This window comes from Streptomyces sp. NPDC007164, assembly GCF_040634135.1.
GTDB lineage: Bacteria > Actinomycetota > Actinomycetes > Streptomycetales > Streptomycetaceae > Streptomyces > Streptomyces sanglieri.
The window spans coordinates 1-55705 of the sequence record NZ_JBEYFB010000041.1 but is presented as its reverse complement, the minus strand read 5'-3'; the positions used below and the strand labels follow the sequence as shown (position 1 = coordinate 55705).

General features: G+C 70.3%; 51 protein-coding genes and 4 pseudogenes. 23 read left to right on the top strand and 32 right to left on the bottom strand.

Annotation, left to right across the window (positions count from 1 at the left end):
• Window positions 1–255 precede the first annotated feature (255 nt).
• Window positions 256–1320, top strand: a complete 1065-nt coding sequence (locus tag ABZ622_RS33415; RefSeq protein ID WP_360549696.1) for a biotin/lipoate A/B protein ligase family protein — start codon at window positions 256–258, stop codon at window positions 1318–1320.
• Between the two features lie 67 nt (window positions 1321–1387).
• On the opposite strand, the gene ABZ622_RS33410 is transcribed toward ABZ622_RS33415, so the two are convergent.
• Both ABZ622_RS33410 and ABZ622_RS33405 read right to left on the bottom strand, forming a co-directional pair.
• The gene (locus ABZ622_RS33410; protein ID WP_360549694.1) at window positions 1388–3937 is read right to left on the bottom strand and encodes a SpoIIE family protein phosphatase; all 2550 of its coding nucleotides are present in this window, start codon (window positions 3935–3937) and stop codon (window positions 1388–1390) included.
• 128 nt (window positions 3938–4065) lie between these two features.
• A complete protein-coding gene (locus tag ABZ622_RS33405) occupies window positions 4066–5541 on the bottom strand; it encodes an amidase (protein WP_360549692.1) in 1476 nt (491 codons plus the stop codon).
• 247 nt (window positions 5542–5788) lie between these two features.
• Between ABZ622_RS33405 and ABZ622_RS33400 the strand changes: the two genes are divergently transcribed.
• Window positions 5789–6463: a hypothetical protein gene (locus ABZ622_RS33400; RefSeq protein ID WP_360549690.1), complete on the top strand. Its 675-nt coding sequence runs from the start codon at window positions 5789–5791 to the stop codon at window positions 6461–6463.
• The gene (locus ABZ622_RS33395; RefSeq protein WP_360549688.1) at window positions 6460–7485 is read left to right on the top strand and encodes a nucleotidyl transferase AbiEii/AbiGii toxin family protein; all 1026 of its coding nucleotides are present in this window, start codon (window positions 6460–6462) and stop codon (window positions 7483–7485) included. Before ABZ622_RS33400 ends, ABZ622_RS33395 begins: the two co-directional genes overlap by 4 nt.
• An 88-nt stretch (window positions 7486–7573) precedes the next feature.
• Here the strand turns inward: ABZ622_RS33395 and ABZ622_RS33390 are convergent, their stop codons facing one another.
• A complete protein-coding gene (locus ABZ622_RS33390; RefSeq protein ID WP_360549686.1) occupies window positions 7574–7948 on the bottom strand; it encodes a hypothetical protein in 375 nt (124 codons plus the stop codon).
• Between the two features lie 206 nt (window positions 7949–8154).
• Between ABZ622_RS33390 and ABZ622_RS33385 the strand changes: the two genes are divergently transcribed.
• A complete protein-coding gene (locus ABZ622_RS33385) occupies window positions 8155–8931 on the top strand; it encodes a hypothetical protein (protein ID WP_360549684.1) in 777 nt (258 codons plus the stop codon).
• On the opposite strand, the gene ABZ622_RS33380 is transcribed toward ABZ622_RS33385, so the two are convergent.
• The 3 genes from ABZ622_RS33380 to hydA form a co-directional block, all read right to left on the bottom strand.
• On the bottom strand, window positions 8894–10453 hold the full coding sequence (locus tag ABZ622_RS33380; RefSeq protein ID WP_360549682.1) for an NCS1 family nucleobase:cation symporter-1: 1560 nt from the start codon (window positions 10451–10453) through the stop codon (window positions 8894–8896). The genes ABZ622_RS33385 and ABZ622_RS33380 overlap by 38 nt on opposite strands.
• A gap of 190 nt (window positions 10454–10643) precedes the next feature.
• The gene (locus tag ABZ622_RS33375) at window positions 10644–11645 is read right to left on the bottom strand and encodes a TIGR03842 family LLM class F420-dependent oxidoreductase (protein WP_360549680.1); all 1002 of its coding nucleotides are present in this window, start codon (window positions 11643–11645) and stop codon (window positions 10644–10646) included.
• Between the two features lie 11 nt (window positions 11646–11656).
• Window positions 11657–13057, bottom strand: coding sequence for a dihydropyrimidinase (gene hydA / locus ABZ622_RS33370; RefSeq protein ID WP_360549678.1), 1401 nt, complete (start codon window positions 13055–13057; stop codon window positions 11657–11659).
• A 382-nt stretch (window positions 13058–13439) separates the two neighbouring features.
• Between hydA and ABZ622_RS33365 the strand changes: the two genes are divergently transcribed.
• Window positions 13440–15326 carry an alkaline phosphatase family protein gene (locus ABZ622_RS33365; RefSeq protein WP_360549676.1) on the top strand — a complete coding sequence of 629 codons (1887 nt, stop codon included), beginning with the start codon at window positions 13440–13442 and terminating at the stop codon, window positions 15324–15326.
• A gap of 59 nt (window positions 15327–15385) precedes the next feature.
• On the opposite strand, the gene ABZ622_RS33360 is transcribed toward ABZ622_RS33365, so the two are convergent.
• Both ABZ622_RS33360 and ABZ622_RS33355 read right to left on the bottom strand, forming a co-directional pair.
• Window positions 15386–16669, bottom strand: a complete 1284-nt coding sequence (locus tag ABZ622_RS33360; protein ID WP_360549674.1) for an aspartate aminotransferase family protein — start codon at window positions 16667–16669, stop codon at window positions 15386–15388.
• A complete protein-coding gene (locus ABZ622_RS33355; RefSeq protein ID WP_360549672.1) occupies window positions 16666–17508 on the bottom strand; it encodes a nitrilase-related carbon-nitrogen hydrolase in 843 nt (280 codons plus the stop codon). Before ABZ622_RS33355 ends, ABZ622_RS33360 begins: the two co-directional genes overlap by 4 nt.
• 745 nt (window positions 17509–18253) lie before the next feature.
• Here ABZ622_RS33355 and ABZ622_RS33350 point away from each other — a divergent pair.
• Both ABZ622_RS33350 and ABZ622_RS33345 read left to right on the top strand, forming a co-directional pair.
• Window positions 18254–19522, top strand: a complete 1269-nt coding sequence (locus tag ABZ622_RS33350; RefSeq protein WP_360549670.1) for an aminotransferase — start codon at window positions 18254–18256, stop codon at window positions 19520–19522.
• 114 nt (window positions 19523–19636) lie between these two features.
• The gene (locus ABZ622_RS33345) at window positions 19637–20674 is read left to right on the top strand and encodes a Rieske 2Fe-2S domain-containing protein (protein ID WP_360549668.1); all 1038 of its coding nucleotides are present in this window, start codon (window positions 19637–19639) and stop codon (window positions 20672–20674) included.
• A gap of 18 nt (window positions 20675–20692) precedes the next feature.
• Here the strand turns inward: ABZ622_RS33345 and ABZ622_RS33340 are convergent, their stop codons facing one another.
• Both ABZ622_RS33340 and ABZ622_RS33335 read right to left on the bottom strand, forming a co-directional pair.
• Window positions 20693–22087 carry a hypothetical protein gene (locus ABZ622_RS33340; protein ID WP_360549666.1) on the bottom strand — a complete coding sequence of 465 codons (1395 nt, stop codon included), beginning with the start codon at window positions 22085–22087 and terminating at the stop codon, window positions 20693–20695.
• A 133-nt stretch (window positions 22088–22220) separates the two neighbouring features.
• Window positions 22221–22490, bottom strand: a complete 270-nt coding sequence (locus ABZ622_RS33335; RefSeq protein WP_124721436.1) for a helix-turn-helix transcriptional regulator — start codon at window positions 22488–22490, stop codon at window positions 22221–22223.
• Window positions 22491–22531: 41 nt separating this feature from the next.
• Here ABZ622_RS33335 and map point away from each other — a divergent pair, with 41 nt between their 5' ends.
• Window positions 22532–23299: a type I methionyl aminopeptidase gene (gene map, locus ABZ622_RS33330; protein WP_360549663.1), complete on the top strand. Its 768-nt coding sequence runs from the start codon at window positions 22532–22534 to the stop codon at window positions 23297–23299.
• 51 nt (window positions 23300–23350) lie between these two features.
• Here map and ABZ622_RS33325 read toward each other — a convergent pair whose 3' ends face one another.
• The 3 genes from ABZ622_RS33325 to ABZ622_RS33315 all read right to left on the bottom strand — a co-directional run bounded on the left by ABZ622_RS33325 (window position 23351) and on the right by ABZ622_RS33315 (window position 27850).
• Window positions 23351–24049, bottom strand: coding sequence for a glycoside hydrolase family 75 protein (locus tag ABZ622_RS33325; protein ID WP_360549661.1), 699 nt, complete (start codon window positions 24047–24049; stop codon window positions 23351–23353).
• Between the two features lie 175 nt (window positions 24050–24224).
• Complete coding sequence (gene ggt / locus ABZ622_RS33320) at window positions 24225–26033, bottom strand: gamma-glutamyltransferase (protein WP_360549659.1); 1809 nt, start codon at window positions 26031–26033, stop codon at window positions 24225–24227.
• A gap of 221 nt (window positions 26034–26254) precedes the next feature.
• Window positions 26255–27850 (bottom strand): AAA family ATPase, encoded by a 1596-nt coding sequence (locus ABZ622_RS33315; RefSeq protein ID WP_360549657.1) that lies wholly within the window; start codon window positions 27848–27850, stop codon window positions 26255–26257.
• Between the two features lie 14 nt (window positions 27851–27864).
• Between ABZ622_RS33315 and imm45 the strand changes: the two genes are divergently transcribed.
• A complete protein-coding gene (gene imm45 / locus ABZ622_RS33310; RefSeq protein WP_360549655.1) occupies window positions 27865–28254 on the top strand; it encodes an Imm45 family immunity protein in 390 nt (129 codons plus the stop codon).
• Window positions 28255–28299: 45 nt separating this feature from the next.
• Here imm45 and ABZ622_RS33305 read toward each other — a convergent pair.
• From ABZ622_RS33305 to ABZ622_RS33285, 5 genes and pseudogenes are all read right to left on the bottom strand, one after another.
• Window positions 28300–28476 (bottom strand): annotated as a pseudogene (locus ABZ622_RS33305) (IS5/IS1182 family transposase); the annotation flags it as partial.
• A gap of 35 nt (window positions 28477–28511) precedes the next feature.
• Window positions 28512–28859, bottom strand: a complete 348-nt coding sequence (locus tag ABZ622_RS33300; RefSeq protein WP_360549653.1) for a YciI family protein — start codon at window positions 28857–28859, stop codon at window positions 28512–28514.
• An 82-nt stretch (window positions 28860–28941) separates the two neighbouring features.
• Window positions 28942–29835 carry a virginiamycin B lyase gene (locus ABZ622_RS33295; RefSeq protein ID WP_360549651.1) on the bottom strand — a complete coding sequence of 298 codons (894 nt, stop codon included), beginning with the start codon at window positions 29833–29835 and terminating at the stop codon, window positions 28942–28944.
• Between the two features lie 251 nt (window positions 29836–30086).
• Window positions 30087–31028: a GNAT family N-acetyltransferase gene (locus ABZ622_RS33290; RefSeq protein ID WP_360549649.1), complete on the bottom strand. Its 942-nt coding sequence runs from the start codon at window positions 31026–31028 to the stop codon at window positions 30087–30089.
• Between the two features lie 8 nt (window positions 31029–31036).
• Window positions 31037–31606 (bottom strand): dihydrofolate reductase family protein, encoded by a 570-nt coding sequence (locus ABZ622_RS33285; RefSeq protein ID WP_360549647.1) that lies wholly within the window; start codon window positions 31604–31606, stop codon window positions 31037–31039.
• A 413-nt stretch (window positions 31607–32019) separates the two neighbouring features.
• Between ABZ622_RS33285 and rph the strand changes: the two genes are divergently transcribed.
• Window positions 32020–34617 (top strand): rifamycin-inactivating phosphotransferase, encoded by a 2598-nt coding sequence (rph, locus tag ABZ622_RS33280; protein ID WP_360549645.1) that lies wholly within the window; start codon window positions 32020–32022, stop codon window positions 34615–34617.
• Window positions 34618–34874: 257 nt separating this feature from the next.
• On the opposite strand, the gene murJ is transcribed toward rph, so the two are convergent.
• A complete protein-coding gene (murJ, locus tag ABZ622_RS33275; protein WP_360549643.1) occupies window positions 34875–36539 on the bottom strand; it encodes a murein biosynthesis integral membrane protein MurJ in 1665 nt (554 codons plus the stop codon).
• 366 nt (window positions 36540–36905) lie between these two features.
• Between murJ and ABZ622_RS33270 the strand changes: the two genes are divergently transcribed.
• From ABZ622_RS33270 to ABZ622_RS33260, 3 genes and pseudogenes are all read left to right on the top strand, one after another.
• The gene (locus ABZ622_RS33270) at window positions 36906–38117 is read left to right on the top strand and encodes an Ig-like domain-containing protein (protein ID WP_360549641.1); all 1212 of its coding nucleotides are present in this window, start codon (window positions 36906–36908) and stop codon (window positions 38115–38117) included.
• A 154-nt stretch (window positions 38118–38271) separates the two neighbouring features.
• Window positions 38272–38598 (top strand): annotated as a pseudogene (locus tag ABZ622_RS33265) (acyl esterase); the annotation flags it as partial.
• A gap of 197 nt (window positions 38599–38795) precedes the next feature.
• Window positions 38796–40067: pseudogene (locus ABZ622_RS33260) on the top strand (CocE/NonD family hydrolase); the annotation flags it as partial.
• Between the two features lie 58 nt (window positions 40068–40125).
• Here the strand turns inward: ABZ622_RS33260 and ABZ622_RS33255 are convergent.
• From ABZ622_RS33255 to ABZ622_RS33235, 5 genes are all read right to left on the bottom strand, one after another.
• A complete protein-coding gene (locus ABZ622_RS33255) occupies window positions 40126–40998 on the bottom strand; it encodes an amino acid ABC transporter permease (RefSeq protein ID WP_360549639.1) in 873 nt (290 codons plus the stop codon).
• Window positions 40995–41639 carry an amino acid ABC transporter permease gene (locus ABZ622_RS33250; RefSeq protein ID WP_360549637.1) on the bottom strand — a complete coding sequence of 215 codons (645 nt, stop codon included), beginning with the start codon at window positions 41637–41639 and terminating at the stop codon, window positions 40995–40997. Before ABZ622_RS33250 ends, ABZ622_RS33255 begins: the two co-directional genes overlap by 4 nt.
• A gap of 17 nt (window positions 41640–41656) precedes the next feature.
• On the bottom strand, window positions 41657–42568 hold the full coding sequence (locus ABZ622_RS33245; protein WP_360549716.1) for a glutamate ABC transporter substrate-binding protein: 912 nt from the start codon (window positions 42566–42568) through the stop codon (window positions 41657–41659).
• 14 nt (window positions 42569–42582) lie between these two features.
• Entirely contained in the window at window positions 42583–43326 is a 744-nt protein-coding gene (locus ABZ622_RS33240; protein WP_360549635.1) for an amino acid ABC transporter ATP-binding protein, read from the bottom strand.
• A gap of 123 nt (window positions 43327–43449) precedes the next feature.
• Window positions 43450–43890 carry a DUF6278 family protein gene (locus ABZ622_RS33235; RefSeq protein ID WP_360549633.1) on the bottom strand — a complete coding sequence of 147 codons (441 nt, stop codon included), beginning with the start codon at window positions 43888–43890 and terminating at the stop codon, window positions 43450–43452.
• A gap of 457 nt (window positions 43891–44347) precedes the next feature.
• Here ABZ622_RS33235 and ABZ622_RS33230 point away from each other — a divergent pair, with 457 nt between their 5' ends.
• A complete protein-coding gene (locus ABZ622_RS33230; RefSeq protein WP_360549631.1) occupies window positions 44348–44587 on the top strand; it encodes a helix-turn-helix transcriptional regulator in 240 nt (79 codons plus the stop codon).
• Between the two features lie 527 nt (window positions 44588–45114).
• Here the strand turns inward: ABZ622_RS33230 and ABZ622_RS33225 are convergent.
• Window positions 45115–46299, bottom strand: a complete 1185-nt coding sequence (locus ABZ622_RS33225) for a helix-turn-helix transcriptional regulator (protein WP_360549629.1) — start codon at window positions 46297–46299, stop codon at window positions 45115–45117.
• 118 nt (window positions 46300–46417) lie between these two features.
• Between ABZ622_RS33225 and ABZ622_RS33220 the strand changes: the two genes are divergently transcribed.
• From ABZ622_RS33220 to ABZ622_RS33190, 7 genes are all read left to right on the top strand, one after another.
• Window positions 46418–46960, top strand: coding sequence for a flavoprotein (locus ABZ622_RS33220; RefSeq protein ID WP_360549627.1), 543 nt, complete (start codon window positions 46418–46420; stop codon window positions 46958–46960).
• Window positions 46961–46969: 9 nt separating this feature from the next.
• Window positions 46970–47143 (top strand): hypothetical protein, encoded by a 174-nt coding sequence (locus ABZ622_RS33215; protein WP_360549625.1) that lies wholly within the window; start codon window positions 46970–46972, stop codon window positions 47141–47143.
• A 48-nt stretch (window positions 47144–47191) separates the two neighbouring features.
• Window positions 47192–47383, top strand: a complete 192-nt coding sequence (locus ABZ622_RS33210) for a hypothetical protein (protein ID WP_360549623.1) — start codon at window positions 47192–47194, stop codon at window positions 47381–47383.
• Between the two features lie 196 nt (window positions 47384–47579).
• On the top strand, window positions 47580–47984 hold the full coding sequence (locus ABZ622_RS33205; protein ID WP_360549621.1) for a hypothetical protein: 405 nt from the start codon (window positions 47580–47582) through the stop codon (window positions 47982–47984).
• Between the two features lie 273 nt (window positions 47985–48257).
• Complete coding sequence (locus tag ABZ622_RS33200; protein WP_360549619.1) at window positions 48258–48434, top strand: DUF6233 domain-containing protein; 177 nt, start codon at window positions 48258–48260, stop codon at window positions 48432–48434.
• A 26-nt stretch (window positions 48435–48460) separates the two neighbouring features.
• Entirely contained in the window at window positions 48461–48673 is a 213-nt protein-coding gene (locus ABZ622_RS33195; protein ID WP_360549617.1) for a hypothetical protein, read from the top strand.
• A 51-nt stretch (window positions 48674–48724) separates the two neighbouring features.
• Entirely contained in the window at window positions 48725–48934 is a 210-nt protein-coding gene (locus tag ABZ622_RS33190) for a hypothetical protein (protein WP_360549615.1), read from the top strand.
• Window positions 48935–48954: 20 nt separating this feature from the next.
• Here the strand turns inward: ABZ622_RS33190 and ABZ622_RS33185 are convergent, their stop codons facing one another.
• Window positions 48955–50004 (bottom strand): tyrosine-type recombinase/integrase, encoded by a 1050-nt coding sequence (locus ABZ622_RS33185; protein WP_360549613.1) that lies wholly within the window; start codon window positions 50002–50004, stop codon window positions 48955–48957.
• Complete coding sequence (locus tag ABZ622_RS33180) at window positions 49997–50167, bottom strand: hypothetical protein (RefSeq protein WP_360549611.1); 171 nt, start codon at window positions 50165–50167, stop codon at window positions 49997–49999. The genes ABZ622_RS33185 and ABZ622_RS33180 overlap by 8 nt, the downstream gene beginning before the upstream one ends.
• A gap of 262 nt (window positions 50168–50429) precedes the next feature.
• On the opposite strand from ABZ622_RS33180, the gene ABZ622_RS33175 reads away from it, so the two are divergent.
• A complete protein-coding gene (locus ABZ622_RS33175) occupies window positions 50430–51065 on the top strand; it encodes a hypothetical protein (RefSeq protein ID WP_360549609.1) in 636 nt (211 codons plus the stop codon).
• 43 nt (window positions 51066–51108) lie between these two features.
• Here ABZ622_RS33175 and ABZ622_RS33170 read toward each other — a convergent pair whose 3' ends face one another.
• The 4 genes from ABZ622_RS33170 to ABZ622_RS33155 form a co-directional block, all read right to left on the bottom strand.
• Window positions 51109–51273 carry a hypothetical protein gene (locus tag ABZ622_RS33170; RefSeq protein WP_360549607.1) on the bottom strand — a complete coding sequence of 55 codons (165 nt, stop codon included), beginning with the start codon at window positions 51271–51273 and terminating at the stop codon, window positions 51109–51111.
• 641 nt (window positions 51274–51914) lie between these two features.
• Window positions 51915–52232, bottom strand: a complete 318-nt coding sequence (locus ABZ622_RS33165) for a hypothetical protein (protein ID WP_360549605.1) — start codon at window positions 52230–52232, stop codon at window positions 51915–51917.
• A 94-nt stretch (window positions 52233–52326) separates the two neighbouring features.
• Window positions 52327–52509, bottom strand: coding sequence for a hypothetical protein (locus ABZ622_RS33160; protein WP_360549603.1), 183 nt, complete (start codon window positions 52507–52509; stop codon window positions 52327–52329).
• 1002 nt (window positions 52510–53511) lie between these two features.
• Window positions 53512–53826, bottom strand: a complete 315-nt coding sequence (locus ABZ622_RS33155; protein ID WP_360549601.1) for a hypothetical protein — start codon at window positions 53824–53826, stop codon at window positions 53512–53514.
• Between the two features lie 449 nt (window positions 53827–54275).
• On the opposite strand from ABZ622_RS33155, the gene ABZ622_RS33150 reads away from it, so the two are divergent.
• Window positions 54276–54662, top strand: a complete 387-nt coding sequence (locus ABZ622_RS33150) for a hypothetical protein (protein ID WP_360549599.1) — start codon at window positions 54276–54278, stop codon at window positions 54660–54662.
• Between the two features lie 170 nt (window positions 54663–54832).
• Here the strand turns inward: ABZ622_RS33150 and ABZ622_RS33145 are convergent.
• Window positions 54833–55602 (bottom strand): annotated as a pseudogene (locus ABZ622_RS33145) (transposase); the annotation flags it as partial.
• Window positions 55603–55705: the final 103 nt, after the last annotated feature.

The window sequence follows — 55705 nt, the reverse complement described above, 5'->3', positions numbered from 1 at the left end:
GCCCGGGTGATGTGCGGTGACGGCAGAGCGTGCGGCGATGTACAGGCCGATGCTCCGGCGGGCCGCCGCCCACCGCGTACCACTCCCGACAGGCCCGGCGGTCGCAATTCCGATGCCGGGCCGTCACGGCATCGAGGCTGCGTGGCCGCTCGTCACGGACGAGCATTAAGGTTCGATGCGAGGTATGTGCGCGCCCGTCCCACTTCGGAGCAACGGGCTCAGGATCCACTCCGCGCACTGGAAGGGAACGAAGCCGTGCATGGCGAGTACAAGGTGCCCGGCGGCAAGCTTGTCGTCGTGGATCTGGATGTCGAGCAGGGCGCGCTACGCAACGTGCGCGTCGCCGGAGACTTCTTTCTGGAGCCCGACGAGGCGATCCTCTCGATCAACGAGGCCCTGGAGGGTGCCCCGTCCTCGACGGACACCGCGGGTCTGGCGGCGCGGATCACGGCGGGACTGCCGGAGTCGACCGTCATGCTCGGGCTGACCGCGGAGGGCGTCGGCATCGCTGTCCGGCGAGCGCTGGCGCATGCGACCGAGTGGAGCGACTACGACTGGCAGCTGGTGCACACGGAGCCCCAGGCCCCGGCGCTGCACATGGCATTGGACGAGGTCCTCACCGCCGAGGTGGCCGCCGGGCGGCGGGCGCCCACGTTGCGGGTGTGGGAATGGGCCTCGCCCGCTGTGATCATCGGCAGCTTCCAGTCGCTGCGCAACGAGGTGGACCCCGAAGGGGCGGCAAAGCACGGAGTGACCGTGGTACGCCGCATATCCGGTGGCGGGGCCATGTTCGTGGAGCCCCTGAGCACCATCACGTACTCCCTGTCGGTGCCGGAGTCGCTGGTCTCCGGCCTCTCCTTCGCCGACAGCTACGCCTACCTCGACGACTGGGTGCTGGGCGCCCTCGGCGACATGGGCATCAGGGCCTGGTACCAGCCCCTCAACGACATCGCCACCGAAGCCGGGAAGATCGCCGGCGCCGCTCAGAAGCGGATCGTCGGCGCCGACGGCGGCCCCGGAGCCGTCCTGCACCACGTGACGATGTCGTACGACATCGACGCGGACAAGATGCTGGAGGTGCTGCGGATCAGCAAGGAGAAGCTCTCCGACAAGGGCACCAAGAGCGCCAAGAAGCGTGTCGACCCGCTCCGTCGCCAGACCGGCCTCGCCCGGGAGCAGGTGATCGAGAACATGATCGCCTCCTTCCGCAACCGCTACGGGCTGACCACCGGCGAGGTCACGGCGGAGGAGATGACCCGGGCCGAGGAGCTGGTGCGGACGAAGTTCGGCACTGCGGAATGGACCGCTCGGGTGCCGTGAGGCCGGTCGCGGGCAGGTGTCGGCTTTCCGTCGCGGGCAGGTGTCGGCCTTCCGTCGCGGGCAGGCGTCAGCTTTCCGTCGCGGGCAGGTGTCGGCCTTCCGTCGCGGGCGGTTCGTGCCGGGGCAGTTCCTGTTCGGTCCAGATGATCTTGCCCTCGGTGGTGTAGCGGGTGCCCCAGCGGCGGGTGAGCTGGGCGACGAGGAAGAGCCCTCGGCCGCCCTCGTCCGTGGTGCGGGCGTGTCTGAGCCGTGGCGAGGTGCTGCTGGTGTCGGAGACCTCGCAGATCAGGACGGACTGGCGCAGCAGCCGGATCCGGATCGGCCCGCTGGCGTAGCGCACCGCGTTGGTGACCAGCTCGCTGACGATCAGCTCGGTCGTCATCTCCAGTTCTTCCAGGCCCCAGGCGCTCAGCTGGCGGGCGGTCCGGGCCCGGACTCCGGCGACGGCGGCCGGGTCGGCGGCCACTTCCCACGAGGCGACGTGGTCGGGGCTCAGCTCGTGGGTACGGGCGAGCAGCAGGGCCACGTCGTCGGGCTGGGGCACCGGGACCAGTTGGTCCACGACCGTCGCGCACAGGGCGTCGAGCGGGAGGCCGCGCTGTGCCAGGGCGCCCCCGAGGCGGGACATGCCGAGATCGGGGTCCTGGTCGCGGCCCTCGATCAGGCCGTTGGTGTAGAGGCCGATCAGGCTCCCCTCGGGCAGTTCGGTCTCCGCCGTCTCGAACGGCAGCCCGCCCAGGCCCAGCGGCGGTCCCGCGGGCAGTTCGAGGAAGGTGACCCGGCCGTCCGGGGCGACGACGACGGGCGGCGGGTGGCCGGCGCGGGCCATGGTGCAGCGCTGGGTGACCGGGTCGTAGACGGCGTACAGGCAGGTGGCGCCGAGTACGGGGGTGCTCTGCTCCCCGCCCTCGGGTTCCTCGTCGCTGAGGCGGAGCACGAGGTCGTCGAGGTGGGCGAGGAGTTCGTCGGGCGGCAGGTCCATGTCGGCGAGGGTGTGCACCGCGGTGCGGAGCCGGCCCATGGTGGCCGCGGCGGCGATGCCGTGGCCGACCACGTCGCCGACGACGAGCGCGACCCGGGCGCCGGACAGCGGGATCACGTCGAACCAGTCGCCGCCGACACCGTCCTTGGCGTCCGCCGGGAGGTAGGAGGAGGCCACGTCCAGTGCCATTCCGCCGGGCAGTGTGTGCGGGAGCAGGCTGCGCTGGAGGGTCAGCGCGGTGGTGTGCTCGTGGGTGTAGCGGCGGGCGTTGTCCACGCACACGGCGGCCCGCGCCACCATCTCGCGGGCCGGAAGCACATCGTCCGGTTCGAACGGGGCGGGGTTCTGCGACCGGATGAAGGTGGTCAGACCGAGCACCGTGTCGCGGGCCCGCATGGGTACGGCGATCAGGGAGTGGAGTCCGTACTCGCGGATGCTCGCCGCCCTGGCGGGCTGTTCGACGGCCCATACGTTGTTGTCGGGGTCCAGGACCGGGATGAGCAGGGGTTCGCCGTCGATGAGGAACCGCATGTCGTGGGGCGGGGGTACGAAGTCCACCGGGTCCCCGATCCGGCGGACCGCCTCCGGGCAGCCCTCGCGCACCGAGCTCATCCCGGCCCGGCGCATCTGCGGCCGGGTGGCGGCGACGGCGCCGGACCTGGTCAGCTCCGCGCCGGACAGCCCCGTGCCCAGCGGCCACGGGCCCGGCGCACCGGGGCTGGCGACCGGTTCCAGCAGGTCGACGATCACGAAGTCGGCGAACCGCGGCACCGCGAAGTCGGCCAGTTCCTGGGCCGTACGGATCACGTCCAGGGTGGAGCCGATGGTGGCTCCGGCGTCGTTGACCAGGGCCAGGCGCTGCTGGGCGTTCCACCGGTCGGTGACGTCGAGGACCATGTAGCACAGGCCCGTGACGCCGCCGTCGTTGTCGGTCAGCGGCAGGTACGAGGTGGAGTAGGCGCGCCTGCGGCGCGGGTCGGCCCAGGTCCAGCCCAGGTACTCGTAGTCGATGACGGGAATCCCGGTGTCCAGCACACCGCGCATCAGCGTCTCGATGGCCTCGGTCTCCAGCCCCGGCAGCACCTCGCTCAGCCGCTGGCCCACCCGGTGCTCGCGCGGGACGCCGCCGAAACGTTCCAGGGTGTCGTTCACCCAGACGTAGCGCAGGTCCGGGCTCATCACCGCCATGCCGATCGGCGACCCGGTCAGGAAGGCGTCCAGCACGGACTGTCCGACCGTCCACTCCGGCCGCCGTTCACGACCGGAGACCAGGAAGCACTCGCGGCCGTCCAGGTGAAAGGAGGCCGAGACCCTCAGGTCCACCCCGATCCGGCTGCCGTCGCTCCGCCGGACGTCCGCGACGCCCCGCCACCCCACGCCCGCCCGGCAGCGCTCGGCGATCGCGGCCACCCGTACCGGGTCCTCGGGCATGTCGAGCAGGGAGCCGGCCGGCCGCCCGACCACCTCCGTGGCCCGGTACCCCAGCAGCTCCTGTGCGCTGTGCGTCCAGCCGACGACCGTTCCGTTGCCGGCGACCACCACGGTCGCGTCGTTCGCCGTGTCGTAGGAGTGCCGGGGAGTGCGGGGCCTCGAAGGTTCGGCTCCGGGCGCCGACTGCGGACCTGCACACGCCATACCGGACACCACCTATCCGCTCCCTGCCCATGATCCCGCCTACCGCGCTCGGGTGCGAGCGACAGCGGTGCCGGACTCGGCCCGGGCGGACCGGACGAGGGGGACCCCGGACGGACCGGACGAGAGGATCAGCGCACCGGCCCCGGACCGGTGTGGGCGGACGGGACCGGGGGCCGGTGCTCGTACCAGCGCCGGTCGGCCTCCAGCTGGGCGGCGAGGGAGATCAGGCGTTCCTCGCTGCGGGACGGGCCGAGCAGCTGCGCCCCGACGGGCAGCCCGTCGCCGGTGAACCCGGCCGGTACGTTGATGCCCGGCCAGCCCAGTACGTTCCAGGGCCAGGCGTACGGGCAGGCCTCGGTCATCGCGAGATCGGTGCGCCAGGCGCTCAGCCCGTCGAAGCGGCCGATCGGGGGCGGCGGCAGCGCGGTCGTCGGGGTGAGCAGCACGTCGTACCCGGCGCCGCCCCGCGACGGGCGGAAGAACCCGCCGATCCTGCGGTGCTGGCGCACCTCGCGTTCCCTGGCCGCCCGTACCACCCGGCCGCCGAGCCGGGTGCCGGTGCGCAGTGCGCTGCGGGTGCGCGGGTCGAGGAGCGCGGGGTCGGGGTGGCGGGCGGCGAGTTCGGCGATCCCGGCGGTGGCGCGGGGGACGAAACCGAGGCCGATCAGTCCGTAGTGGGGCCTGGCTTCCTGGACGTCGTGGCCCAGCCGGGCGAGGGCCTCGGCCAGTGCGAGGACGGCCCGTCGCACATCGGGGTGGGGTGCGGAGCCGGTGAGGGTGAGCGGGGGGCGCCAGGCGAGGGCGATGCGCAGCCGGCCCGGGTCGCGGCGGGCGGCGGCCGCGGCGGCGACGGGCGGCGGCCGGTGCTGGTCCTCGGGGTGGGAACCGGCGACCGCGTCGAGCAGCAGTGCGGCGTCGGCGACGGTCCTGGCGAGCGGCCCGTTGACGGTCAGGCCCTGGAAGGCATCGGTGTGCGGGTGGCCGGAGATCCGGCCGCGCTGGGGCTTGATGCCGACGAGGTGGGTCCAGGCCGCCGGGATGCGTACGGACCCCGCCCCGTCGGAGCCGAGCGCGGCGGGCACCAGACCGGCCGCGACGGCCGCCGCGGAGCCGCCGGACGAGCCGCCGGGGGTGTGGCCGGTGTGCCACGGGTTGCGGGTGGCGCCGAAGGCGGGGCCCTCGGTGAACGGCCACTGGCCCAGCTCGCAGGAGTTGGTCTTCCCGACGATCACGGCCCCCGCCGCCCGCAGCCGGCGTACCGCCTCGCTGTCCGCGGTCGCGGCGGGCAGATCGCCGTCGCAGCCGAAGTAGGTGGGCATCCCGGCGACGTCCGTGTCGTCCTTGACGGCGACCGGTACGCCGAGCAGGGGCAGCCGCTCCCCCGCCGCGAGCCGGCGGTCGGCCTCGGCGGCCTCGGCGAGCGCGGCCTCGGCACGCAGGTGCCGGAAGGCGTTGAGGGTGCTCCGGCTCGCTTCGATGCGGCGCAGTGCGGCGGTCACCTGCTCGACCGAGGTGGTGCGGCCCTCGGCCAGCTCCCGTGCGCTGTCGGCGAGTCCCGCGGGACCGGCCGGTCCGGTGGTTTCCACCGCTTCCGTTGAGGACATGGGCGGACCGCCTTCCTCGTGTCGGACGACACCGCGCGGAGGCTGTGCGCGGCGCGCCTGTTGCGCCCGAACGAACTTACCGGAGGGTAACGACGAATGAGCGGTCCGCTCAACCGTTCGGTGGAAAGTGGCCGAGGTGCGTCCCGGGCGTGTTCGGGAAGGTCTTCGGTCGCGTCCGGGGAGTGTCAGTGCCGCTTGCTACTTTCTGCGACGGAAGCGGACCGCGAGAAGTACTGGTGGAGGGCGCGTGGAAGCGGAGTTCGAGGGCGAGTTCGAGACGCATCTGACGGTGCGCCTCGAACCTCGCGCCGGGGGCGGTACGGGGGATGCCCGGGAGGCCGGCCGGCTGGGCCGCTGGGCGGAGCGCAAGGGCCTGAAGCTCACCCGTATCGTCCTGGACCGCGGTGCCACGCCCGACCAGCCCATGCTGACCGAACGGGGCCGGGGTTCGCTCTCCGGGCAGCGGGCCGCCGCCGGGCTCCGGTCGGCCGAGCTGCGCGCGGCGGGCTTTCCCGTCGTACGCGTGAAGATCGAGGCCGCTCCGTGGAACGAGGACATACCGGCGACGGCCTGCGAGGCCGCCGCGCTACCTCCCGACTGCCACTTCGAGCATCACGTCAAGCTGCTGCTGACCGGTGAGCCGCAGCTCGCCGTCGCACGGGCGGTGGCCGAGGGGCACGGCGCGCGTCTGTCGCGCAATGCCCGCCGTACCACCGGCCCCGGGAGCCACGAGCGGTTCGTCACGCAGCGCTGCTACGCGGTGGGCCGTCCGGCGGCGCGGGCCGAGCTCGACGCGCTGCTGGGCGGGCTGGCCGCTGCCGGGCTCGAAGCGCTGGAGGTCGAGGAGGAGTTCGTGGTGCACGACGACCATCCGGCGGTGGACGCCGGCTGGCTGGACGACCCGGCCGCGGTCTCCCGGTGAGCGCGCACGACCGGCCCGTCCCCGGCGAACCGGCGTACGACGACCCCTCGCTCGCGCCGCGCTGGCGGGCCGCCCGGCGCGCCGTCCAGGATCATCTGCTGCACGTGATCGCCGGGTCGCCCTGGGGCGACGGTCTGATCCTGCGCGGCAGTGTCCCGCTCCAGGCCTGGGTGGGCGCCGCCGCGCGGGAGCCGGGCGATCTGGACTGGATCGTGGTGGAGCCGCCGACGGACAGCTTCGTCGACGGCCTCGATCCCTATCCGTATGTCAACGGGACAGCGGTCGTCCAGCAGTGGCCGGAGGCCGCGCACGGCGCTGCCGCTCCCGAGCTGCTGACGGACGGCGAGTGCCATGACACGGGCGGCGCCCGGCCGGTGCTCGCGCCGGAGGGGACGCACTGGATGGAGGCCGAGGAAATGGATCCGCCGTCCTCCCCCGCCGAGGAGGTCGTGGCCGCCCTGGCGGCCGGTCCGCCGCTGCCCGAGGGCCTTCGCATCGATCCGCTCCGGGTGAAGTCGGACGGGACGTGGATGTACCGGGAGTACGAGACACCCGGGGTGCGTGTCGTCGTCCCCTGGGAGGCCGACGGGCTGCCGCCGGGCGAGGTGCGGATGGACTTCGCCGGGGACGAGCGGCTCCCGCAGGCCCCGGAGTGGACGGCCTGCCCGCGCGGTGACGGCGGGCCCCCGACGCCGGTCCGCACGGCGGGCCCGGGGCTCTCGCTCGCCTGGAAGCTGCTGTGGCTCGCCGAGGACCAGGAGGCGGAGGGCCGGTCGGGGGCCAAGGACCTGTACGACGCGGTGCTGCTCGCCGAACACCACGCGACCCGTCTGTCGCCGCGCTTGCTGCGCACCGTGCTGGGCCCGCACGCACCGGACTTCACGCCCGGGGCGGTACTGGACTGGCTGGTGGACTGGTCCGCGTTCCGTGCCGCGCACCCGTGGGTGGACGGCGGCCCGGACCGGCTCCGGGAGCGGCTGGCTGCCGCCCTGCCCCCGCTGCTGGACCGGAGCGCTCCGTAACCGGCCGGGCCGGCCGCCCGTACTGGGCGGCCGGCCCGGCCGACGGGCGGATACGGTCCGACCGGCCGGCCCGTACGGCACAAGCGGCCTACGGCTGGACGGTGATCTCGCCGATCCCGGTGCCGAGGCCGGCGCAGTGCGCGGTGGACTGGCCGGACTGCCCCGGGTTGAGGGTGACGTGCTCGCCGTCCACGTCCGGGGACCAGCCGCACACCAGGTGCACCCAGAAGGTCTGCGTCGTGCTGCCGTCGTTGCGGCACAGCGCGAAGCCCGTGTAGTCGTCGATCTCATGCTTCCCGGTCTCGCAGGACAGGCCGGGCGGCGTCGCCACGGCCGGCACCGCGCTCGCCACGGCCGGCACCGCGGTGGCGACGGTCGCGGGAACCGCGAGCGCGGTGGCCGCCCCCGCCACGACGACGCCCCTGAGCACGGCCCTGGACACACTCCCCATCGACAGCTTCATGTCTCCCTGTTCCTCCTCGTTGACGGCGGACTCGGTGCGCCGACAACCGTCCCCAACACCCCGCGACCCAAAACGAGGCAAAACATCACACTGTGTATGCACCATGGTGGGCTGCGCCGCCGCGCGACCACATCCGCCCCGGCGTACGCTCGGAAGGAGTCGGATGACACCTGAACAGGCCCTACGGGTACTACCAGGGAGGCGACGTGACCGGTCGACACAGCGGCACACGCCGGGCCGCCTGGGCGGCGGTCGTCGTGCTGGGAATCACCGGCGGCAGCGTCCTGGGCGGCGGTGCGGCACGGGCGGACAACGGCATCGACAAGCTCTCCGCCCAGCAGATCGCGGACCGCTCCCGTGACGCCCTCCTGAGCACCCGCTCCCTCCACCTGAGCGTCCGCGGCGAGCTGGGGGACAACAGCCCGCCGTCGTCTCTGGAGCTCAGCCTGGACCGGGACGGCAACTGCAACGGATCAGTGGGTCTCGGCCACAGCCAGGGGTCGGTCCGGGTCGTGAAGCGCGGCGACGACGTCTGGGTCAAGCCGGATGCGAACTTCTGGAAGAACCAGGTCCCGACCGGTGGTTCGGCCTTCGCAGCGATCCTGAACGGGCGGTACATGAAGGGTTCGGCCGACGACCCGCGGCTGCGCGATCTGGCGAAGGGCTGCGATCTGGACACGTTCCGGAAGCTGGTCGGCGACAACGCGGACAACGACCGGGGGACGCTGAACAAGGGCCACAAGACCATGCTCGACGGGGCTCCGGTGGTGCCGCTGACCAGGATGCGGGACGGCCGGACGCTGACGATGTATGTCGCGGCCACCGGCAAGCCGTACCCCCTGAAGATCACTGTTCAGGGCAACGGCACGGACGCGGTCGTGGGCTTCTCGGCCTTCGACAAGCCGGTGCCCACGACCACGCCGCCGCCGGACCAGACGTACGACATCAGCGCTCTGCTGGGCCGTACGTCCGCGCCGGTGTGACGCCGGACCGGCCGCTGAGCAGCACGTACAGCACCAGCGACGAGGCGAGCCCGACCGCCCAGCCGTAGTCCGCGAGCGGTTTGAGGAACGGGATCAGCCCACCGGCCGGGAACGGGCCCGCCCCGGGGGCGGAGTGGGAGCCCCCGATCGCGAGGACGCCGCCGACGACGAACGCCGCGACCGCCCGCCAGTTCCAGCCGTTCGTGTACCAGTAACGGCCGCCGGGGCGGTAGAGGTCCGCGAGGTCGAGCACGGTGCGGCGGACGATCCAGTAGTCGGCGATCAGGATGCCCGCGACCGTGCCGAGCAGTCCACCGACCAGCCCGAGCCAGGTGAAGATGTACAGCTCGGGGGTCTCGGTGAGCTTCCACGGCATGATGAGGACGCCGACGACGCCCGTGATCAGGGCGCCCGTACGGAAGTTGATGAACCGGGGCGCGAGGTTCGCCAGGTCGTACGCGGGTGACACGACGTTGGCCGCGATGTTCACGGAGACCGTCGCGACCAGCACCGTCACCAGGGCGTAGAGCAGCCCGAAGACATTGTCGGTCCGGGCCACGAGCTGCACCGGATCCCAGATGGCTTCCCCGTACACCGCCTGCGATCCGGAGGTGACCAGGACCGAGAGCAGAGCGAAGAGCGTCATCGTGGTCGGCAGGCCGAGCGACTGGCCCCGGATCTGGGCGCGTTGGCCGGCCCCGAAGCGGGTGAAGTCGGGGATGTTCAGCGAGAGGGTGGCCCAGAAGGCGATCATGCCCATCAGCGAGGGGAAGAAGACCGGCCAGAACTCCTTGCCCCAGCCGAGCTTCGAGGGCTGGTCGAGCAGCGGGCCGAAGCCGCCCGCCTTGACGGCGACCCAGACCAGCAGCACGACGGCGCCGACGATGACGAACGGAGCCGCCCAGTTCTCGAACCGGCGCAGGGCGTCCATCCCCCGGTAGATGATGGCCAGTTCGAGCGCCCAGAAGAGGATGAAGCAGAGCCAGAGCGTCCACGGCTGGCCGCCGATCTCGGACGCCTTCGCCCAGCCGCCGAAGATCTTCCCCAGCAGGGTGAAGATGCCGACGCCGCCGATCCAGGTCTGGATGCCGAACCAGGCACAGGCCACCGCGGCCCGGATCAGGGCGGGCAGGTTGGCGCCGCGCAGCCCGAACGAGGCACGGGCCAGCACTGGGAAGGGGATGCCGTACTTGGGTCCGGCGTGCCCGGTGAGCAGCATGGGTCCGAGCACGATCAGGTTGGCCAGCGCGATGGTGAACACGGCCTGTTTCCAGTCCATGCCGAGGGCCACCAGGCCGGAGGCGAGCAGCCAGGACGGGATGTTGTGGGCCATACCCACCCAGAGCGCGGTGAAGTTGTACGTCGTCCAGCGGCGCCGTTCCAGGGGAACGGGCAACAGGTCCTCGTTGACGAACCGGTTGTCGGTGGGAACGGCGCCGGGGGCGAGCTCGATGCGGCCCGATGCGTCGGGTATCGGGTCCTGCGGTGGGACAGGTGGGACGGGTGGGACGGTCGATGTCATGGCGGCTGGACCCTTCGCTCGGGAACGGTGCCGTGCGGGGCGCTGCGGTGCGCGGTGCGGTGCGGTGCTATGCGGTGCGGTGCGGTGCTATGCGGTGCGGTGCGCGGGAAACAGCGGGGAGGCGCAGGAGAGCGCGGTGCGGGGACGGGGGTGCGGACAGCCGTGGGGAGGTGCGCGGGACAGGGGCGGGTCAGTCGGACAGAGCGGGGATGATCCGCGCACCGTAGGCGTCGATCGTCGCCTCGCGCGCGTCGTGCATGTTGTAGAGCGCGAACTGGTCGACGCCCAGGTCCCGCAGGGTCCGCAGCTTCTCGATGTGCGCCTCGGCGGGGCCCAGCAGGCAGAACCGGTCGACGATCCCGTCCGGCACGAAGGTGGTGTCGGGGTTTCCGGCCCGGCCGTGGTGGCTGTAGTCGTAGCCGGACCGCCCGGCGATGTACTCGGTCAGGGCCTCGGGGACGAGCCCGGAGTGCGCGCCGTACCGGGAGACGAGGTCGGCGACGTGGTTGCCGACCATGCCGCCGAACCAGCGGCACTGCTCGCGGGCGTGGTCGAGGTCGTCGCCGACGTAGGCGGGGGCGGCGACGCAGATAGTCACGGAGTCGGGGTCGCGGCCCGCCTCGGCCGCCGCGTCCCGTACCGCCTTGATCATCCACTCGGTGAGGAACGGGTCCGCGAGCTGGAGGATGAAGCCGTCGGCCTTCTGTCCGGCCAGCGCGAGCGCCTTCGGGCCGTACGCGCCCATCCAGACGGGCAGTCTGCCGTCCTTCACCCAGGGGATCTGGACCGGCTGCCCGTCGACGGTGGCCTCCCGGCCCTCGGCGAGGTCGCGGATGACGTCGATGGCCTCGCCGAGCCGGGCCAGCGTGTTGGGCTTGCGGCCGGCGACGCGCATCGCCGAGTCGCCCCGTCCGATGCCGCAGACGGTGCGGTTGCCGAACATGTCGTTGAGGGTGGCGAAGGTGGAGGCGGTCACCTCCCAGGTTCGGGTGGACGGGTTGGTCACCATGGGGCCGACGACGAGGTGTTCGGTGTGTTCGAGGATCTGGCTGTAGATGACGAACGGTTCCTGCCAGAGCACCGTCGAGTCGAAGGTCCAGCCGTAGCGGAAGCCGTTGCGTTCGGCGCGGCGCATCAGGCCGACGACGGCCGAGGCGGGCGGATCGGTCTGGAGGACGAGTCCGAAGTCCATGACGGGTGCTCCTAGTCCAGGTACTGACAGGTGGCTCGCGGGGTGTACATGCCGTGTCCGGCCCGGCCGGTGTACTTCCTTGCGTCGATGACGACCTCGCCGCGCGAGAGGACCGTCTCGACCTGTCCGGTGATCCGCTTCCCCTCGTACGCCGAGTAGTCGACGTTCATGTGATGGGTCTCGGCGGAGATGGTCTGTTCGGCCGCCGGGTCGTAGATGACGACGTCGGCGTCGGCGCCCGGGGCGATGGTGCCCTTCTTCGGGTAGAGGCCGAACATCCGGGCCGGGGAGGCGCAGGCGATCTCGATCCAGCGGCGGCGCGAGATGTGACCGTCCACGACCGCCTGGTGGAGGAGGTCCATCCGGTTCTCCACGCCGGGCATTCCGTTGGGGATCTTGGAGAAGTCGCCGCGGCCCATCTCCTTCTGGCCCGAGAAGCAGAAGGGGCAGTGGTCGGTGGAGACGACCTGGAGTTCGTTGTTCCTGAGCCCCCGCCAGAGCGCTTCCTGGTGTTCCCTGGGCCGCAGCGGGGTGGAGCAGACGTACTTGGCGCCCTCGAAGTCCGGCTCGGCGAGGTTGTCGGTGGAGAGGAAGAGGTACTGCGGGCAGGTCTCGCCGAAGACCGGCAGGCCCTTGTGGCGGGCGGCGGCGACCTCGGCGACCGCCTCGTCGGCGGATACGTGCACGATGTACAGCGGGGATCCGGCGACGCGGGCGAGCTGTACGGCGCGGTGGGTGGCCTCGGCCTCCAGTGCCACCTTGCGCACGTCGCCGTGGTAACGCGGGTCGGTGCGGCCCTCGGCGAGGGCCTGTTCGACGAGTACGTCGATGGCGATGCCGTTCTCCGCGTGCATCATGATCAGGCCGCCGTTGTGGGAGGCCCGTTGCATGGCGCGCAGGATCTGGCCGTCGTCGCTGTAGAAGACGCCGGTATAGGCCATGAACAGCTTGAAGGAGGTGACCCCCTCCGACACCAGCAGGTCCATCTCCTTGAGCGAGGACTCGTTCACGTCGGAGAGGATCATGTGGAAGGCGTAGTCGATGGCGCAGTTGCCGTCGGCCTTCGCGTACCAGGCGTCGAGACCCTCGCGGACCGCGCGGCCCACGGACTGGATGGCGAAGTCGACGATCGTGGTGGTGCCGCCCCAGGCGGCCGCCCGGGTGCCGGTCTCGAAGGTGTCGGCGGCGTAGGTGCCGCCGAACGGCATCTCCATGTGCGTGTGCGCGTCGACACCGCCCGGGATGACGTATTTGCCGGTGGCGTCGATCCTCCGGTCGGCGCTCCAGCTCTCGGCCGCGTCGCTGTCGTGCGCCGCGAGGGCCACGATGCGGCCGCCCTCGATAAGTACGTCGGCATGCAGTTCGTCGGACGCGGTGATGACGAGACCACCGTGGATGACGGTGCGGCTCATGCACCCCTCCTCACTCGTGGCGGAATGGGTCTACGCACGTAGACAAGGTGCGTGATGAAGAACGTAGAAGTGGGTTACCCACTGTGGCAATACCGCTGCCGCTAACCGCTGAAGACGTTTCTGTTTCACCCGCCCGGCACTCCACCGGCCCACAGCGCACCTGCCACGGGCATTCACCCGTGGCAGGCCTCCTCCTGCCGGACCGGCACACCCGACACTCCGTCAAATAACAGAATGATTACGGGTCTGGTCCAAATGTTGAGTACGGTTCATGCGCCCGTCCCATACGTGGCGTGGTCCGATCACCACCGACGGCGAGCCTCGGACACATCACCGGACACCCCCGTTGCCCGGTGTCCAACGACCGATCCCGGAGGATCACGTGTCCCTGTCGCGCTCCGCGTGTACGGTGCTGGCCGCCGCCACCGTCGCCGCCGTCGCACTGCCGCTCGTCACCGCCACCGCACACGCCCAGGGGTCCAAGGCCCCGGCCGCTGCCCCGTACGCCGGTCTGCCGTCCGGCACCAAGCAGGCGAAAAGCCTGGTCATAGGCGTCGACGGCGCCACCTTCGACGCCTTCTCGCGCGCCGACGTCCCGAACCTCAAGCAGCTGATGGCCAAGGGCCTGACCGCCCGGAGCAACCTGTACGCCGACCCGATGGCCCCGACCGTCTCCGGCGCCGGCTGGTCGTCCATCGCCACCGGCGTCTGGCCCGACAAGCACAACGTGAAGGACAACAACTTCACGGCCCCGAACTACGGCGAGTACCCCGACTACGCGACCCGGCTGGAGACCGCCGACCCGGCCGTCTCCACGCTGGTCGTCGGCACCTGGAGTCCGATCCCCCAGATCGTCTTCGGCGCGAAGACCGATCTGCGGATCGCGGGCGGCGACGACGAGGGCACCACGGCCAAGGCCGCCGACCACCTCGCGCACGGCAACCCCGACTCCACCTTCGTCCACCTCGACGAGGTCGACGGCGCCGGCCACAGCAGCGGATCCGCCAGCGACGCCTACCTCAAGGCCCTCAACACCGCCGACGCCCGGATCGGCCGCCTGCTCGACGCCGTGACCTCACGGCCGACGTACGCGAAGGAGGACTGGCTCGTCGTCGTCACCGCCGACCACGGCCACACGCCCACCGGCGGACACGGCGGCAACACCCCGCTGGAGCGCGGCACGTTCGTGATCGCCCAGGGCAAGGGCATCCGGCCCGGCTCGGTGCGCGACGACGTCAAGATCACCGACATCGCACCCACGGTGCTGCGCCACGAGGGCGTCGCCACCGACCCCGCCTGGAACCTCGACGGCACCTCGCTCGCCGAGCTGAAGCCGGACGCCTTCGACGCGCTGCGCCCCTCGCTGCGCACGCCCGTCGACGAGACGAAGCTCCCGGCCGACGCCAAGGGGTGGACGGGCACCGCGCCCGAGGGCTGGTCGATCGACAACTCGAAGATGCCGGCCGGTGGCGTCACCGAGTGGCGCGGCTGGTCCTTCGCCACGGACGAGTTCTGGACCAACGCCGAACGCGGCCAGGGCCGCGAGACGAACGTCCGCGCCCGCAATGTGTTCGCGGTCGCCGACTCCGACGAGTGGGACGACAAGGCGCACGACGCCGGACAGTTCGACTCCACCCTGGTCAGCCCCGCGTACAAGCTGAACGGCGCGGCGAAGGCGACCGTGTCGTACGCGACGAACTATCGGGTAGACGGTCCGCAGACCGGCGACGTCTACGTCTCGTACGACGGCGGCGCCCCGCAGCTCGTCAAGTCCTACCGGGCCGACAGCAACACTGTCGAGCGTCTTGAGCTGGCCGTTCCCCGGGGTGCGAAGGCGGCCCTGCTGAGCTTCCGCTACACCGGCACGAACAGCGCGTTCTGGACCGTCGACCAGGTCGCCTTCGGGCAGCCCGCCCCGCCGTCGGAGCTCGCGGTCGCCTCGCTGAAGGCCGGCACCGTGCTCCTCGGCAGGCCCGGCTCCGAGTCGGCCTGGAAGGTCACCGCGGCCGGTGTGGTGAGGACCGCGCAGGGCAAGCCGGTGAAGGGCGCGAGGGTCACGGCCGAGCTGACGGCCGGCGGCAAGGTGCACAGGCTGACCGGCACCACGAAGAAGGACGGCTCGGTGCGCCTGCGCACCACGGTGCCCCGGGGCGTCGCCGGGGCCACCCTGACCGTCACCGATGTGCGCTACAAGCACCTCGCGTACTACGGCGAGCTCGACCCGGTCCACTCGCTGGACCTCACCCGTCCCACCGGACACCGGGGCTGACCGACCGGACGGGCTCCGCAGCCGCCTCGCGGCCGGGGCCCGTCCGCCGCCCGGCGGGCTCAGTCCACCGACCGCAGAGCCTCGGCCAGGATCTCCGCCCCTTCCTCCGCCTCCGGGATGGTCAGCGAGAGCGGTGGTGCGATCCGCAGCACGCTGGTGTTGTGGCCGCCGCCCTTGCCGATGAGCAGACCGCCCTCGCGGGCCGCTTCGAGCACGGCCGCGGCCGCCTCCGGGTTCGCCTCGTCGGTGCCGGGCCGCACCAGCTCGATGCCGATCATCAGGCCCCGGCCGCGCACCTCCCGTACGCACGGCGAACCCGCGCCGATCGCCCGCAGCCGCTCGATCAGCAGACCGCCGACGCGCCGTGCGTTGCCCTGCAGATCGTGTTCGAGGAGGTAGGAGAGGTTGGCGAGACCGGCGGCCATGGTGACCGGGGAACCGCCGAACGTCGAAATGGAGTTGGCGTCCAGGCAGTTCATGACCTCGGCCCGGGCCACGACACCGCCGATCGACATCCCGTTGCCGATGCCCTTGGCGAAGGTGAGGATGTCCGGCGGGCCGTTCTCGCCGTGCGCCTGCCAGCCCCAGAAGTGCTCGCCGGTCCTGCCCCAGCCGGTCTGCACCTCGTCGGAGATCCACAGGACGCCGTGCCGGTCCAGGACCCGGCGGAACGCCGCGTACAGCCCGTCGGGCGGCGAGGTGAATCCCCCGACGCCCTGGATGGGTTCGGCGATCAGGGCGGCCGGTGCCCGGGTGTGCCCGAGCAGGTCCTCCAGATCGGCGACGCAGGCCTTGATGAACTCCGTGTCGCCGAGGTGCTCGTACGGTCCCCGGGTGCGGACGCCGCCGTGCACGTACAGCGTCTGCAACGGCGACAGGCTGGTCGGCGACCAGGCGTTGTTGCCGGTGATGCCGACGGCGGAGAACGACCTGCCGTGGTAGCTGTTGCGCATCGCGAGGACCTGGTTGGACCCGCGGTACGTGGTGGCGAGCAGCAGCGCCGTGTCGTTGGCCTCGGTGCCGGAGGTGGTGAAGAAGACCCTGGCGTCCGGGATGCCGGAGAGCGAGGCGACGCGTTCGGCAAGCTCCACCATCGGCCGGTTGAGGTAGAGCGTGGACGAGTGGATGATCCGGCCGGCCTGCTCGCCGACCGCCTTGGTCACCTCGGGCAGGGCGTGGGCGGTCATGGTGGTGAGGATGCCGCCGAAGAAGTCGAGGTAGCGCCTGCCGTCGACGTCCCAGACGTGGCGTCCCTCGCCGTGCGTGATCTCCAGAGGGCGCTTGTAATAGAGCGCCAGCCAGTCGGGGCTGACGGCGAGATGCCGGTGGTGCAGGCTGCTCACGGCTCCACCAGTCCTTCGTACGCGTCGGGGCGGCGGTCCCGGTAGAACGCCCACTGCTGCCTGACCTCGTCGATGAGGCCGAAGTCGAGGTCGCGGACGACGAGTTCCTCCTCCTTGTCGTCGGCGACCTCACCGACGAACTGGCCGCGCGGGTCGACGAAGTAACTGGTTCCGTAGAAGTCGTTGTCGCCGTACTCCTCCTGGCCGACGCGGTTGATCGCGGCGACGAAGTACTCGTTCGCGACGGCGGAGGCGGGCTGTTCCAGCTGCCAGAGGTAGCTGGAGAGGCCGCGCGAGGTGGCGGACGGATTGTAGACCAACTGGGCTCCGTTGAGGCCGAGTTGACGCCAGCCCTCGGGGAAGTGCCGGTCGTAGCAGATGTATACGCCGACCTTGCCGACGGCGGTGTCGAAGACCGGCCAGCCGACATTCCCCGGCTTGAAGTAGTACTTCTCCCAGAACCCCTTGACCTGCGGGATGTGGTGCTTGCGGTACTTGCCCAGGTAGGAACCGTCGGCGTCGATCACGGCGGCGGTGTTGTAGTAGAAGCCGGACTGCTCGACCTCGAAGACCGGCACAACGATCACCATGCCGGTCTCACGGGCGAGTTCCTGCATCCGGCGGACGGTCGGCCCGTCCGGGACGGGCTCGGCCCAGCGGTAGTGCTCGGGTTCCTGAACCTGACAGAAGTAGGGGGCGTTGAACACCTCCTGGAAGCCGATGATCTTCGCGCCCTGACGGGCGGCCTCGCGGGCATGCTCCTCATGCTTGGCGATCATGGATTCGGTGTCGCCGGTCCAGGTCGCCTGGACTAGTGCGGCGCGTACGACTTGGGACATGAGCTGCTCCTTCGACGCGGCGTCAGAGAGCCTCAACGCGTTTCTACGCCCGTAGACACGTGCGTAGAGGAGAACGTAAGCCCCGTCACACAGCGGGGCAAGACCATCGCCGTGAACCGGCTGAGTCGATCATGTTTCACACCCGTGCGGTCCACACACCCGGCCCGGCGGCCGGACCCTGGTCAGCCTGCGGGCGAGACGCGGGCGGGGGTGAGCGCTCGCCGTGCAGTTCTACGGCGCCCTCGGCGTGCAGTTCTACGGTGCCCTCGCCGTGCAGTTCCACGGCACCCTCGGCGTCCCACCACGGCTCGGGGGACGAGAAACATCGGAACGCAGACCGGCGCCGGCCGGTCCGTCCCCGACGAGGGCTTCGGCCCGGGCTTCCGTGGGGCCTGAACCTTCGGCGGTCGCGTTGATCGACTGCTTGGAGGTCCGGGGTTGTGCGGGCCGGCACTCGTCCTGGCCGGAGTCGTCCTGGGACGCCCGACACGCGCGGGACGACCCGGTGGCCATCGGATTCCGCTCCGGCCCGCAGCCGACGAGCGCCCCGCCCGCGAGTCCTCCGCCTGCAATCCCCCGTGAGGATCGGGAGAGGCGTGATCCGTCAACCGGGGGTCGGGACACGAGGCCCCGGCAACCGGTCGGCCCGCCCGGCTGCCGACTCCCGGCCCATCGGCCTTTCGCGCGGGTTTGTATTCTCGGCAGAAGCCCCCGAATCAGAGCGGCACCTGCGAGAGGAAACACCATGACCACCGAGCTGAGCCCCGACGCCCTGTCCGGGCTCCTCGACCGGGCCCGTCAGGACTATCAGGACCTGGCGGGACTCGGGCTCTCGCTCGACCTCACCCGGGGCAAGCCGGCCCCCGAGCAGCTGGATCTCTCCGAGGACCTGCTGAGCCTGCCGGGCGGGCGGCACACCTCCGCCGGCGGCGTGGACGTACGCAACTACGGCGGGCTCCAGGGGCTGCCCGAACTCCGGGAGATCTTCGCCGGAGTGCTCCAGGTGCCGGCCGACCAGCTGCTCGCGGCCGGTAACTCCAGCCTTGAACTGATGCACGACTGCCTGGTGCACGCCCTGCTGAGCGTGGTGCCGGGCGCCGAGTCGCGCTGGGTGGACCAGGAGCGGATCGCCTTCCTCTGTCCGGTGCCCGGTTACGACCGGCACTTCGCGCTCTGCGAGCGGTTCGGGATCGACATGATCCCGGTGCCGATGACCGCCGACGGCCCGGACATGGAGACCGTGGAGCGGCTCGTCGCCGAGGACCCGGCGATCAAGGGCATCTGGTGCGTCCCGAAGTACAGCAACCCGGACGGCGTCTGCTACAGCGACGCGACCGTGGCCCGGCTCGCCGCCATGAGCACCGCCGCCCCCGACTTCCGGATCTTCTGGGACAACGCCTACGCCGCCCACCACCTCACCGACGAGCCCGTCGGGATCGCCGATCTGCTCGGCGCCTGCGCGGAGGCCGGCAACCCGGACCGGGCGTTCGTGTTCGGCTCCACGTCGAAGATCACCGCGGCGGGTGCGGGTGTCGCGTTCTTCGGTTCCTCGCCCGCGAACCTCCAGTGGCTGCTCGGCAACAACGCCAAGCGTTCGATCGGCCCGGACAAGGTGAACCAGCTGCGGCACGTCATGTTCCTGCGGGACGCCGACGGGGTGCGGGCCCACATGGAGCGCCAGCGCTCCCTGCTCCAGCCCAAGTTCGAGGCGGTGGCCCGGATCCTGGCCGCCGAGCTCGGCGGCACCGGTCTGGCGACCTGGACCTCGCCCAAGGGCGGGTACTTCGTCACCCTGGAGGTGCCGGACGGCTGCGCCGAGGAGGTCGTGCGCCGGGCCGCCGAGGCGGGCATCGTGCTGACCCCGGCCGGCGCCACCCACCCGTACGGCGACGACCCGCGCGACGCGGTCATCCGGATCGCGCCCAGCTACCCGGGGCTCGCGGAGCTGGAGCAGGCGATCGCGGGGCTCGCCGTCTGCGTCAGGCTCGTGGGGTACGAGCGACGGGCCCGCTGACCTCCCGTCAACTCCCTTCCGGTTCCTTCCCGTTCGAGTGATGTGCGGTTATTGAGGCGCATCCCGGAGCGGCCTGGGGCAATGTCCAGTGGACCGATTCCGGAAGGGGACGTGGTGGGACTGTCACGCGAGTTCGGGCGCGCCATCAGCGAGGGGCCGACACCGGCCGACGTCGCGGGCGCGCCCGCTCTGCCCTTTCCGAGCGGCTGGTCCGCGCTGGCGTTCTCCGAGGAGCTGCGGCCGGGCGCCGTGCTCACCCGCCCTCTGGCGGGCGAGGACGTGGTGCTGTACCGGCTCGGGACGGGGGCGGTCCGCGCCATCCGTCCCTACTGCCCGCATCTGGGGGCACATCTCGGACTGGCCAAGGTCGAGGGGGACGATCTCGTCTGCCCGTTCCACTTCTTCGCCTTCGGCCCGGACGGCGCGTGTGTGCGTACCGGATACGACACGAAGCCGCCGAGGTCGCCGTTGTCGCAGCTGCCGGTCCTGGAGGTCAACGGCGCGGTGTTCGTGTGGCGGCACCACGACGGGCGGGCCCCTGACTGGACGATCCCGGCCTGGCACGAGATCGGTCACCGGCCCGCCCGCAGCGCCGCCTGGGAGCTGGCCGGCAATGTCCAGGAAGTCATCGAGAACTCGGTGGACCTCGGGCATTTCGCGACCCTGCACGGCTGGGCCAGGGCCGAGATCGGCGGGCCGGTGGTCTACGACGACGCCTCGTTCCATGTCTCCATGCGGGCCCACGAGTCGGCGCCGCTCCTGGGCGACTTCGTCGTCGACGTGGAGGTGGACGGGTACGGGCTCGGCTGTCTGCACGCCGATGTGCACACGGCCCGGCTGGGCCTGCGGATGTGCACGATGGTGATGCCGACGGCGATCGCGCCCAACCGGATGCAGTTCCGGCAGCGCAATCGCATCGCCTTCGCCGAGCCGTCCCGGCTGCCGGCCCCGCTCGCCCGTGCGGTGAGCCGTACCGCGGCCAGGGTGCTGGACCGCGCCGTCTTCCGGTCCAGCTGCGAGTTCACCGCCGCCGACTTCCCGATCTGGAATCACAAGCAGTACCAACAGCCACCGCGGCTCGCTCCCGGCGACGGCCCGATCGGCCCGTTCCGCCGCTGGGCCCGGCGGTTCTACCCGCCGCCCGCTCAGTAGCCGGCCCGGGGCGCCTGCTCAGGGTGCCCCCGCGATGCCCGCCACCCGCAGGGCGTGGGCGACATCCCGCTCCCTGGCCGGTGAGACGGCGCGGGCCGCGGCCAGCAGCGGCGGTACGAGACGGTGCGGATCGCCCGCCGCGACCTTCGCCGCGTCCTGCGGGGTCCGTACCCGGACGAAGGCGCCCAGCAGTGCCCGCGCCTGAAGCCCTTGGCCGGCCCGTTCCAGGGCCACCACCGCGGCGGCGATCTCCCCGGCGGGCCTGGCCACGCCCTGACGCAGCAGCTGCCCGCAGTCGTCGGAGCGCCCCGCGGCATGCAACGCGCCCGCAGCGGAGGCAAGTTGGGCGGGCGGCAGCGAGGACACCTCCCACAACAGGGTCGCCCAGTCCGCGTCGAGGCCGGCCCGGTGCAGCTCGACGGCGAGCGCCGGCAGCCACGCCGCGGGCAGGCGGGCCGCCTCGCAGAGCACGACGTGCGCCTCACCGCTGCTGCCGCCGGCCCGCAGCCGGACCAGCCGCTCGACGGCCCGTACGGCGGCCCGGTGGGCCTCCGGGGCCGGGGCGGCCGCACGGGCGGCGGACCCGGCGGAGGCGTTGCCGCCGGGCGGGGCGGCGGCGAAGCGGGCGCCGCGCGGAGCGGCGGCGGTGGTGGGCGGAACGGGCAGGACGGGGGCGGGCAGGACGGGGGCGTCGGCGTCGGCGTCGTCCATGTCGAGGCCCGCGAACCTGGCACCGCGCGGCCTCCGGCGCCCGGGGGCGGGCGGCCCGGGGGCGGAGGGCGGGGCCTGGGGGGCCCGCTCCGGACCGGCTTTCGCTACGCGCTCCCGGCCCTCATTCGCCACGTACCCCCGACCGGCATTCGCCACCCGCTCCGGACCGGCAAGCGCCTCCCGCTCCCCCGGCAACTCCGTACGGAACCAGCCGCCCGGCACCGCCGCCGCGGCCAGCCGTTCGCGCAGCTCCGAGCAGCGCGCCGTGGCCCGTACATGGTCGTCCCCGGCCCAGGCGGCCGCCTCCGCGTCCGAGGGCTCCGGGCCGCCCGCACCGGCGGCCCGGAGCCGTCGGGCCGCGCGCGCCTGCTCCCCGCGCATCAGTTCCAGTCGCTCGACGAGCACCTGCCGCCCGCCCGGGCGGCGGTCGTGGGCGGCCACCGAGGAGGAGTACAGCCCGGCGGCCCGTACCGACTCGCGCTGCGCGAACGCCGTGCCGCGCAGCGCCGCCAGATCGCCGAGCAGCGACTCCATCACGTCCCAGGGCGGAATCTCGGCGCCGTCGAGGCAGGCGCGCATCCCCGCAGGATCACGTCGCAGGAAGAGCCCGTACCAGCCGTGCCCGGGGTCCAGCTGTGTCACGAGATCCCGTAGGTACTGCGTGAACTCCCGCACTTCCCAAGCATCTTGACGTTCTGTCATCTCTGCCCTCGCCGACGTCGACCGGAGCCTCCAGTCCGCAGGCATTCGACCTCAGCTGTGTTACGGCACGGCTACGCAGGCTTTTCGGCCACGCTGCGATCGAGGCCGGCCACGCGCGCCACCGGGCCCGCCGCTACCCCGCCAGCGGCACCGCGTCCGGTTCCGGGGCGGAGCGGGCGAGGATCTCGTCCATCGAGAGTCCCAGCGCCCCGGCCAGCGCGGCGACCGTGAAGAAGGCGGGGGTGGGGGCGCGTCCGGTCTCGATCTTGCGCAGCGTCTCGGCGGAGATTCCGGCGCTCGCCGCGATCTCGACCATGCTGCGTCCGCCGCGCGCCTCACGCAGCAGCGCACCGAGGCGCTCGCCGCGACGGCGCTCTTCCGGGGTCAGGGGCGTTCGTACCATGCCGTCATTCTAATACCGCCGAGACCGGTATAGTAATTGGCATGGTGAAGCTCAAGACAGACACATCCATCGAAGCCATGCGCGAGACCGGCCGAGTCGTGGCGCAGCTCCTGACCGCCGCACGGGAAGCGGCCGCGGTCGGCGTCCCCCTGCGCGAGCTGGACGAGGTGGCCCGCGGCGTACTGCGCGACGCGGGCGCCGGGTCGCCGTTCCTGAACTACCGGCCGCATTTCGCGCCCACCCCCTTCCCCGCCGTGATCTGCGCGTCGGTCAACGACGCGATCGTGCACGGCATCCCGACCGACCAGCGGCTGCGCGACGGCGATCTGGTCAGCATCGACGCGGGCGCCACACTGGGCGGCTGGGCCGGTGACTCGGCGATCAGTTTCACGGTCGGGCGCGCCCGGCCCGACGACACCCGGCTCGTCGAGACGGCCTTCGCGGCGCTGGAGGCGGGCATCGCGGCGGCGGTCGTCGGCAATCGGATCGGCGACATAGCGCATGCGATCGGCACGGTCTGCCGCGGCGCGGGATACGGCATCCCGGAGGGGTTCGGGGGGCATGGCATCGGCCGGTCGATGCACGAGGACCCGGCCGTCCCCAACGAGGGACGACCGGGTCGCGGCATGCTGTTGCGGCACGGGATGGTGCTGGCGATCGAGCCGATGCTGATCGGCAGCGGCAAGGACGACTTCTACCCGGACCAGGACGGCTGGACGCTGCGTACGTCCGACGGCAGCCGGGCCGCGCACGCCGAGCACACCGTGGCGATCACCGACGACGGCCCGCGCATCCTGACCGCGTTGTGACCGCCCGCCCGCGGCGGACCGGCGAAACCGCCGACCGCCCGGAACCGGCTGTTAGTTGTTCTGGACGAACTGCTTGGCGAGGGCGTCGCCCGCGGTGGCGGCGGCGCTGTGGCTCTCGATCGGTGACACCTTGGAGTTCTTGAACAGGATGTAGGTGACGCCGGATTCCGCGCCGCCGGTCTCCGGGTCCGGGTCGATGCCCAGGGCCTTGGCCGTGGCGTACGAGGCCTCGCCGATGATCTTGTTGGGGCCGGTGTCACCGACGACCGCGTACTCGACCTTGTTGTTGTAGATGGCGGCGACGACACCACCGCCCTTGATCCCCGCATCGCTGTAGTTCCAGATGCTGCTGGTGCTCGGCACGACGACGTACGGCAGCTTCTCGGCGTTCAGCGGCTTTCCGGCGGAGGTCTCGAAGGCCGTCCCGTTCTGGAACCAGGGGTCGGTGTCCTCGTTGCAGGCGGCGGTGATCTCGCCGTCGCAGTCGACGTCCATGTCGGCCTTCCAGAACACGGCTCCGTTCTTGCCGCAGACCGGAATGGTCGCTGAAGTCTCCTCGTCCGTACGGTACTTGCCGTTGGATATCTGCGAACACGAAGTGACCTTGGCCAGCAGATCGGCCGCGCTGACGGACCCCTCCTTGAGGTCCGCGCCCTGAGCCGGACCGGCGTGGGCGGCCGGGCTCAGGGTGACGGTCGCGAGCAGGGCGGCGCCGGAGGCGGCGGCGAGGGCGAGCGTTCGGGTACGCACAGTGGGGCCCTTCCATTAGGAAACTTTCCTTACCGACGCGCACAACATGGCCCCGGGCGGATGCCTCCGTCAAGACCGCGGGGCTGGTTCCTGGTGAATCCTCACCAGGAACCAGCCCCGCACAGAACACTATTGACGCTTCGTCACCACATATGAGTGTCGGCCGCGCCCACCGTCACGGGCGTCCGCCCGGCCGCACGACCATTGCCGAGCCGCCGCCCCGGCGCACCTTCTCCGCGGCTGCCAGCCACCGTCCGTCCGGCAGCCGCTGCACACCCGTCGCCGCCCCGATCTCCGGGTTGAGCTTGAAGACGTGTCCCAGCGACTCCAGTTCCGCCCGGACCGGACTGTTCCACAACCCCGGTTCGATCTCCGTCGTCGGGGAGTTGCGCTGGCTGGCGCGTGGTGCCGCGATGGCATCGACCAGCGGGAGCCCCCGGTCGACGGTGCCGATGAGCGACTGGAGGACGGTCGTGATGATCGTGGCACCACCGGGCGACCCCAGCGCCAGCACCGGCTCGCCGTGCTTCAGCACGATCGTCGGCGAGATGGACGAGCGCGGGCGCTTGCCCGGACCGGGCAGATTCGGGTCGTGGACGGCGGGGTTGGCCGGCGCGAACGAGAAGTCCGTCAGCTCGTTGTTGAGCAGGAAGCCACGCCCCGGCACGGTGATCCCACTGCCACCGGTCTGCTCGATCGTCAGGGTGTACGCGACGACATTGCCCCACTTGTCGGCCGCGGTCAGATGGGTGGTGTTCTCCCCCTCGTACGTCGTCGGGGCAGCCGTTCCACCGGCGCGGCAGTCGGCCGGGTGCCTCGGGTCGCCCGGCGCGAGCGGGCTGGTCAGCACCGCGTCGTCCTTGATCAGGCACTCCCGCGCGTCGGCGAACCGCTGGTCGAGCAGTTCCCGCGTCGGCACGTCCTCGAACGCCGGGTCGCCCACCCAGCGCCCGCGGTCCGCGAAGGCGATCCGGCTCGCCTCGATGTAGCGGTGCAGGTACCGAGCCTCGTCCGCCTTCGAAAGGTCCGTGGACTCAAGGATGTTGAGCGCCTCGCCGATGCTGGTGCCGCCGGACGAGGAGGGGGCCATGCCGTACACGTCGAGGCCTCGGTAGCCGGTCCTCGTCGGTGCCTGCCGCAGCGCCCGGTAGGACCGCAGGTCCTTCGCGGTGAGGTCACCGGGCCGCACCACCCGGGTGGACTTCGGGTCGACGGGCGGGTTGCGGACCGTCCGTACGACGTCGGCGGCCAGCTCGCCCCGGTACAGCTCGTCGACGCCCCTGCGGCCCACCTGTTCGTAGGTGCGCGCCAGGTCGGGGTTCTTGAACACCGAGCCGACCACCGGGAGTCGGCCGCCCGGCAGGAACAGCTTCCGGGTCGCCGGGAAGTCGGCGAACCTGGCCTGGTTGCCCTCGGTCTGCGAACGGAACGTACTGTCGACGACGAACCCGTCCTTGGCGAGCCGCTCGGCCGGCTTCAGTACCTGCCGCAGCGACTTGCTGCCCCAGGTGTCGAGCGCGGTGTCCCAGGTGGCCGGGGTGCCCGGGGTGCCCACGGCCAGTCCGCTGGTGACGGCCTCGTCGAAGGCTAGCGGTCTGCCGTTCTCCAGGAACAGCGAGGAGTCCGCGCTGCGCGGCGCGGTCTCCCGGCCGTCGATCGTCTCCACGGTGTGTCTCTTGGCGTCGTAGTAGACGAAGTAGCCGCCCCCGCCCAGGCCCGCCGAGTAGGGCTCGGTCACACCGAGCGCCGCCGCGGTCGCCACCGCGGCGTCCACCGCGTTGCCGCCCTTGCGGAGCACCTCGATACCGGCGGCCGAGGCGTCCGCGTCGACACTGGCGACCGCCCCTCCGTAGCCCACCGCGACGGGCGACTTGGGCGGTTGCGCCGACGGTGGCGCGGACGAGGACGGGGCCGCCGCCCCGATGGTGACGACAGCGGCGAGAACAGCCGACAACGACACATTCCGCGCAACGGAACGTCTCATGCGCACCTCCAGTGCTGGATCGTCAGCGCAGAGTAACGCCGCGCCGCCCACCCCGTCAGGTCCGCCGTGAGGCCGAGGCCGAATGCCCACCGACATACCCACCGGCATGCCCGCCGACATACCCACCCGTGACTGACGCCGTACGCGATGCCGTGCCGGATGTGACAGCCGCCGGCGTCAGCCCCCGCCGGGCCGCATCGCCCGTGCTCAGGGACTTGCCGTCAGGAGGCGAGCAGGTCGGCGAGCTCTGTTCGTGAGCTGATGCCCAGCTTGGGAAACGCGCGGTAGAGGTGGTGTCCCACGGTGCGCGGGCTCAGGAACAGTCGGGTGGCGATCTCACGGTTGGTGGCACCGGTGGCCGCGAGTCGGACGACCTCGCGCTCCTGCGAACTCAGGCGGCCGATGGGTGAGTCGACGGCATCGGCCGGGTGGGAGGTCTCACCGGCGGCCTGTAGCTCCGTGGCCGCCCGGCGGGCCCACGGCTGTGCGCCCAGCTTGTCGAAGAGCTCCCTCGCGGTCCGCAGATGGTCGCGGGCGTCGAGCTTGCGGCGGCCCCGGCGCAGCCACTCGCCGTAGAGCAGTTCGGTGCGGGCCCGCTCGAAGTCACAGCCCCCGTCGTGCAGATCGAGTGCCGATGCGTAGTACTTCTCGGCCGAGGCGTCCGGACCGGTCAGGGCGGCGCAGCGGTGGGCCTGCGCCATGAAGTGGGGTTGCTGGAGGTCGTCCGCCCAGCTCATGAGCTGTTTCGCGGGTTCCCTCGCCCGCTCCGGATGGCCCGCGCGAACGGCGGCCTCGATCAGATCGGGCATCAGGTGCCGGGTCAGGAGGGGGTGCCCCACCGCGTGCCGGGCCGCCTCCAGGTGTGCCAGCGCGTCCTGAGCCCGTCCGAGGCCGAGGTCGAGCAGCCCCAGCGCCCACAGGGCGTCCGCCGTGCCCCGTCCGACGTCGCGGGGGCGGGTGTATTCCATTGCCAGGCCGGCCAGTTCGCGGGCGTGTTCCTCCTCCCCGCGGGCGGCCGCGAGCACCGCGAGCAGGGCACGCAGGTGGGCGGCCCGGTGGTCCAGGTCGTAGGCCTCCGCGAGCCGGAGTGCTTCGGCGGCGTGGGCGTGTGAGTCGTCGTGCCGGCCCAGCGCCAGCAGTGGGTTGCCCTGGGCCTGATCGATGATCCACTCGGATACCGGGGGTGCGAGGCCGGGCAGCATCGACGACGCCGACTGCCGGTCGACGCCGGTGACGGGCACGTGGGGCAGGGCCTTCGCTCCGCTCACGGAGGAGGTCTCGCGAGTGGCGAAGAGCATGACGACGCCTTCGGCCCGCAGCCGCCGGGCGGCGAAGACCAGCGCGTCCACGGACGGCCGGTCGAGCCACTGCAAGTCGTCGACCACGCACAACAGGGGCTTTCCGGCGCCCGCTTCGGAGAGCAGCGACAGCGTCGCGAGCCCGATGGTGAGACGGTCCCGCACGGTCTCGTCGCTCAGGCCGAAGACCGCCCGCAGGGCTCCGGCCTGCGGTGGCGGCAGCAGGTCGAGCCGTTCCAGCACCGGCAGAAGAAGCTGATGGAGCCCGCCGAAGGCCAGCTCCATCTCCGACTCGATGCCCTCGACCCGCAGCACACTCACGCCTTCGGCATGGGCGACCGCGTACTCCAGGAGGGTGGTCTTGCCGATGCCGGCCTCTCCGTGCAGGAGCAGGCAGTTGCTCTCCCCGCGATGGGCGTCGTCGAGCATCCGACGGATCCGGCACTGCTCTTCCGCACGTCCCTGCACCACGCGTTCCCCCAGCCCCCGGCCCCGGCCGCGACCGCGACCGGGCATCATGATCGTCACTGTACGTGGACAAGTTACTGAAAAGACCTGGCCAGAAAAGGCCCGACAGCATCCCGGTCACGAAGTGGATCCTGCTGAGTGAACACCCGGAGGAGATTTCTCGCGGGGCTGTCTGCCGGCTCCCGGCCCGGTGGCCGTACGAGGAGACCGTCGAGTTCATGCTCGCGGAGCTGCCACCGGGTCCGGACGGCCGGATGGGTCTCATCGTGACCACCGGCTACAAGGCCGGGCTGTGGGTGGTGTCCCTGCCGGACGAGGCGTTCGTGGCGGAGCGGCCATGGGCCCTGTCGGCAGCGTGGCTGCGCGACAACTGGACGGCGAGGGTGTACGTGGAGACGGACCCCGAGAAGATTCTGGTCCGCACCAACTACTCGCCGTCGCAACAGCACGGATAGCGCCCGTCCGGCGGCGCAGGGGCGGGCAGGCCCTGGCCACGGAACGGGCAGCCGGTGCCGGGTTCGTCGCGATGTCGCCACGAACACGACGGCCGCCGGCACCTCGCGGTCGCCGTGCCGGCGCCGCCCGCCGCCCTGGGGCCGCGTCGGCGCTTCCGGCACGACCCGCCGGCACAGGTCCCACAGCCCGTCCGGTACCAGCCGTTCAACGGTCCCCACCACGAGCGACCGCTCGTCGAGCCGGATGGGACGAGGTCTCAGGCCGATTCGAGCAGCGGCCGGATTTCGACCGTCTCGGAGGTGCGGAGGGCCTTGGCCAGTTCCACGGCCTCCTCACGGTCGGCGACGTCGATCACGAACCAACCACCGAGGGTCTCCTCGCCGGGGTGCGCCGGCCCTCCGGTCACGGTGGGCGCCCCGTCGGCGGCCTTGCGCACGGTCACCGCGGCCACCTGCTCGGTGTCCAGGGCATCGCCACCGATCAGTTTTCCCGCCGCCGCGATCCGGCCGATCCAGCTTTCGTAGGCCGCTCGGTGGGTGTCCCGGTCGGCCTGGATCCTGTCGCGCGACTCGTCCGTCTCGAAGATCACGAGTGCGTATTTCATGGGGTTCTCTCCTCGTTCTGTGTTTCGTCCGCAGGTGCTGTCGCCCGGTTCTTCCGGGCAGGGTGTGCCCGCCCGGACCGGGTCAGGCGTCCGGACCTCGGGTGATGCGAGTGAGCGCGCCGATCTCCAGTGCCGCCCATACGGCGCCGTCCGGTCCGGCGCAGATGCCGTGAGGTTCCGAGCCGGCGGTCGGCAGGTCGTGCACGGTGACCGCCCCGTCGGGGGTGATGGAGCCGACGCGGTTGGCGGCCCACTCGGTGAACCACAGCGTCCCGGTGCTGTCGGGGGCGATGGCATGCGGCCGGGACGTACGGTCGGGCAGTGGGAACTCGGTGATCCGGCCGTCGGGGGTGATGCGCCCGATCTGCCCGGCGCCGATCTCGACGAACCAGAGCGCCCCGTCGTTGCCCGCCGCGATGCCCACCGGGGCGGCGGAGTCGGTCGGCAGGGTGTGCAGGGTGACGGTTCCGTCCATGCCGATCCGCCCGATCCCGTCGGCCTGGTTCATGGTGAACCACATCCCGCCGTCCGGGCCCGCGGTGATCGCGGACGGGAAGGCCCCGGCGACCGGCAGCGGAAACTCGCTGACACGGCCGTCGGTGGTGATCCGGCCGATCCGGTCGGCGGCGGTCTCGGTGAACCACAGTGCCCCGTCCGGCCCGGCGGCGATCCCGAACGGCCCGCACTCCGCCGTGGGCAACGCGAACTCCGTGACCGCGCCGTCGAGAGCGATCCGGCCGATGCGGTGCGCCCGGTACTCGGTGAACCACAGGGCGTCGTCCGGCCCGGCTGCGATGACCGTCGGCCCGCACTCCGGGTCGAGCCGGTGGGTCGACAGCTCACCTCCGGGTACCAGCCGCCCGATGGCTCCGCCCCGGACCATGGTGAACCACAGCGCCCCGTCCGGGCCGCCGGTGAGCGAGTACGGTCCACTGCCGGCCTCGGCCACGGCGAACTCCTCGATGAACACAGCCATTCAGGCTCTCCCTCTCTTCCTGTGTCGCACGGTGGTCGACTTGACGCCGCACGCGCGGCTCACGTCCGGCAGCTCCTCGCCCGTGCGATTGTCGATCAACTGCCTTTTCTGTCACGTCTGTTGGCGCCCGTCCCGATCTCCGATGTCACCGTCGGTCCGGGAACCCCACACGCTCCTGCGCAGGCAGCGGGTGCCCGGTGTTCGGATCCGGTGACAACGCAACGCCCTTCATCGGTTGAAGCCGGTGATCCTCATACCGCGGGAGCTGAATAGATCAGGCGGATCTGCGAGATCCGGTAGCCGGCGCGGCCGAAGGCCGCGGCCATCGGCGCGTTGCCGGTGTCCGTGGTGGCGGTGATCAGCTCGGTGCCCGCGTCCACGTGGATGCGGGTGATCTCGGCGAGCAGTTCGTCCACGTACCCATGACCGCGGAATTCGGGTACGACACCCAGGTAGCCGACGTTACGGGCGTACGGCGTCGCGGACGGGAGGGCGAGCCCGACGACCTCCCCGTCGGGGGCGTACGCCAGCCGCCACCAGTCACGCCGGCCGGGACAGCCGAGGTAGAAGTCCATCTCGGCCCGAGCGGTGGCTTCGGCACCCTTGGCCTCCAGGCTTCGGCGGGTCTCGTCGTCCAGGCTGCCGACGGCTATCCGCCGGAACAGCCGGAGGAACTCCTCGTCCGGCCCCGGAGCGAAGGTCAGCTTTCCCCCTGCCCGAGGGAGACCGCAATCCGGCGTCCACTCCAGGCGCAGCCGCTCCACTTCCCGCGTGAGCCCGGCCCGTACCGCGGCCCGGCCCCGCCATTCGACGGCCGCCGCAGCGGCAGGGTCGTCACGCCAGCCCACGGGCAGCGTCAGGTTGTACAGCGGGGGCTTGGGCGCCCCCTGAGCGGCGAACGCCCGCAGACCGGCGGCCAGCAGCCCTGCCGCGACCTCCGCCCGGCCGGCGAGTGCGGGATCGACGTACAGGCAGTCCAGGGCGACGGGGTGAGCGCTGTCCGCCTGCCCCCACCAAAGGGCTCGCGCCACCACCCGCCCGTCGTCCTCGGCGATCCAGGTCCACTCGGGCCGGTACATCCCCTGTCGCAACTCGTCCTGGTAGCGGTCGGCGTCGATCCAGCCCACCGGCTCGTCCACGATCACTGCTACGACGCGCGCCAGATCGGCCTCGGTCGTGGGGCGAAACAACACGTTTTCTCCTACTGCTTGGCGTACGTGGTGACCGTCGTCCCGGTGGTGAAGACGCGGGATGCGGTCAGGGTGAAGTGGGAAGGGGCGAACGAGGTGTGGAACAGGGGGATGCCGTCGCCGAACACCACCGGGTAGCGGTGCACGACCAACTCGTCGATCTCCCCCAGCAGTTGACCGGCCAGCACGGCGCCGCCGCAGAGCCAGATGCCCATGCCCGGTGCTCGCTTCAGCGCGCGGACGAACCCCACGGGGTCGCCGGCCACGACAGCGATCTCGGGGTCGGCGGACAACAGGGCCGAGGAGAACACGTACTGCCGCAGGTGGGGATACGGGCTGGTCGTGCCGCTCGCTCGTGCCGCCTCGTAGGCTCCGCGCCCCATGACGACTGTGTCGAACTTCTTGTTGGGCGTGCCGGCGACACCGAGGAATCGGCGGACGTGGTCCGGGACGGTCTCGGGGTGCTCGGCGAGAATCGCGGCCTTCAGGTCACCGTCGAATCCGGTGGAGTCGTGCTGTCCGTCCGGACCGGCGATGAATCCGTCGACACTGCAGCCGATGAAGTAGGTGAGCCGACGCATGCGGGGCCGCTTTCGATCCGTGGCTGCCAGGGACAACACGACACTAGGCAGCGGGCATCGGGTGGGCATCGGTCGACCCGACGTAATGTGACCGGTCACGACCGGGGCTCGCCCGGGGCGGCATCGGCAGACGTTCGACGGCGGCGGTCGGGCGGCGCGCGATCGAGGGGAAACCTCGGCACCCGCGGCTGATCGAGGGGAAACCTCGGCGCCCGCGGCTGATCGAGGAGAAGCCGCGGCACCCATGGCACCCGCGGCAAAGACAAAGGCAGGGAGAAACTCTCTCCCTGCCACTTTCAACGTATAGCGCGCCGGGGGGCTTGCCGCAAGGCCCGGGTCACGGCGCAGAATCGTCGGCCGGTGCCGCAACCTGCGGAAATTCGGTGGGACACGACTGCCTCGGAGGCAGAACGATGAGCGAGCAGTACGTGTTGGATCTTCAAGAGACCGACGGGACGCGGATCGCGGTCGTCGGCGGCAAGGGCGCGCAGCTGGGCGGGCTGTCGCGGATCGAGGGCATCCGTGTGCCGGGCGGCTTCTGCGTGACGACGGACGCCTTCCGGCGGATCATGACGCAGGCGCCGTCGATCGACGAGCGGCTCGATCGGCTGTCGCGGCTGGGCCCGGACGACCGGGAGGCGGTCCGCACGCTCAGTGCGGAGATCCGCCGGATCATCGAAGGGATCGTCGTCCCGGGTGATCTCGCGGCGGCGATCACCCGCGCGCTCGCCGGGCTCGGCGAGCAGGTCGCCTGCGCCGTCCGGTCCAGTGCCACGGCGGAGGACCTGCCGACGGCCTCCTTCGCCGGTCAGCAGGACACGTATCTGAACGTCGTGGGACCGGCGGCGGTCCTCCGGCACGTCAGCCGGTGCTGGGCCTCGCTGTTCACCGAGCGGGCCGTGACCTACCGGCGGCACAACGGCATCGACCACCGTACGGTCCGCATGGCCGTGGTCGTGCAGCGGATGGTCCTCCCGTATGCGTCCGGCATCCTGTTCACGGCCGACCCGGTCACGGGCAACCGGAAGGTCGCCACCGTGGACGCCGGCTTCGGCCTCGGCGAAGCCCTCGTCTCCGGCCTGGTGAATCCGGACGTCTTCAGGGTGCGGGACGGTGAAGTCGTCGCCAGGGCGATCGCCGCCAAACAGCGTGCCGTTCACGCCCTGCCGGGCGGCGGTACGCGGGAAGTGGCGATCGACCCGCGGCGGCAGGAGCAGCCGGCGCTGACGGATGCGCAGGCCGTGCGGCTCGTGGAGCTGGGGCGGCGGATCGAGGCGCACTTCGGCCGCCCGCAGGACATCGAGTGGTGCCTGGCCGACGATGGCTTCCAGATCGTGCAGAGCCGGCCGATCACCACACTGTTTCCCGTCCCCGAGAGCGGTGACCGGGAGAATCACGTCTACCTCTCCGTGGGGCATCAGCAGATGATGACCGACCCCATGAGGCCCCTGGGGATCTCCGTGTGGCAACTGACGGCCATGGCGCCGATGCACGAGGCGGGCGGGCGGCTGTTCGTCGACGCCACCCGGCGCCTGGCCTCGCCCGCGAGCCGCGCCGGACTCCTGGACGTCGTGGGGAGGGGCGATCCGCTGATCAGGGACGCGCTGGAGACCGTCCTCGCCCGCGGTGATTTCGTCCCGTCTCTGCCGGACGCGGGGCCCGGCCGGCCGTCGGGCGGCAGCCCGTCCGCCCCGCTCGGGACCGATCCGGCCGTCGTCACCGAGCTGATCGAGCGCAGCCGGGCATCCGTCGCCGCGCTGGAGCGCGACATCCGGACGAAGTCCGGACCGGCGCTGTTCGAGTTCCTGCTGGAGGCCTTCGAGGAGCACAAGCGGTCCCTCGGCGATCCGCTGAGCCTTCGGGCGGTGATGGCGGGGATGGAGGCCACGTGGTGGCTCAACGACAAGCTGTGGGAGTGGCTGGGTGAGAAGAACGCGGCTGACACGCTGACACTGTCCGCCCCCGGCAACGTCACGTCGCAGATGGGACTGGCGCTGCTCGACGTCGCGGACGTGATCCGCCCGCGGCCGGAGGTGGTGGCGTTCCTGCAGGACGCCCCGGACGAGGGATTCCTGGACGAGCTGGCGAAGCTCCCGGGCGGGGCCGAGGCGCGTGACGCCATCGAGGCCTACCTCCACCGGTACGGCATGCGCTGCGCCGGCGAGATCGACATCACGAGGCCTCGCTGGCGCGAGCGCCCCACCACGCTCGTGCCCGCGATCCTCGACAACGTCAGGAACTTCGGACCCGGCGCCGCCGAGCGGCGCTTCGAACAGGGGCTGCACACGGCGCGGAAGAAGGAACACGAGGTGCTGTCACGCCTGCGGGCCCTGCCGGACGGGGACCGGAAGGCCGACGAGACGAAGCGGATGATCGACCGGGTCAGAACCTTCATCGGATACCGGGAGTACCCGAAGTACGGCATCGTCAGCCGCTACTTCATCTACAAGCGGGCCCTGCTGGAGGAGGCCGGGCGACTCGTGCGGGCCGGCGTGCTCCCCGAGGAGGAGGACATCTTCTACCTCACGTTCCAGGAACTCCACGACGTCGTGCGCTCGGACCGGGTGGACGACCGGCTCGTCCAGCGGCGCAAGGACGCGTTCCGCTCGTACCACGCGCTCACCCCGCCCCGGGTGCTCACATCGGACGGTGAGGCCGTCACCGGGACGTACCGGCGCGACGGCGTGCCGGCCGGCGCCCTGATCGGCCTTCCGGTTTCGGCCGGGACCATCGAGGGACGGGCCCGCGTCGTTCTCGACATGGCGGACGCCGACCTCGAAGCGGGCGACATCCTGGTCACCACCTTCACGGACCCCAGCTGGTCACCGCTGTTCGTCGGAATCGCGGGCCTGGTGACGGAGGTGGGCGGCCTGATGACCCATGGCGCGGTGATCGCCCGGGAGTACGGTCTGCCGGCCGTCGTGGGCGTGGAGCAAGCCACCCGGCTGATCCGTGACGGACAGCGGATCCGTGTGCACGGAACGGGCGGATACGTCGAGATCCTGCCTTGACGACGGCACCGGCCGACCGCGAGGCGGCGGGTGTCCGGGCCGCGACGGCGGGCGGGTGTCCGGGCCGCAGCGGCGGCGGGTGTCCGGGCCGCGGCGCGGCTGCCCCGGATCGAGGAGGTGCTCCGCTCGCGGGAGACCTTCGTGGAGGACCTCTTCGACGCGCCGCTCGACGAGTTGGGCCTTCCCCGGGCCGCGCGGCCCCCGTGCCGCTTCCGTGCAACCCGCGCGGGGCAACGGGCTGGGTCCCCGGCCCGGGTTCAGGCCCGCCGCAGCCGCCTTCGGCCCGCCGTGAGCACGGCGCTGATCTCCCGCAGTCGGAGCGGCCGCGCCAGCAGTGCCACCGTGAGCAGCAGGACCAGGGTGCCCGCGCCCACCGCCGCGAAGTCCCCGTGGCCCGCGCAGGCCCTGGCGGCGAAGTACGCCAATGTGCCGGCGGGCACGGTCGCGGTCACCAGCCGGAGCTGTGCCCACAGCGTGGGCGAGCGCAGCGGTGAGGTCGCGGTCGCGCCGCTGCCGCAGACCCTGCGGTGCAGCACGTACGCGGTGGTGGCGAAGCCCGCGAACAGGGCGACGGAGTAGGCGCCGGCCATTCCCGTCACGGCCCAGCGGACCGGCAGCAGCAGATAGGCGGCGGCCGAGAGTCCGGCGTTGAGCGCCGCGATCACCAGGTTGAGGAGGAACGGTGTGCGGGTGTCACTCATCGCGTAGAACGCCCGGGAGAGCACGTACTGCCCCGAGTAGGCGACGAGTCCGGGCGCGAACGCCATCATCATGCCCGCCATCACGGCGATGCCCGCGTCGTTCGTGCGCCCGTACCCGTACACCGCTCCCATCACCCACGGTGCCAGCGCGAACAGCAGGGCCGTCGCGGGCACCACGACCGCGGCCGAGGTGCGCAGGGCGTACGAGACGTCGTTCCGCAGGCCCGACAGGTCGTTGTCGGCCGCCGCCCGGCTCATCCGGGGCATCAGCGCGGTGACCAGCGAGACGGTCACGATGCCGTGCGGGACCACCCACAGCTGGAAGGCGTAGCTGTACGCGGTGTAGCCGGGGCCGCCCGCCACGTCCAGGTCCGCGGCGCGCTGGCCGACGGTGGTGGAGAGCCGGGTCACCACCCAGTAGGCGATCTGGTTGGTCAGCACGAGGGCGACCAGCCAGCCGGCCGCGCGCAGCGGGCGGGTGAGGCCGCTGCCCCGCCAGTCGAACCGGGGCCGCCAGCGGAACTTCGCGGCGCGCAGCGCGGGCACCAGGGCGAGCGTCTGGACGACGATCCCGGCGGTCGTGCCCCAGCCGAGCAATCGGGCCTGCGCCTGGGTCAGCGTGCCGTCGGAGCCCGCCGCGATGCTGAGGTGGAGCCCGAACACGGCGATGATCACAATGTTGTTGAGGACCGGGGTCCACATCATCGCGCCGAACCGGCCCCGGGCATTCAGTACTTGGCCGAGCAGGGTGAACAGTCCGTAGAAGAGGATCTGCGGCAGGCAGTAGCGGGCCAGGGCGACGGTCAGTTCCGCCTGTGGGCCGTGGTAGCCGGGGGCGTAGACCGAGACGATCCAGGGGGCGGCGAGGACGGTGATGCCGGTGAGGGCGAGGAGGCCGAGGGCGCAGAGGGTGAGCAGCCGGTCGGTGTACGCGGCTCCGCCGTCGGCGTGGTTCTTCGCCGCGCGCACCAGTTCGGGGACGAAGACGGCGTTGAGGGCGCCGCCGATGAGCAGGGTGTAGAGGATGTTGGGCACGGTGTTGGCGACGTTGTACCCGTCGGCCTGGAGCCCGGTGCCGAGCGCGGCGACGATGACCGCCGAGCGTATGAAGCCGGTCGCGCGGGAGACGATGGAGCCGGCTGCCATGACGGCGCCGTTGCGCAGTACCGAACGGGGCTTGTGGTCCGCGACCTCGGTGGTGGTCGCTTCGGTGGCGGTCACCGGCGGGCCGGTTGTGCCTGGCGCCTCCGGTACCCCTGGTACAGCGTGTTGTTCGCGGCTCCGCCCACCGATGTCTCCCACTCTCCGCGCGTCTCGACGACCCGGCCGCCGGTGCCGGGCTTCCGGCGGAGGGACTCGAAGGGGGGTCGTCGGGGTCAGGGGTGGAGGTTACCCCGCGCCGCGTCCGGCCCGGGTGCCCGCCGGCGGTCCGGGCCGGAGCCGGGTGGCACATGTGACCGGATGACGACCGTTGTGCTGCGTTACATGTCACACAGGGCATTTCCCGGTTTTCGGCCGTTTTGCGGAACCGGTCGCCCGCTGTGCGCCTCTCCCTCGGCGAGAAGCAATGCCTTGGAGGTATTTCCGTTGATCGCTGCACGCCGGCCCGTACGCCGCACCGCTCCGCCCGGCCGCCCGGCCCGGCTCACCCTGGTCGCCGGTAGCGCGGCGCTCGGTGTCATGCTCACCGCCTGTTCCGGTGCCGCCGCCTCGGACTCGGAGTCGGACAAGGGCGGCGCGGCCGCAGCGGCGAAAACCAAAATCTCGGTGAACCTGCGGGGCGGCCAGGCCGCCCCGGGGACGCCGGTGAAGGTGACGCTCGACACCGGGAAGCTGAAGACGGTCGCGGTGAGCGCGGACGGGGGCGAGGCGCTCACCGGCCGGATATCCGCCGACGGCAGGACCTGGACGTCGGACCGGGTGGCCGCGCCCGGCACCACGTACGGCGTCGAGGCGAAGAGCACCGAGGGCGGCAGCGCCAGGGCGGGATTCACCACCGCCGCCGCCGACAAGGTCAACAAGCTGACACTGGCCCCCGGCAAGAACACCACGGTCGGCGTCGCCCAGCCGCTGTCGGTCGTCTTCGACAACCCGGTGAAGGACAGGGCGGCGGTCGAGAAGACCCTGAAGGTCTCCACCTCGAACAACACCGAGGGCTCCTGGGGCTGGCTGCAGGACTACTCCGGCAAGGACCGTGTCGACTGGCGGCCCAAGGAGTACTGGAAGTCCGGTACGAAGGTCACGCTCGACGCCGATCTCAACGGCATCGACTCGGGCAGCTCCGGCGGCTGGTTCGTACGCGACTACCGGACCACCTTCACGATCGGCGCCGACCAGGTGGTCAAGGTCGACCTCGACCGTCACCGGCTGGCGCTGAAGCGGGACGGGAAGACCGTCATGGACGTGCCCATGTCGGCCGGCACCCCGGGCGGCGAGAAGGCGTCCTGGCGCGGGACCGCCGTACTGATGTCCAAGGAGGGCACGATCAACATGCGCTCCGAGACGGTCGGCCTCGGCGACGCCTACGACAAGATGGTCGACTCGTCGATGCGGCTGACCTGGTCCGGGATGTACGCCCACGCGGCGCCGTGGAACGCGGGCTACTTCGGGGTGGCCAACCACAGTTCGGGCTGTGTCGGGATGAGCGATGCCGACGCCGGCGCGCTGTACGCGCAGGTGCGGGTCGGCGACCCGTTCGAGATCACCGGCGCGGACGCCAAGGGCACGGTGGCGGAGGGCAACGGGTATGGGGCGTGGAACGTGGCGTGGGCCGACTGGCAGGCGAAGAGCGCGCTGTAGGAGGAGGGGCGGGGTACGGGGGAGCGGGCCGCCGGGTCACCCGCACCCCTGGCCGGCAATAGTTACCATCACGTAACTTACCGATGAGTTACCACGGGTAAGGGGCCGAGGTTACCGTCGGGTCGCTTTGCCCCGCACCCGTGAGGAGTGACCCGTGGGACGTCCGTACCCGGCTCTGCGCACCACCGCGTCCATCGGAACCGCCGCCGTCCCCTTCGGCGGAGCCGCCCTCGCCGCGGCTCCGGCGGCCGCCGCCCGGACTCCCGCCGCACCGGTCGCGGCGTCCGCGCCGGGCCTGGAGTTCCACGACATCCCCGGCTCCGGCGGGATCACCCTCAAGGGCAATGTGTTCACGCCGGCCGGAGCCGAGCCGGGCGCGAAGCACCCGCTGATCGTGCTGCCCACCAGCTGGGGCCTGCCGCAGGTCGAGTACTTCGCGCAGGCGCAGCAGCTCGCCGACTCCGGCTACGTGGTGGTGAGTTAGACCGACCGGCAATTGGGGGGCGGCGTCGCGGGGCTGGGCACGCGCGTCTGCGGCGTTGTCGTCAATCACCATGGCTCCTTCCCCGAGCTCTCGACTGCGCTTGAGCAGGGGAGACCCCATCTGCCTCAATCCTCCGCCTTGCAGCCGCACGCACCCAGCCCCGCTCCTTCTCCCACCCCCCAATTGCCGGTCGGTCTTACACCTCGCGGGGCTTCTGGCTCTCCGGCGGGAGGATCGAGGTCGCGGGTCCGCCGGACCTCGCGGACGTCTCCTCGGTCATCGACTGGGCCCTCGCCAACACCCCGTCCGACCCGGACCGCATCGGCATGGGCGGCGTCTCCTACGGCGCGGGCATCAGCCTCCTCGCGGCCGGGCACGACAAGCGGATCAAGGCCGTGGTCGCGCTCAGCGGCTGGGCCGATCTCATCGACTCGATCTACAGCGGCCGCACCCAGCACCTCCAGGCCGCCGCCCTCCTCGGCGGCTCCGGTCTGCTCACCGGCCGCCCGAGCGACGAGCTGACCCGGACGCTCACCGCCTTCCTGGGCTCCGACCTCGCCAAGGAAGAGGACATGATCGCCTGGGGGAAGAAGCGCTCCCCCGCCGCGTACCTCGACGAGATCAACGCCAACGGCGCGGCCGTCATGATGGGCAACGCCTGGGGCGACACGATCTTCCCGCCCAACCAGTACGCCTCGTTCTACGAGAAGCTCAGCGGCCCCAAGCGTCTGGAGTTCCGTCCGGGCGACCACGCCACGGCGGAGGCCACCGGACTGCTCGGCCTGCCCAACGACACCTGGACCGACGCCCACCGCTGGTTCGACCGCTATCTCAAGGGCGAGCGCAACGGCATCGGCCAGGAGCCGCCGGTCCAGCTCAAGTCCCGTACGGACGGCGGCTACGAGGGCTACCCGGACTGGAAGTCGGATGGCGCCGCCGAGGAGCGGATCGGGCTCGACGGCACCAGGCGGATCCTCGCGAACATCGACTCCGGCGCCAACGGCGGCATCGTCATGCTGTCCAACGCGCTCGACCAGTTCGTGAAGCTGCCGCCGATCGCCTCCGTCCCGCTGCTCCCCCGCGCCTTCGCGGGCGTCTGGCAGTCCGGGAAGTACGCGGCACCTCAGCATGTGCGCGGCACGGTGAAGGTCCACACGACGGTGACCCCGAACAAGGAAAGCGGCACCTTCGTCGCGTATCTCTACGACGAAGGGCCGCTCGGCCTCGGAAAGCTGGTCAGCAACGCCCCCTATACCTTCCACGGGCGGACGCCGGGCCGGCCGTTCCCCGCAGACCTGGAGCTGTTCTCCACCGCCTACGACGTTCCGGCCGGTCACCGCCTCACCCTGGTGATCGACACCGTCGATCCGCTCTGCATCGAGCACAACCCGACCGGATCACAGCTGACCTTCTCCTCGTCCCCGGCGGACCCGTCGTACGTGTCCGTGCCGTTGCGCGAGAAGTGATCACCGGCTGCTGCCGGGTGGGCATCACTCCACAGGGACCGCCTGGTGGCGGACCCGGCTACTGCACTCCCGGCAGCAGCGTTCCTGGTTCGGCCGGTGCGATCTCCACGGCCTTCATCTTCGGATTGCGCCGTTCCCGCTTGGCCACCCAGGTCGCGAACCAGGAGAGCAGCATGCACATCCCGATGTAGATCGGCGAGATCACCATCACCACGGGGATGAAGGGAAGATCGTAGTCGAGGTTGGATGCGATGAGCTTGCCCGCGTGGAGGAATTCCTCGTAGGTGATCAGATAGCCGAGCGAGGTGTCCTTCAGCGCCACGACCAACTGGCTGATGATCGTGGGCAGCATGGCGCGCACCGCCTGCGGGGCCAGTACGAACGTGGTGACCTGCGTCTTGCGCAGCCCCAGGGCGTACGCGGCCTCCGACTGGCCGCGCTCCACCGAGACGATCCCGGTGCGGAACACCTCGGCGAGCACCGAGCCGTTGTACAGGGTCAGGCCGGTGACCAGTGCGGGCAACGGCTGCACCTTCAGCGCCACGAAGATGAAGAAGATCATCACCAGTACGGGCATGGCCCGGAAGAACTCCACCAGCAGCGTCGCGATCCAGCGCACGGCCCGGTGGTCGGAGAGCCGGCCGACGGCGAGGACCGCGCCGAGCAGGAGCGAGAGCACCGCGGCGTACGTGAACGCCTTGAGGGTGTTGCCCAGCCCGCGCAGCAGCAGTTCCTGAATGCCCTTGTACTCGAAGGGTGTCCACTTGGCGCTGGTGAACTGTTCGGTGTCGAAGAGCAGATAGACGACCCAGCCGAGCAAGGCGAGGATCAGGGCCGTGGAGACGATCCCGTAGAGCAGATGGCGTTTGCGGGTCGCCGGGCCCGGGATGTCGTAGAGCGCGGTGGCGGACGGTGCGGTGCGGGTGGTCATCGGGCGACTCCCCAGCGCTTCTCCATCACGTTGAAGAGCGCACTGATGGACAGGGTGATGATCAGGTAGCCGACGGCGATCCAGATGAAGGTCCAGATGATGCTGTAGCCCAGCTCGTTGAGGGTCTTGTAGGTGCCGAGCAGTTCGGTGACGCTGAACGCCCCGGCGATCGCCGAGTTCTTGGCGAGGGCGATGAGCGTGGAGCCGACCGGCGGGATCACCGAGCGGAACGCCTGCGGCAGCACCACGGTGTTCAGCGTCTGGCCGAACGTCATGCCGAGGCTGCGGGCCGCCTCGCCCTGTCCCGTCGGCACGGTGTTGATGCCCGAGCGCAGCACCTCGCAGATGAACGCGGAGGTGTAGCAGCCGAGCGCGAGGACCGCGAAGACCTTGAAGGGCAGGACCAGTCCGAAGCGCGGCAGTCCGAGCAGGACCGCGAAGAAGAGCAGGGTCAGCGGGGTGTTGCGCAGCACCGTCACCCAGACCGTGCCGAGCACCCGCAGCGAGCCGACGGGAGACACCCGGCAGGAGGCCATGAAGAAGCCCAGGACCAGGGCCAGGACCGAGGAGTAGACGGTCAGTTCGACCGTGCCCAGGAAGCCCTTGCCGTAGAGCGAGAAATTCTCGGTGAGTACGTCCATGGTCGATGCCCGCCCTCTCAGGTGGCCGGGTAGCGGTCGATGGGCGGCGGTGTCGGCGCGGGCACTCCGGACAGGCCGAGCGTGGCCTCGAACGCCTTCTTCCAGTTGCCGTTCTTCTCGTTGGCCTCCAGGGCGTCGTTGAGCGCGAACCGCAGCGCGTTGTCGCTGCGCGGTACGCCGATGCCGTACGGCTCCTCGGAGAACGGCTTGCCCACGACCTTCATCTCCTTGGGCGCCTTGGCCGCGAAGCCCAGCAGGATCGCGTCGTCGGTGGTGACGGCGTCGACCTGGTAGGTCAGCAGGTTGTCGACGCAGATCGAGTACGTGTCGTAGGCGACCAGGATCGCCTTCGGGTAGTCGGCGGCGATGCGCTGGTACGGGGTGGACCCCGCGGCGGAGCAGACCGTCCTGCCGGCCAGGTCCTGCGGTCCGTGGATGTCGTTCTCGTCGGTGCGGACGAGGAGGCCCTGCCCGGCCATGAAATAGGGACCGGCGAAGCCGACGAGCTTCTTGCGCATGGCGTTGATGGTGTAGGTACCGACGTAGTAGTCGATCTGCCCGTTCTGCAGCGCCGTCTCGCGGTTGGCGGAGGCGATGGTCTTGAAGCGGATCGTCTTCGGGTCGAAGCCGAGCGAGGCCGACATCATCTTGGCGATCTCGATGTCGAAGCCGGAGTAGATGCCGGTGGCCGGGTCCTTCTCGCCCAGGTAGGGCTGGTCCTCCTTGGCCCCGACCCGGAGGTAGCCGCGCTTCCTGGCCTTCTTCCAGGTCGGCGAGGCGGGCAGCTGGAAGCCGGTGTCGACCTTGTACACCGGCAGCTGCTCGGGCTTCGGGCCCTTCACCGGCGGGCTGCCCTCCTTGCCGCACGCGGCGGCGAGCACGGCCAGCAGGAGGCCGGCGCAGGCGGCCACAACTTTTCTCGTACGCAACACGGAGCCCCCCGTCAGTGCTTGAGGATCTTGGACAGGAAGTCCTTGGCGCGGTCGCTCTCCGGAGCGTTGAAGAACGCGTCGGGAGAGCGGTCCTCGACGATGCGCCCGTCGGCCATGAAGACCACGCGGTTGGCGGCGGAGCGGGCGAAGCCCATCTCGTGCGTGACGACGACCATCGTCATGCCGTCCCGGGCGAGCTGCTGCATGACCTCCAGCACCTCGTTGATCATCTCCGGGTCGAGCGCCGAGGTGGGCTCGTCGAAGAGGAGTGCCTTGGGGTCCATGGCGAGGGCGCGGGCGATGGCCACCCGCTGCTGCTGGCCGCCGGAGAGCTGGGCGGGGAATTTGTCGGCCTGCGAGGCCAGTCCGACGCGCTCCAGCAGTTCACGGGAGCGCCGGTCCGCCTCGTCCTTCTTGCGTTTGCGGACCTTGAGCTGGGCGAGCGAGACATTGGCCAGCACGGTCCGGTGCGCGAACAGGTTGAACGACTGGAAGACCATGCCCACTTCGGCCCTGAGCCGGGCCAGTCCCTTCCCCTCCTCCGGGAGGGGTCTGCCGTCGATCGCGATGTGGCCGGACTCGATCGTCTCCAGCCGGTTGATGGTCCGGCAGAGCGTCGATTTGCCGGAGCCGGAGGGGCCGATGACCACCACCACCTCCCCGCGGCCGACGGTGAGATTGATGTCCTGCAGTACGTGCAACTGTCCGTAGTACTTGTTGACGTCCCGCAGCTCGATCAACGGATCGACGGCCATACGCTGCCCTACCCACTTTTCGCTGTGTCGAGGTCAGCGCAAACTATCCAGCCTGGAAAGGGACTTCGCCGCCGACACGCACAAATGGGGCATAAGGCTTCTTATGTGATTGCCATGGGAGTTCTACCCCTCGGCCGACTCCGAATAGACCTGGGAGAGCTCCGGGCTGCCGGCCATCGCCCAGTCCAGCCCGGCCTCGACGACGTCGATCTCCCGCCCGGAGGCGAGCCGCACCACGGGCTGCCCGCTCGGCCAGATGCTCCAGACCGCGCCGGGGACGTTCCGCACCAGGACCGTTCCCAGGTACAGCCCCGCGTCGTTGCCCAGCCAGGGCAGCTCCTCAGGATCGTCCCGCCAGCGCGGCGGCAACTGGTCGAGAGCCGCCAACGAGGCCGGGCTGTCGTCGAGTTCGAGCCCGCGCCGCCCCGCTCGGACACGCAGCAGCTCGCACTCCGCGAGGAGCTCGGCCACGCCGTCGGGGTCGGCGGCGACCGCGGCGGCGAGCCCCGTCCCCCGCGCTCCGTCGTGACGCCTACGCCAGTTGCCCAAGAAGGGGATGTTCACGATCAGACCCCCTTGAGGGTGCAACCGCCGAACACGGGCCCCGCCTGGGCAGCAGCCAGCCCGAGCAGAAACGGACAGTTAGCTCCAGTTAGCTTCAGTTGGCTCACGTTCACCATGATCATCTCCCACTTGACTCCCACCGGCCCCCATCGGGTCAACGCGGCGCAGTGCGACCATCAGCTCACCATGACACAAAACCGGCCCCGGATCGCTGCACCCTGGGGGGCGTGAACTGCGATCCGGGACCGGCAATGCGACCAACGATGGAGGCGACTCCACGATGACCACCCGTTCGAGTGAACAAATGCTCGAATGACGACAGTACATCCAGCCCTGCGGCATATGCCATGAAGTCACAGGGCTGTCACGCCGCCCCTCCGGCCAATCCCTCGACCAAATCATGATCGAAAAATGCCGGAAAATAGCTGCTGACTTATGATCTTGCAGGTCAGAGCGTTTGTCGAGTACCTGCCGACCTGCCGCCCTGGTCGTCGATCACCGCCGAACCCTCGGCGAACGCATCCGCGACCGGCGCATGCATCAGAACCTCACCCAGGAGCACCTAGCTCACTTGGCTGAGGTCTCCCGCGACACCGTCCAGCGAATCGAGGGCGGCCAGAACGACGCGCGAATCAGCCACCTCTGGCGCATCGCCGCAGTTCTCGACACCACGGTCGCCGCTCTCCTCGACGAGTAACAGCCCGCTTTACTGGCAGCAGACCCCGGCCCATACCTCGGTGTCCAGGACATACGAGCCCTGCTGGTCACGGATGACACCTACGCTGATCGCTCCGTTACTCAAGGGCTGATTGCACCGGATGCAGGCGCGCCCCTGAGACTGCGCCCACGTCAGCCTTCCAGGATCCGGCAGTGGCCAGGACGCCCGCCGATCAGCTGCAGCCGTCATTACGCCCGCCCCCGTTCGCGGCCGGCGCAGGCCGCGGCGTCCGAGCAGGCCCGCGGGAACCAGCTGTAGGCGGCTCCCCCTTCGGGTCGGGCCCGCTTCTCGCCTAGGTCCTGATCCTCGCCGATGGTGAGGGCAGTCCTGCACCAGACACAGGACCATCCGCGCTGCTGCTGCTCGGTCAGATCGCTGACTGGCGGTAAGTCCCTCACGGTCATGGCGTCCCCGGCTCGTCGTTGATCAGCTAAGACCAGCGTGACGGGCAGGGAAGGGCTCAACGCTCACAGATTCGTGAGCGTTGACAGGTCAGGCTGTGAGCGCTACAGGCCGATCCAGGCAGCCATGTGCCCGAGGGTGTCCGGGGTGCGGCGCGAGATGTGCACCAGGCCCTTGATGGTCTCGCGGGCGCCAGGGTGATACCGGGTCTGTTCCGGAGCGGTGTGCCGGGCGTCGACGATGCTACTCAGTGCTGCCTCGGTCCGGCCGGTCTCCATTTCTGAGCGTGCCTTGTCGATGAGGAAATGCGCCCGCCGGGACGTGGCCAGGGCCATCGGCAGGGTGATCTGTCGGGCCTGGGTGAGGGCTTCGTCGTACTGGCGCATCTCGACCGCAGCCGACATCTTGTGGAGCGCGACGTTCGTCGGGCCGAAGCTGAGCCAGTGAACTTCGGAAGCACCCCCAGTCCGCTCTGCACAGTTGCGGGCTTCGGCGATATGGGTGTCGACCATGGTCTGCTGGTCGGCGCGGGCGGCGATGACGGACGCTCCGAGGTGGAGTTGCCCGGTGACGGCCACTGCCTCCCGGGTCTGCTCGGCTGCACCGACGATGCTGTGGCCGGCGGCGACGAGGCGCTGCCCGATTGTGTACTCACCCTCCCGGAAGTAGACCAGGGCGCGCATGTACTGCCGGATGGCAGCCAGACAGGGGTCGGACGCGCGATGGGCTGCCCAGTCCATACGGTCCAGGGCCACTGAGCTGAGGTCGTAGTAGCCGAGCTTCACCGAGATGTCGTGTGCGGTGCGGTACGTCGAGGCAAGGGCCTGCCACAGCTCCGTCGACTGTGCCCGCCAGGCCGCGGTGGTGAGTTCCGTGATGGTGGCGGGCAGCAGGCTGGCCGCGTTCCGCAGATGCGTGGCTCTGACATGGGCGCAAAGCTCTTCAGCGCTCGCGATCAGTTGCTCTGCCGGCCGGTCCGGGATGGCGTCGTCGACCCCCAGGTCGTACAGGTCGAGTGCTTCCCGGATGGGACGCACGAGTTCGGCGAGGCGGTCCTGCTGCAGTTCGGTCACGTAGGGCTGTCCCGTCAGCACGGTGACGTCGACCCGCAAGGCCTGGGCCACAGCCGCGACGAAGTCGAGGTTGGCGGGCTTGGCGCCGCACTCGACTTGGTTGAGGAGGCTGTACGAGTACGGCATTCGGGCAGCCAACTGTCGCTGTGTCAGCCTGGCGAGTTTCCGTTGCTCTTTGATCCGAGCGCCTGTGTGGTCGTCGTCCAGTCTGGGCATACTGGTCTCCGTTCCTGACTCGTCATCCGGAACGGTACCCGCGCGTCCGCGCTGGATCCCGCATCGCCCCCGATTCCACCCGGTTCGGGGGCGGTTGCATGTGTGGTCGGATGGCGGCATGACGACTCTGTACCTGTTCGGATCCGCCGCCCCGCCCGTCTTCGAGGTTGCCGAGGTCATTGAAGACGCCCAGGCTCGCGGGTGGGATGTGTGTCTCGGGCTGACGCCGACGGCGGCCCGGTGGCTGGGCGAGCAACTCCCAGAGCTGGAGCGGCTGACCGGACATCCGGTGCGCTCCGAGTACAAACTGCCTGGGGAACCGGATGTGTGGCCGTCGGCAGATGCCATTCTCTTCGCGCCGGCCACGTTCAACACGGTCAACGCATGGGCCCTTGGTCTGACGTCGTCATTCGTCGTCGGCGTGGTTGCCGAGGGGATCGGGAAGCGGATCCCGACCGTAACGATGCCCTGTGTGAACGCCGCCTACGTCCAGCATCCGGCGTTCGAGCGATCGGTGGAGACGCTCCGCGGCGCCGGGGTGACAGTGCTGTACGGGCCAGGCGGCTTCGTACCGAACCAGCCGAGCGAGCGGCGCCCCGAGGGCTTCCCGTGGCACCTGGCCCTGAACGCGGTCGGGGCCATTGTCAGTCCCACCTCATAGCCTGTTCCTATGTCGATCACCCCTTCGCCTGCCACCCCTGTGCGCTCCCCCGCCGCGGTGAGCGCGGGCATCCGCGCGCCGTGGGCGGCCGGCTCGCTGCCCTCGGAGGGTGAGGCGGAGTATCAGCGGCTGCTGGTGGAATGGGAAGCCGCAGTCCGGGCAAATGTCGTCACAGCGGCCTGACCTGCGCGGCTCCGTTCGATTGTCAGTGCTGCCGTTTACGATCCGGCCGTGGAGGAGCAGCGCAAGGCCCTCGCCGAGCCGTACACGGCGGAGGGGTGGGCGGCCTGGCGTGAGGCGGCGGCGACGTTCCAGGCTGCGGTGACCGCGCACGCCGAGGCGGCCGGGGTGTCCCGGTCCGCGCTGGAGATGGCCGTGAAGAAGGCCGTGCTGCATCCGGAGCCCTCACCCGACGAGGGCTGACGCTCGTCCGCCTCTCCCCCGGGCGCTGTTCCGGGTGAGGGGCGGTCTCGTAGCTGCGCCCAGCCATAGGCGCGAATGGGATGAGCCCACGGTACTGGGCCGGTATGACAACCGGCCGGGGCGCCGTGCGGCACCTGCGCAACCATTCGCGTGCCCCACACGTCAGACCCTGCACGCCTACTTTCGGAGTGCCATCGTGAAACCCGCTGCTGCCCTGCTCGCTGCCGCCGTACTGCTGTCCCTCGCCGCCTGCTCGACCGGGCACGCGGATGTGAACAAGGCGGAACCGAGTAGCAGCGCCACAGCTGATGCCGGCAAGAGCAGCGCCGCAGAGAAGGCCGCAGGCATCCCAGACGCGCCGACGGGTAACGACCGCGACGCGTACCTAGACGCGATTGCGGCAGTGGATCCGCAGATCATCGTGGACGAGCAGAAGGCCATCGATGCCGGCCGGAACCAGTGCGCCTCGCTCGCAGGGGACGGTTTCGCCAAGGTGGATTGGCTTGCCGCGCAGCGTTTCGGCAACGACACGCACCCGCTCACGGACGCGCAGGGCAAGCAGTTGAATGCCGCGCTGCGGGGGACGCTGTGTCCTGAGTGACGTTGCTCTAAGCGATCTTGGTGGCCCCGCCGGCGGGGGATGCGGCGGGGCCAGAGCCCAGCATGGCAGGGGTAGGCAGAGCACACAGCAGGCTCCACAGCAACTAGAATCGAACTCATGTCCGATATTCCGTCGCGCCTGGTCATGCTGCGGTTCCTCAAGAGAGTGCAGGAGCAGTAGCTCGCCCAGACCGATCGCTGGATCGCCGACGAAGAATGGCGAGAGGCTGAGCAGCAGCAAGGCGAGGAGCGCCGGCCGCCGACACCGGCCTGGGTGGTGGAGCTCAGCATCGGCCTCGGCGCCCAGCCCATCGAGGTGCACGCCGGGCACTGCTACGCCATCGGGAAACGTCACCGGGCCATCAGTCGCGAGCAGGCCCTCGCCGCGCTCGCCGAGGGGATCCGGGCGTGCGCGCACTGCCGACCAGACACTGAGCTCGAAGTGCTGTGACCTCGGCAAAGTTGCACCCTGGAGGCATGATGACTGCACCCGTTGTCGTGCACCGTCCGTCTCCGTCAGGCGGCCGGCGCGTCACCGCGTATGGCCACATCCTCGGCCTCGCCCACGACGATCACGACCTGATCGAGTTCCTTCGCCGCGCCGGGCTCCCGGATGCGGACACGGTGATCGACGACCCTCAGATGGTCGAGTGGCGCGGCGGCCGGGCACACCACTACGAAGCGGCGTGACGAAGGCCGGTTCGGGGTGCTGTGAGCAGCAGCACGTCGCACCCTGGAGGCATGAGCGCCCCGATAGTCGTCCACTACCGTTCCTCGGCAGGCGGCCGGGCGGTCACCATCAATGGTGAGATCGCCGGCCTCGCCCGCGACGACCGCGACCTCATCGAATTCCTCCGGCGGGCCGGGATCTACGACGCCGAGAATGCCCTCGACAACCCGAACTGGGTTGAGTGGCGCGGCGGTCATGCCCACCGGTACGAAGCGGCGTGATGGCAGCGGCGCGGGGGCTGTCAGTCGGATACCTCGGACTGGAGCCTCTCGGCGAGCTTGGCGGCGAGGGCGTATGCGGGGTGGTTGTCGAGCTGGCGCCGGCGCCGGTTGTAGCGCTGGGTGGTGCGCGGGTCGGAGTGCGACACGGCGTCTTGGACGTCTTGGAGCGGGACGCCGTTGGCGAGGTTGTCGGTAATGAACTGGTGCCGCAGAGCGTGGGGCTTGATCGTCGCGGCTTGCGGGATGTCTGCGTGGCGAGCGAGGACACGGAGGTGCTTCCAGACTTCGGGCTGGCTCCAGCGGCGGCCGGACTCGGTGGCGAACAGCGGGCCGTCGGAACGGCCGCCGAGGTAGGCGAGGAGCGCGTCGAGGGCGAGCGGCGGGACGGGCGCGGGCCGCTTCTTGCCGCCCTTCTGTGTGAGGGGCAGGGTGCGGTGCCCTCGGTCGTAGCCGAGCTGGTCGGCGTTCAGCGACAGAAGTTCGTCGATGCGGGCACCTGTGAGGTAGAGGAGCATGACGAGGGCGTAGGAGCGGGGTGCCCAGTCGGCGGCCGTCTGGATGAGCCGGGTGGTCTCCTCCTCGCTCATGCCCTCGGTCGGCGAGTAGTCGGGGTCGATGTAAGGCCGGTTGACGGCGGCGAACGGGTCACTGTCGACGGCCTGGAGGCGTGCGGCGTAGGTGTAGAAGGATCCGGCGGCGGCGAGAGCTTGGGCCTGGGTGGTTTCCGCTGGGGGCCGCCCCTTCCGCGTCGGCGTCTTGGCGAGGTACTTGGCGTAGGCGTCGGCGAGCGGCAGCTTCGCCTGGAGCGGGTGGATGCCGGTTGAGCGGGCGTACTCCTCCCACGCTTTGAAGGTGCGGGCGTAGGCCCGTCGGGTGTGGCGGGACTTCTGGCGGGCGATCCATCCCCCGGCGACGGTGGGCAGCGGGTCGCGGTCGCCGTAGATGACGGTCAGGTGGTCGGCGAGTTGGCGGGCTTCGTCGGGCCAGTCGTCGCGGGGGTCGTGCTGGTCGGTCGACAGCTCCGCCGACGGGCGCGGGACGAGGGCGCCCACCTCGCCGAGCTCAGTCATCGTCCGTTTCGGCACCGCACCGACGGCACTCATTGCCCTCGCCGACTGGCGGATAGTCGTGCTCGGGGTATGCCTCCCCGTCCGGGCCGACGCAGTCGTCCTCCAGGGGGAAGTGCTCGTGCTTATCTCCGCCCGCGGGCGGCATGTAGCTGGAGTAGGTCACGACGCTCTCCTCTGCGGTGACAGATATTGGATAACTGTCATTATCAACCATGGAGTTCGCCTGTGTCAGGAGGACGCCAACCTTCGGCAAGTGTGGGTTATGGGGGGGCAGGGCTGACTCTCACTCCTGAGCGATGCCTGACGCCCCGCCGCCACTTCTTCACCTTCCAATCACGACTGCGTCACTAATCGAGCACGCGGCTCCCTCCGCCCATGCGGCCCGATACGGTCATCTCTCCATGAAGCACCCTTGGGGGGACAACTTGAACACCCGCACACTCGTTGCCGCGCTCGGCTGTCTGACTGCTCTGGCCCTGGTCGGCTGCGACCCGGCCACCACAAGCCAGCAGCCCGCTACTTCGGCGTCGCCCGTCACCGCCTCAGCCACGCCACCGCCGGAGAAGGACGACAAGCCTGTCGAGCGCGCAACGGTCGCGAACTTCGTCGGCATGGGTCTGCAGTCCGCTCAGGACAAAGCGCAGGCCGACGGCTTCTATCTCCTGTCCTCCCACGACAGTGCCGGTCGCGACCGCATGCAGGCCTTCGACCGGAACTGGAAGGTCTGCTCCCAGAACCAGACGCCAGGGAAGAACATCCCGGTCGACACCAAACTCGACTTCGGAGCGGTGAAGCTTGAGGAATCCTGCCCGTCCAAGGACGAGAAGGAGCCTGCTCCGGCCGGGAACACCATGCCCAACTTTGTTGGAAAGTCCGTCAGGGCAGCGCGAGGAGCCCTCGACTCGGGCGCATCGATCACGGTCGCTGACGCCAGCGAAGACCGCATGGTCCTGATGGAAAGCAACTGGAAGATCTGCACCCAGGACCCGAAGGCTGGAGCCGCGCTCAACGGCCAGCCTGTCGAGTTCACTGCGGTCAAGTTCGACGAGTCCTGCCCGTAAATATCAGAAGGGCCCCTTCCGCCCGAAGGCGGGAGGGGCGATGTCACTCGGACTCGTCGACGGGTGGCGGAATGTCAGGCTCGATGAACAGCCCGGCGTACTGCGGCACCGGCTGCTCCTCGGCGAGCCCGAGGTCGACGAGCGTCCCCAGGTCTGCGGCGCTGTCGTCCACGCGCCGCTGTACCTGCTGCGGCGGAAAGTCAGGCATCAAGTCTCCTGTACATCGAGGTTGCCGCCAGAACGCCGAGGCCGAGGAGGCTGCGGGACTGGTCCGGCGTCGGAGTGGTGGCGCCAGTTCGGCGGCACACCAGGGCATCCGGATCATCCGGCGGCACCTGGAGACTGTAGCCGTCCGGGCAGGTCTGCCCGGACTTGCCGTCGCGCCCGTCCGTCCCTGGCTGGCCTGGCGGGCCTGGCGGGCCGGTGTCGCCCTTCGGGCCGGCCAGGCCCACGACGGACTGGCCGTCCGCACCCGCAGCACCCGTGGGGCCAGGCGAACCGACAACGGATGCGCCGTCTTCGCCGTCGGCGCCGGGGCTGCCGCTCGGGCCAACAGGGCCAGTCGGGCCGATAGATCCGGGCCGGCCCTGGTCGCCTTGCGGCCCGGGTGGGCCGACGACGAATGTCCGGGCTGACCGCGACCACCGGGCGGACCGGCCACCGGGGACTCCCCCAGCCGCTCCACCTGCTGAGCGAGGGCATCGCGCGCCTCGTTCGCGGTGCGGAGGTCGTGAGAAAGCCCCTGCATCGTCACGATGAGGAACGCGAACCCGACCAGGGCCACCGCGGCGGGCAGCGTGAACACGAGGTCAGGGCGCCGCCGTTCGGCGCCCGCGCTCTTGTGTCGCCTCATGCCCCCGCCCCCTGCGCATTCAGGTACACGGTCAGGATCAGCAGCAGGACCGGCGCGATCAGCGCGGTGAAGATGAGACGCCGGTCCGCGGCCCGTCGGTCTGCCGCGCGCTGCTCCTCATCCCGGCGCTTCTGGGCGGCCTGTTCGCGCGCCTCCTCGATGCCACGCACCCGCTCCACGAGGACCTTCAACGCGTCGTCGCGCGCCGCCTGTTCGAGCTGGCAGCGCTCCAGGGAGACCTTGCTGTCGAGTCTGAGTCCCAGCTCCCGGAAGTCGTCCTTGAGGTCGGTGCGGACATCTTCGAGTCGGCGCATCACCTCGCCGAGAGTCGGCTCATCCGGCGCGGGCTCCTCCGTCAGTGTTCGTGGACGATGGGGAGCACCTGGCTGTCTCAGGTGCGGTTCGGTCTCACCTATGCCGGCTCCACCACCACACGCCGAGCGTCCCGCCGCGCATGGCTTCGACGTTGCCGCCCAGCGAGCCGAGCATCTGGTCCATGTCGCCTGTGTCCCATTGGTGAACGTGCGCTTCATGCGGGTTGCCGCCGACCTCGCCTTGCACCGACTCAACAATCGGCACCGACACGAGCATGTCCCCCCCTTCGGCAGTGGGGGCGCTTCTCCGGGGTGATGAGCGCGCGCGTCCACTCGTCACGGACGGCTTTGTTCAGCTCGAAGACGTTGTACCGGACGTTGCCGCGGCCGGACCCGTATCGCCGGATCCGTCCCTCGTGGGCCCAGCGGCGGATGGTGGCCCCGGGCCGGCCTGCGTAGTAGGCGGCGTCCTTCTCGCTAACGAGTCCACGGGCGGCCATGTTCACCTCCGCCGGGAAGAACTGAGGGCCGCCTCGTCGGGCGGCCCTCAGCGACATGCGTGTCCAGCGAGGCAGACGCTATGTTCGCCCACATCATCACATCAAGCTATGAATCATGCGCCTGCGATAGCGCCTCTCTATCCACCAAACTGACCCCATGTCGACGGTCTTCATGGTGCAGGCGGACTCGCAGGAGGAGTGCGCCGCCGAACTGTCCCGCATGTGCGCGGCTTTCGGCCTGCGGCCGCTCCTGCCGCCGACGCGCAGCACGGGGACGGAGCGGTGGCTGGCGAGGGCCACAGCGAAAGCTCCGGCTGATGAGGTCTGGGGCCCTGTCGTGCAGTGAAGGTCTATGACGCTGAACTGTCGGTGGGCCCTATCGCCGTCGGCGGACTCCGCCGTCGGCGGAGAACCATCAGGATGGCCGCAGCCCAGAGCAGCGCTCCCAGCGCCGCGCCCCCCGCACCCACCGTTCTGACGGTCTCCCATGCCGCGCTCTCCACAAGTCGGCAGTCCGGGGCACATTTCCACGTTCGAGCACCATCTGTCCTCGCAACCCCAAGAGTCGCCACCCCGAGCAGAAACAGGGCGATGCCTGACCAGAACATCCAGCGGGCGGCTGCCTCGTACCCGCGCGAGTGAGTGTCCACCATTCGACCACAGTCCCAGCCACCCGGTCAGCAGGCAACGGTGCGGGATACGACAGGGCCCCGGACCATGAGGTCCGGGGCCGTGCCGTGCGCTAGACGTCATCCGTCGCAGGCCCCGCGGTCGGCCTATCAGCGGGTCTGATTGCGGGTGTTGGCGATGACCCCGCGGGTGGTGGTAGTGATGCTGCGCTGATCCTGGACGACGTCGCCGTTGTAGTGGTGGTGATGCGTGGCCGGGCCAGCCTCGGCGGCGGCCTTGGCTCGGCCGACGAGGCGGCCCAGCGCGAGGACGAGGGCGGTCGGGGCACCGACGACGATGGCGCACACGACCAGGTCAGCGCTTCCGGACGCCACCATGACGAGCGATGCGGTCCCACCGACGAGTGCGGTCGCGACTCCCCCGGACAGCATGAGGGCACTGGCGTCGGTGGCTCGCTGACTCATCGGGGCCGGCCGGGCTGGGGAACGGGGGCCGCGGAGCCAACGACAGGTAGCCGGGAGTCGTCGCGGTAGAAAGAAAGTGGCCTGTTGGGCAGCCAGTGCTTCGTTGACGGCACTGATGAGCTTCTAGGCTTGGTCATTGGCGGATTCGACCGGCCTGCCGGGGGTGGGCTGCCCGGCCTGGGCCTGCTACCGGTACGGCTCGGGCAGCTGCACGGCGGTAGGTCTCCTCAGAAACTGAGCGACCAGCGGTCGCGGATGCGGCGGATGGTGACGGCAAGCCCGCTGATGCGCCCGTTGCGGGCGGTGACGCTGCCGGGCGAGAGATTGCGCTCCTTGGCTCTAAATCGCCTTCATGCAGCTTCGCAAGGCCCGGACAGTTGTGATGCTACCTAGTTCAAACGGGAGAGTCCCGGCGTCTAGGGGCACTGGGGGAGACAATGAGTAGAAGGTTGAGACGCAGCACGCTGGGCGCGGCCGGTCTGATGCTCGCATTCAGCACAGCAATGCAGGGGTCAGCTGAGGCCGCAATTTTCGTGGCCCGCACCAACCCAACCTCGTACGGGTACGCCGAGTTCGACTGGAACACCGGCAAGCTGGTGGCTTATGACACCGCGACCGACGGACGGCGGATCATTGCGTCTGCGTACATAAGCTTCACCGGTCAGCAGTTGGCGTATGCGGAGGACTCCAACGGCAACAATGGCAGTCCTGGATCACCCGACTATGCCGACCCCAGCGACTATCAGCCTGGGAACGAGTGGATCACCATTCTGGTCTGCCGCCAAGAGGGCACTGATACAAGCACAAGAGACAAGTGCGATAGCTCCGACTTCTAATCCCGCTCCCGGCAAGCTTTGCCCCGTCGCGCCGCCCAGCATGCACGCTCGCCGCGTTGGCCAAAGACGCTGGTAGCTCCGCTACAACAACTTCCGGTGCCTTGCGATTGCACGCACTGGACGACGCTCCTTTCGGAGCAAGGACTGCCAGCGGGGAAGCTAGTGCCGTATCAGGCAACATTTGCCCTGTCGACGACGGCTTGTAGGTGCTGGTCGTCGGCATGGCGGTTTCGCCAGATGATGTAGCGGCGGATCATGCTGCCCTGTTCCTTGTGGTCGGCGTGGTCCGTTCCGTCCAGGGTGAAGTAGCGCAGGGCCGTGAACTGGGCCTCGATGCGGTTGAGTCAGGAGCTGTTGGTCGGTGTGTAGGCGATCTCGACGTTGTTCGCGGCAGCCCAGATGCCGACCCGTTGACACCTTCTCGTGGTCAGGTGCGGGAGAAGTTGTCGGCCACGATCGCGATCCTGACGTCGGCCGGGTAGAGGCTGCGCAGGTAGCGGCAGAACTCCAGGAACTGCGTCCGCCGCTTGACCGGTTTGATGTGGCCATAGAGCTTGTCCTTGGACAGATCCAGAGCCGCGAACAGGTGCCGCACCCCGCCGTAACGGTTGTAGGTCGCTCGCCGCCGTCGGCGCGGTTCGCGATCTGGATCCTTGTGCCTGCCGCCGCGCTCGGCCCACTGCCGGCCCGGGTGGGGCATCAGGTTGAGCGGCCCGAACTCGTCCATGCAGAAGATGACTTCGGGCTCGCCGTTCTCGGGTATGACCTCGCCGTCAGCGATCGCGTACAGGTGCTCGACCCAAGCTTTCTTGGCCGCGTAGTCCGGATCACGGGAGGTCTTGAAGGTCTTCAGGCTGTGAAAGGAGACGCCTTCCTCGCGGAGCAGGATGCGCAGGCCCTCGTGGCTGATGTCGTCGACCACCCCCTCGGCGACCAGGAAGTGCGGCACTAGTGTTCTGAGTCAGGGATTCTGTTCAGATATGAGGCGAGGCGTTCGAGGATCTCGTCGGAGGTCTTCGTCCAGACGTACGGCTTCGGGTCGG

What these genes read in the sequence shown, in the direction of transcription:
- ABZ622_RS33285 (WP_360549647.1), bottom strand. Translation starts at nt 31,606, where the DNA reads ATGCGTCGGCTCACCTACTTCATCGGCTGCAGTGTCGACGGATTCATC.
- ABZ622_RS33375 (WP_360549680.1), bottom strand. Translation starts at nt 11,645, where the DNA reads ATGGACTTCGGACTCGTCCTCCAGACCGATCCGCCCGCCTCGGCCGTC.
- ABZ622_RS33355 (WP_360549672.1), bottom strand. Translation starts at nt 17,508, where the DNA reads ATGTCCCAAGTCGTACGCGCCGCACTAGTCCAGGCGACCTGGACCGGC.
- ABZ622_RS33255 (WP_360549639.1), bottom strand. Translation starts at nt 40,998, where the DNA reads ATGACCACCCGCACCGCACCGTCCGCCACCGCGCTCTACGACATCCCG.
- ABZ622_RS33160 (WP_360549603.1), bottom strand. Translation starts at nt 52,509, where the DNA reads ATGCTCGTGTCGGTGCCGATTGTTGAGTCGGTGCAAGGCGAGGTCGGC.
- ABZ622_RS33195 (WP_360549617.1), top strand. Translation starts at nt 48,461, where the DNA reads ATGATGACTGCACCCGTTGTCGTGCACCGTCCGTCTCCGTCAGGCGGC.
- ABZ622_RS33300 (WP_360549653.1), bottom strand. Translation starts at nt 28,859, where the DNA reads ATGAAATACGCACTCGTGATCTTCGAGACGGACGAGTCGCGCGACAGG.
- ABZ622_RS33170 (WP_360549607.1), bottom strand. Translation starts at nt 51,273, where the DNA reads ATGCCTGACTTTCCGCCGCAGCAGGTACAGCGGCGCGTGGACGACAGC.
- rph (WP_360549645.1), top strand. Translation starts at nt 32,020, where the DNA reads ATGAGCGAGCAGTACGTGTTGGATCTTCAAGAGACCGACGGGACGCGG.
- ABZ622_RS33155 (WP_360549601.1), bottom strand. Translation starts at nt 53,826, where the DNA reads ATGAGTCAGCGAGCCACCGACGCCAGTGCCCTCATGCTGTCCGGGGGA.
- ABZ622_RS33185 (WP_360549613.1), bottom strand. Translation starts at nt 50,004, where the DNA reads ATGACTGAGCTCGGCGAGGTGGGCGCCCTCGTCCCGCGCCCGTCGGCG.
- ABZ622_RS33405 (WP_360549692.1), bottom strand. Translation starts at nt 5,541, where the DNA reads ATGTCCTCAACGGAAGCGGTGGAAACCACCGGACCGGCCGGTCCCGCG.
- ABZ622_RS33380 (WP_360549682.1), bottom strand. Translation starts at nt 10,453, where the DNA reads ATGACATCGACCGTCCCACCCGTCCCACCTGTCCCACCGCAGGACCCG.
- ABZ622_RS33350 (WP_360549670.1), top strand. Translation starts at nt 18,254, where the DNA reads ATGACCACCGAGCTGAGCCCCGACGCCCTGTCCGGGCTCCTCGACCGG.
- ABZ622_RS33220 (WP_360549627.1), top strand. Translation starts at nt 46,418, where the DNA reads ATGACGACTCTGTACCTGTTCGGATCCGCCGCCCCGCCCGTCTTCGAG.
- ABZ622_RS33165 (WP_360549605.1), bottom strand. Translation starts at nt 52,232, where the DNA reads ATGCGCCGACTCGAAGATGTCCGCACCGACCTCAAGGACGACTTCCGG.
- ABZ622_RS33335 (WP_124721436.1), bottom strand. Translation starts at nt 22,490, where the DNA reads ATGGTACGAACGCCCCTGACCCCGGAAGAGCGCCGTCGCGGCGAGCGC.
- ABZ622_RS33215 (WP_360549625.1), top strand. Translation starts at nt 46,970, where the DNA reads ATGTCGATCACCCCTTCGCCTGCCACCCCTGTGCGCTCCCCCGCCGCG.
- ABZ622_RS33250 (WP_360549637.1), bottom strand. Translation starts at nt 41,639, where the DNA reads ATGGACGTACTCACCGAGAATTTCTCGCTCTACGGCAAGGGCTTCCTG.
- hydA (WP_360549678.1), bottom strand. Translation starts at nt 13,057, where the DNA reads ATGAGCCGCACCGTCATCCACGGTGGTCTCGTCATCACCGCGTCCGAC.
- ABZ622_RS33340 (WP_360549666.1), bottom strand. Translation starts at nt 22,087, where the DNA reads ATGACAGAACGTCAAGATGCTTGGGAAGTGCGGGAGTTCACGCAGTAC.
- ABZ622_RS33240 (WP_360549635.1), bottom strand. Translation starts at nt 43,326, where the DNA reads ATGGCCGTCGATCCGTTGATCGAGCTGCGGGACGTCAACAAGTACTAC.
- ABZ622_RS33190 (WP_360549615.1), top strand. Translation starts at nt 48,725, where the DNA reads ATGAGCGCCCCGATAGTCGTCCACTACCGTTCCTCGGCAGGCGGCCGG.
- ABZ622_RS33225 (WP_360549629.1), bottom strand. Translation starts at nt 46,299, where the DNA reads ATGCCCAGACTGGACGACGACCACACAGGCGCTCGGATCAAAGAGCAA.
- ggt (WP_360549659.1), bottom strand. Translation starts at nt 26,033, where the DNA reads ATGAGACGTTCCGTTGCGCGGAATGTGTCGTTGTCGGCTGTTCTCGCC.
- map (WP_360549663.1), top strand. Translation starts at nt 22,532, where the DNA reads ATGGTGAAGCTCAAGACAGACACATCCATCGAAGCCATGCGCGAGACC.
- ABZ622_RS33390 (WP_360549686.1), bottom strand. Translation starts at nt 7,948, where the DNA reads ATGAAGCTGTCGATGGGGAGTGTGTCCAGGGCCGTGCTCAGGGGCGTC.
- ABZ622_RS33410 (WP_360549694.1), bottom strand. Translation starts at nt 3,937, where the DNA reads ATGGCGTGTGCAGGTCCGCAGTCGGCGCCCGGAGCCGAACCTTCGAGG.
- ABZ622_RS33315 (WP_360549657.1), bottom strand. Translation starts at nt 27,850, where the DNA reads ATGATGCCCGGTCGCGGTCGCGGCCGGGGCCGGGGGCTGGGGGAACGC.
- ABZ622_RS33295 (WP_360549651.1), bottom strand. Translation starts at nt 29,835, where the DNA reads ATGGCTGTGTTCATCGAGGAGTTCGCCGTGGCCGAGGCCGGCAGTGGA.